The sequence below is a fragment of the Spongiivirga citrea genome (genome assembly GCF_010671565.1).
Lineage (GTDB): Bacteria > Bacteroidota > Bacteroidia > Flavobacteriales > Flavobacteriaceae > Spongiivirga > Spongiivirga citrea.
Window position 1 is genome coordinate 1 of sequence record NZ_JAABOQ010000010.1, and the last position, 53,820, is coordinate 53,820.

Genomic DNA, 53,820 nt, shown 5'->3' on the forward strand with positions numbered 1-53,820 from the left:
CAATCATTGATGATAGTTTGGTAGAAGCTACCGAGAGCTTCTTCGCTAACTTAAGCAGTTTGAGTAATGGTCTTGTAACCATTAGTGATGCTCAGGGCGAGGGTACGATTAATGATAATGATGCAGCAAGTATTGCGATTAATGATATAACCGTAAGTGAAGCTGCAGGAACAGCAACTTTTACGGTGACCTTAACGGGTAATGTGCAAGGCGGTTTTCAAGTGAATTATGCTACAGCTAATGATTCAGCAATTGAACCAAATGATTACACTGATTCAACTGGAACGTTGACATTTGCCGGGGTAGATACAGAGACTCAAACCTTTACCGTTCCAATTATCGATGATACCAATGTTGAAAGTAGTGAGGATTACTTTGTAAACCTAAGTGGTATTACAAATACCTTAGTTACTATTGCCGATAATCAAGGGATAGGTACCATTACTGATAATGATAGTGCGAGTATCTCTATTGATGATGTAACAGTTTCTGAAAGTGCAGGTACCGCAACTTTTACAGTAACACTAACAGGTAACGTACAAGGCGGCTTTACTATCGATTATTCCACAGCAGATAATAGCGCTGTTGCTCCAGCAGATTATACAAGTACAACAGGTAGCTTAACGTTTACAGGTACTAATAATGAAACACAAACAATCACTGTACCTATTATAGATGATTTAGTAGTAGGATCAACCATTGATTATTTCGTGAACCTGAGTAATATCAGTAATACACTAGTAACCGTTGCTGACAATCAAGGTTTGGGCACAATCACTGATGATGATAATGCAAGTGTATCGATTAACGATGTAACAGTCAATGAAGGTGCTGGAACACTAACTTTTACAGTTACCTTAGATAATGCAGTACAAGGTGGTTTTGATATTGACTACGCTACTGCACAAAATACTGCCTTGGCTGGTGCAGATTATACAACAAGTAGTGGAACCTTAACTTTTGTAGGAACTGCGAGTGAGACACAAACCTTTACTGTTCCAATTACAGATGATAGTTTAGTAGAATCTAGTGAGAGTTTCTTTGCCGACTTAAGCAATCTGACTAATCCATTGGTTACGATAGCCGATGCACAGGGTATAGGAACAATTACGGATAATGATGCTGCTAGCATAGCGATTAATGATGTAACGGTAAGTGAGGCTGCGGGCACTGCGACCTTTACGGTGACTTTGACTGGAGATGTACAAGGTGGCTTCCAGGTAAATTATGCAACAGCTGATAATACAGCTACTGCTCCTAGTGATTATACTAATACTGGAGGTACCTTAACCTTTGCTGGAACTGATACGGAGACACAAACTTTCACTGTACCGATTATTGATGATGCATTGGTCGGTCCAGCAGAAGATTTCTTCGTCAATTTAAGTGGTATTACGAATACGTTAGTAACTATATCAGATGGTCAAGGTGTTGGTACTATTACTGATAATGATAGTGCGAGTATATCGATTGATGATGTAACAGTATCCGAGAGTGCAGGTACAGCAACTTTTACGGTAAGCTTGACTGGTGGTGTTGATGGTAGTTTTACTATCGATTATTCCACAGCAGATAATAGCGCTGTTGCTCCAGCAGATTATACAAGTACAACAGGTAGCTTAACGTTTACAGGTACTAATAATGAAACACAGACGATCACTGTACCTATTATAGATGATTTAGTAGTAGGACCTACCATTGATTATTTCGTGAACCTGAGTAATATCAGTAATACGCTAGTAACCGTTGCTGACAATCAAGGTTTGGGCACAATCACTGATGATGATAATGCAAGTGTATCGATTAACGATGTAACAGTCAATGAAGGTGCTGGAACACTAACTTTTACAGTTACCTTAGATAATGCAGTACAAGGTGGTTTTGATATTGACTACGCTACTGCACAAAACACGGCCTTGGCTGGTGCAGATTATACAACAAGTAGTGGAACTTTAACTTTTGTAGGAACTGCGAATGAGACACAAACCTTTACTGTTCCAATTACAGATGATAGTTTAGTAGAATCTAGTGAGAGTTTCTTTGCTGACTTAAGCAATCTGACTAATCCATTGGTTACGATAGCCGATGCACAGGGTATAGGAACAATTACTGATAATGATGCTGCTAGTATAGCGATTAATGATGTAACGGTAAGTGAGGCGGCTGGAACAGCAACCTTTACGGTGACTTTGACTGGAGATGTACAAGGTGGCTTCCAGGTAAATTATGCAACAGCTGATAATACAGCTACTGCTCCTAGTGATTATACTAATACTGGAGGTACCTTAACCTTTGCTGGAACTGATACGGAGACACAAACTTTCACTGTACCGATTATCGATGATTCATTAGTTGAACCTTCCGAGCTATTCTTGGCAGGAATCAGCGGTATAACGAATGCGTTGGTAACTATCTCAGATAATCAGGGAGAGGCGACCATAACTGACAACGATGCGGCTTCAATAGCGATCAATTCTATTACAGTAAATGAAGCTGTAGGAAACGCGGTACTTTCAGTTACTTTAACGGGAGATGTACAAGGTAGTTTTACAGTACAATATGATACTGCAAATAACACTGCAATTGCTCCAGGAGATTATACCGCAACAACAGCAGGTACGATAACATTTACAGGAAATGATACGGAAGTTCAAACGATAAGCATTCCAATAAGTGATGATGTATTAGTTGAAAGTTCAGAAGATTTCACGGTGACACTATCCAATATTAGTAATGTGCTAGTATCTAACGGAACTCCAATAGGAACTGTAACAATAACGGATAATGACAACGCGACCATTGCTATTAACGATGTAACGGTTGACGAGTCAGCTGGTACCGCAACCTTCGATGTTACACTTACGGGTGATGTACAAGGTGGCTTTACGGTAAATTATATAACTGCTGCAAATACAGCAATAGAAAACACGGACTATGATGCGGCTTCAGGTACCCTGACATTTGCTGGTACGAATAACGAAGTACAGAGTATTACGGTAACGATTAACGAAGATGCCTTAGTTGAGTCTACAGAAGATTACTTTGTAAATCTAAATACCATTAGTGTTGCTGCAGTTACTGCAACTGATAATCAAGGATTAGGTCAGATAACCGACAATGATTCAGCGAGTATAGCGATTGATGATGTAACGGTAAGTGAGGCTGCGGGCACAGCTACCTTTACGGTAACTTTAACTGGTGATGTACAAGGTGGCTTCCAGGTAAATTACGATACGGCGAGCGGTAGTGCAATTCAAAATACCGATTTCACTCAATCTAACGGGACCTTAACTTTTATTGGAACTGATACGGAGACACAGACTTTTACAGTAGCTATTGCAGATGACAATCTGGTTGAGCCAACCGAAAATTATGTGGTTAATCTTAGTGGTATAACAAATACACTAGTTACTATTTCTGATGCACAGGGTGAAGGCACTATCACTGATAATGATGCAGCAAGTATTGCGATAGATGATGTTACTGTAAACGAAAGCGCTGGTACCGCAACCTTAACTGTAACCTTAACAGGGAATACTCAAAGTGGTTTTACGGTAGATTATGCATCGACAGACAACACAGCAATTGCGCCCGGTGATTATACTACTAGTACTGGCACCTTAACATTTTCGGGAAATACTGGTGAACAGCAAACATTAGTTGTACCAATAGTAAACGATGTTTTGGTAGAACCAACTGAAAGTTTATTTGTAGATCTTTCAGGATTGAATACAACCTTGGTTACGATATCTGATGCTCAAGGAGAGATTTCCATTAACGATAATGATTCCGCAACAATTGCAATAAACGATGTAACTGTTGATGAGTCCGCTGGTACAGCAACCTTTGATATTACTCTAACCGGAGATGTACAGGGAGGCTTTACAGTAGATTATACAACTGCTGCAAACACGGCGATAGAAAACACGGATTACAATGCTGCATCTGGCACCCTAACATTTACAGGTACAAATAATGAAGTGCAAAGTATTACGGTTGCCATCAATGAAGATGCGTTAGTTGAACCTACTGAAGATTATTTCGTAAATCTAAATACCATCAGTGTTGCCGCAGTAACGGCTTCTGATAATCAAGGATTAGGTCAGATAACCGATAACGATGCGGCGAGCATAGCGATTAATGATGTTACAGTTAGCGAGGCAGATGGTACAGCAACCTTCACTGTAACCTTAACAGGTGATGTGCAAGGTGGGTTTAGTGTAGACTATGCTACTTCAGGTGTATCTGCTATTCAAAATACAGATTATACTGGAGCAACAGGAACGCTTAATTTTGTAGGAACCGACGCCGAAACACAAACATTTACTGTCGCCATTAATGACGATACTTTGGTAGAATCTACGGAAACTTATCTGGCAACATTAAGTGGACTTTCAACAACCTTAGTAACTATTTCTGATTCGCAGGGTACTGGTACAATAACTGATAATGATGCAGCCAGCATAGCAATTAACGATGTAACTGTTAACGAAAATAATGGAACTGCTACGGTAACGGTAACTCTTGCCGGAGATGTACAAGGTGGCTTTACTATTGATTATGATACTGCATCGGGAACTGCAATTCAAGGAACTGATTTTACAACATCCTCGGGTACACTTACTTTTACGGGGAACGATACCGAAACACAGACAATTACGATTCCTATTACAAACGATACACTCACCGAGGGTGATGAAAATTTTGTAGTGGATCTATCTGCCATCAGTAATACTTTAGTTACGATAGCTGATAATCAATCAACAGTAACAATTACTGATGATGATGTTGCGAGTATTAGCATTAACGATGTTAACGTTAGTGAAGGTGCTGGTACAGCGACCTTTACAGTTACCTTAACCGGGGATGTTCAAAGTGCATTCAGTGTTAACTATGCGACATCTGATAATACTGCAGTATCACCAAGTGACTTTCCTGCTTCGAGCGGTGTCTTAAACTTCACGGGCACCACCGGTGAAACACAAACATTTACTGTATCAATTGTTGATGACATACTGGTAGAAAGTAGTGAGAACTTTAGTGTGTTATTGAGCGGTATTAGCAATTCGCTAGTAACAATTGCTGACGATACTGGAGTTGGAACTATTAGCGATAATGATTCAGCTAACGTGGTAATCGACGATGTTACCGTTAACGAAGCGGCAGGCACAGCAACCTTTACGGTTACCTTAAGTGCTGCTGTTGCAGGTGGATTTACTATTGACTACATATCAACAGCGACTACCGCTATTGAAGGTACAGATTATACAGGTGTAAGTGGCACACTTAATTTTGCTGGTACTGCAGGTGAAACACAAACCGTAGTAGTATCTATTGCAGACGATAGCTTGGTTGAACCTAATGAAGGCTATACTATCGATTTAAGTAATATTAGTACCGTTCTTGTATCAATAGATGATTCACAAGGAGTTGGAACGATCACTGATAATGACGCCGCCAGTATTGTCATAAATGATATGTCTGTAGCTGAGAATGCTGGAAATGCAGTATTCACAGTTACTCTAACTGGCGATGTACAAGGCGGGTTTAGCGTTAATTACGGAACGGCAGGAAGTACGGCAATTCAGAATACAGACTTCACAGATACTGCAGGAACTCTAAACTTTGTTGGTACAACAGGAGAAACGCAGACGATAACAATTCCAATAATTGATGATACTTTATTAGAACCAACTGAAAACTACTTTATTAATTTAGGTGCCATTTCTAATACGCTGGTAACCATTAATGATCCTCAGGGAGAAGGCACAATAACCGATAATGATGCAGCAAGTATTGCGATAGATGATGTGACAGTAAATGAATCTGCAGGAACTGCCACTTTTACTGTTACCTTAACTGGTGATGTTCAAAGTGGTTTTACAGTCGATTATGCTACTGCTAGTAATACAGCTATACAAGGAACTGACTTTACCGCTGCGACCGGCACTCTGAGCTTTACAGGAACTAATAATGAAACACAAACATTTATAGTACCTATTACCAATGACAATCTGTTAGAAGCTACAGAAACCTATTTTGCAGATCTTTCAAATATTAGCAACACTAATATCACCATTACGACGGCTCAAGGTATTGGTACTATTACCGATGATGATTCAGCAAGTATTGCAATTGATGATGTGTCTGTTAATGAAGCTGCAGGCACTGCTACATTTACAGTAACCTTAACCGGAGATGTACAAGGATCGTTTGATGTTGATTTTGCTACGACGGATAATACGGCTACTGCTGCTGCGGATTATACTGCAAATACCGGAACCATTACTTTTACTGGAAATGATGCTGAAACGCAAACTATTACGGTTACAATAATAGATGATGCTGTAGCAGAATTAGCCGAAACGTATTTTGTTAATTTAAGTGGTATTACAAATCCACTAGTTACAGTTGCAGATGCTCAAGGTCTTGGTACAATAACTGATAACGACACTTCAGGAATTGCAATTGATGATGTAACTATTGATGAAAGTGGTGGTAATGCTATTTTTACGGTAACACTAACAGGAGCTATTGCTGGTGGATTTAGTGTTGATTTTAATACTTCCGGAAGTTCGGCATCGCAAGGAGTTGATTATACCGGAGTAAGCGGCACTTTGAATTTTGTTGGAACAGATGCAGAAACTCAGCAAATTATAGTTCCGATAACTGAAGATACTCTTGATGAAATAGATGAAATATTTAATGTTGATTTAAGTAATGTAAGTACGGCCTTAGTAACTATAAATGATGGACAAGGAGTTGGTACAATAACAGATAATGATACCTCAAGTATCAATATTGTAGATGTTATTGAAAATGAAAATAATGGTACGGTTACATTCACGGTTACACTTACTGGTGATGTGCAGGGAGGCTTTGATGTCAACTATGCAACTACCGATGGTACAGCCTTAAATCCTGCTGATTATGCGAATACTTCCGGAACATTATCTTTTGCAGGTACTAATGGCGAAACACAAAGCTTTACCGTCGCAATTGTAGATGATACACTTCTAGAGGCAGATGAAACCTTTACTATAGACCTTAGTGGTGTTACAAATGCTTTAGTAACTGTTACTAATAGTCAGGCAACAGCAACCATTACCGATAACGATGCAGCCTCACTTTCTATTGATGATATTACGGTTAATGAAGCAGCTGGTACTGCAACTTTTACAGTAACCTTAACTGGTGATGTTCAGGGCGGATTTGATATTAATTATGCAACTGCTGACAATACGGCCTTAGCAGGATCGGATTATACAGCTAATTCCGGCACACTAACCTTTGCAGGTACAAATAATGAAACGCAGCAAGTAATAGTAAATATTACCGATGATACATTGCTAGAAACAACTGAAGGCTATTTTGTAAATCTTTCGGGAATTACCAATGCGCTAGTAAACGTAACCAAACCCCAAGGTATCGGTACAATAACTGATAATGATACAGCGACGCTTACAATCGATGATGTTACAGTTAATGAAAATGCAGGTACCGCTGTATTTACAATAACACTTACTGGGGCAGTGCAGGATGCTTTTGTCGTTAGTTATACCACTGCTAATAATACAGCTATTGAGCCTGGTGATTATACGACTGTTACTGGTAATTTAAATTTTGCTGGAACTAACGGGGAAACAAAAACAGTAATTGTTCCTATTATAGATGACGTTCTCGTTGAATTGGATGAGACTTATTTTGTCAATATTACCGGGGCTACAAATCCGCTTGTAGTTGTTGGAGATTCACAGGGTCTGGGAACCATTACCGATAATGATGCTGCTTCTCTGGCAATTGATGATGTGACCGTTAATGAAACTGCGGGAACCGCAGTGTTTACTGTAACACTTAGCGGAGATGTACAAAGTGCGTTTAGTATTAATTATGTTTCGTCAGGTGTTACCGCTATTGAAAATACCGATTATACAGGTGTAACTGGTACCTTAAATTTTGCTGGAACCGATGGGGAAAACCAAACAATCACAGTAGCAATTACAGATGATTTATTAGTTGAAGCAAATGAAACTTATAATATAGACCTTTCGGGTATAACAAATACGCTTGTTAGTGTTACCAAAGCGCAAGGTGTCGGTACTATTACCGATAATGATGCTGCGAGTGTTGCCATCGATGATATATCTGTTAACGAAAATGCAGGCACCGCCACCTTTACTGTTACACTTACAGGGGCTGTTCAGGGCGGATTCGATATAGACTTTACTACCGCAGATGATACTGCAGTAGCTGGTTCAGATTATGCTGCAAACGCAGGGACTTTGACCTTTGTCGGAACTAATACAGAAACACAAACAATAACAGTTAATATTACAGATGATAGCCTACTCGAGCCTACCGAGACTTATTTTGTAAATCTATCAAACATCACTAACAATCTGGTAACCTTAAGCGATTCTCAGGGATTAGGTAGTATTACGAATGATGATGCTGCGACCATAGCAATTAACGATGTTACGGTTAACGAAGCAGCCGGTACTGCCGACTTTACGGTTACACTAACTGGAGATGTACAAGGAAGCTTCACACTGGATTTCCTTACATCGCAGAACACTGCTATCGAAAATACAGATTATACAATAGGAAGTGGTACATTAACATTTGCGGGTACTGACACTGAAACACAAACAATTTCCATTTCAATCACTGATGATTTACTACTGGAAAATACAGAGACGTTTAATGTTGGACTAAGTAACCTAAGCAATGCTCTAGTAACCTTTAGCGATTCTCAGGGTGAAGGTACTATTACTGATAATGATGCGGCAAGTATTGCAATTGATGATGTTTCAGTAAATGAAGCTGCGGGTACTGCTACTTTTACCGTCACTTTAACAGGAGCGGTTCAAGGTGGATTTACGGCGAATTATGCTACCGCTGATAATACAGCTATAGCGGGAGCCGACTATACCAGCACCACAGGAACTCTTACTTTTGCTGGTACGGATGCGGAAACGCAAACGATTACCATAGCGATAGCAGATGATAATTTGGTAGAGCCTTCTGAAGACTACTTTGTGAATATTACTTCGGTAAGTAATGCCCTTGTCACTGTTGCTGATAATCAGGGATTAGGTACAATAACCGATAATGATGCTGCATCTGTAGCGATTGATGATATAACTGTTGCGGAGGATGCCGGTACCGCCACTTTTACTGTCACTTTAACTGGTGATGTTCAGGGCGGATTTGATATTAATTATGCTACTGCAGATGATAGCGCGCTTGCAGGGTCAGATTATACTACAACATCGGGCATATTGAATTTTGCTGGTACAAACGGAGAAACGCAAACCATTACCGTATCAATTACCGATGACGTTTTATTAGAAGCCGCTGAAACTTATTTCGTTAATCTTTCAGGAATTACAAATACGCTGGTTACTGTTTCAGATTCTCAGGGCTTGGGTACGATTACCGATAATGATGCTGCAAGTCTTGCAATAGATGATGTGATAGTAAATGAAAATGCAGGTACTGCAACCTTTACAGTAACGTTAACAGGGGATGTACAGAATAGCTTTACAGTTAATTATACTACTGCTTCAGGAACTGCAATACAGGATACCGATTATACAGGCACTGCGGGAACATTAAATTTCACGGGTACAACCGGAGAAACGCAAACCATCACTATTTCTATTGCTGATGATACTTTGGTGGAATTAGCTGAAAATTATTTTGTGGACTTAAGTGGTGTTAGTAATGCACTTGTCACATTAGCTGATGCTAGAGGAGAAGGTACCATTACTGATAACGATGCGGCAAGTATTAGCATTAATGATGTTTCAGTAAACGAAGCTGCTGGTACAGCTACCTTTAATGTTACACTAACAGGGGATGTTCAAGGTGCTTTCACGGTGAATTATCAAACAGCTGATAATACTGCATTGGTAGGTGCTGATTATTCAAATTCGACAGGCACGCTTAATTTCACAGGAAACAATGGTGAGATACGAACGGTTACTGTTGTTATCTCTGATGATAGTTTGGTTGAACCAACAGAAGATTATTTTGTCAATTTAACTGCTGTTAGCAATGTATTAGTAACGATAGCAGATAATCAAGGATTAGGTACGATCACAGACAATGATAATGCAACAGTTTCTATTGATGATGTTACGGTTTCAGAAGGTGCTGGTACAGCTACTTTTACGGTCACTTTAACTGGTGACGTACAAGGAGGCTTTGATATTGATTATGCTTCTGCGGATGATACTGCACTTGCAGGATCGGATTATACAGCTGTAACCAATACCTTAACGTTTGTTGGAACAAATAACGAAACGCAAACTATTATAGTTCCAATTACTGAGGATGCACTTCTAGAGGATCTTGAAACCTATTTTATTAACTTAAGTGGTATTACAAATACATTGGTTACTGTTGTCGATGCCCAAGGACTTGGAAGTATTACGAATAACGACGCAGCATCCTTGGCGATTAATGATATCACGGTAGATGAATCAATAGGCAATGCTACCTTAACGGTTACATTAACTGGCGATGTTCAAGGAAGTTTTTCAGTAGATTATGCTACTGCTTCGAACAATGCGATTCAGGATGTAGACTATACAGGAACTTCGGGTACATTGACCTTTGTTGGTACTGATACAGAGACACAAACGATTATCGTTCCAATTACTGACGACAGTTTATTAGAAAGTACAGAGTCATTCTTTGTTAACCTTAGCTCATTAACCAATCCTTTAGTAACCTTGGCAGATGCACAGGGAGAAGTAACTATTACCGATAATGATCTTTCTGGAATAAGCATCGATGATATTGCCGTTGCCGAAGATGCCGGAACAGCTACGTTTACAGTTACGTTAACTGGAGCGGTTCAGGGAGGCTTTACCGTAGATTGGGCAACTTCCGATGATTCTGCTATTGCTCCTGGAGATTATGTAGCCGATAATAATACCTTAACTTTTGTTGGGACAGATGGAGAAACCCAAACGATTACGATTACGATAAACGAAGATACTTTCGTTGAATTTAGTGAAGATTATTTCGTTAATCTCTCAAATATTAGCAATGCCTTAGTAAATATTACAACTCCACAAGGAGTTGGTACAATTACTGATAATGACTCTGCTAATATTGTCATTAACGATGTTACAGTTGATGAAGATGCGGGTAATGCTGTATTTACCGTAACACTTTCTGGCAGCGATGTTCCTGGCGGATTTAATGTTCAGTTTGATACTGCAGACGGAACCGCCGTGGCACCTGGAGATTATACTGCTTCAGTTGCTGGAGTAATATCATTTGTGGGTACAGATGGCGAGACACAACCTATTACCATTCCGATACAGGATGATAATTTAGTAGAAAGTTTAGAAGATTATACAGTTAACCTGTCTAACTTAAGTACCGTATTGGTTACCATTAATGACGGAACTGGTCTTGGACAAATTAATGATAATGACAACGCTAGTATCGCAATAAATGATGTAACTGTAAATGAAGCTGCTGGAACTGCCCAATATGAAGTATTACTTACTGGTGCTGTACAAGGCGGATTCACTGTAGACTATGCAACTAGTGATAACACGGCAAACGATCCGGCAGATTACACTGCTCAAACAGGCACATTAACATTTGCAGGTACAAACTTTGAAATTCAAACTATCACAGTACCAATTATTGATGATAACGTTCGCGAGGCGACGGAGAGTTTCTTTACCAACCTAAGTTCGATTAGTAATGGTTTAGTGACCATTAGCGATGCACAGGGAATCACCAGAATAACTGACAATGATGCAGCGAATATCGACATCAATAGTGTAGTAGTTGATGAAAGTGCTGGAGTAGCCACTTTTACAGTAACATTAACAGGAAATGTACAAGGCGGATTCACCGTAAACTATGCAACTACAAACGACACAGCAGTTCAGCCAGATGATTATACGATATCTTCAGGAACACTTACGTTTGTTGGTACAGATACAGAGCAACAAACGTTTACAGTACCAATTATTGATGATGCGGTTTTAGAAAGTTCTGAGGATTTCTTTGCTAATTTATCAGGAATAAGCAATAACCTAGTAGATGTTACTACACCGCAAGGTATAGCTACTATTACCGATAATGATGCAGCTAGCATTAGTATCAATGATGTTTCTGTTGCAGAAGATGCGGGTACAGCGACCTTCATAGTAACGCTAAATGGGGCCGTGCAAGGCGGCACAGATGTTGATTTTGCGGCAGCAGATGTTTCTGCAATAAGTCCAGGTGATTATTCCGTGACGGCTGGAACGGTTTCATTTGTCGGAACTAATGGCGAAACACAAACAATTACAGTTACTATTAACGATGATACTTTAGTAGAACCTACAGAAACGTACAATATTGACCTTAGTAATATTTCGAATGGACTAGTAACTTTTACTGATAATCAAGGTCTCGGAACTATTACGGATAACGATACAGCAAGCGTTGCTATCAATGATATTACTGTTAATGAAGCTGCTGGCACTGCAACCTTGACAGCTACATTAACTGGTGATGTTCAGGGTGGATTTGATATAAATTATCAAACAACAAATAATACTGCAGTTCAACCTGGAGATTATACATCGACCACAGGGACGCTAACATTTACAGGTACAACAGGCGAAGCTTTAACTATTAATATTCCAATAATTGATGATAGTGTATTAGAGCCTTCAGAAAATTTATTTGTTGACCTTAGTGGTATTACTAATACGTTGGTGACAGTAATTGATGCACAAGGAGAAATTACAATTACTGATAATGATGCTGCAAGCATAGCGATTAATTCGATAACTGTAGATGAAGCAATAGGCAATGCCATACTTAATGTTACATTAACTGGAGACGTTCAGGGAAGTTTTACTGTAGAATATGACACTACGGATAATACTGCTGTAGCTCCAGGTGATTATAATGCAGTTACCAGTGGGGTAGTGACCTTCACTGGAAATGATGCTGAGGTACAAACCATTAGTATTCCAATTGCAGACGATTTATTGTTAGAAAGTACAGAAGATTTTGCAGTAACCTTATCAAACTTAAGTAACGTTTTAGTAGGTAATCCGACACCAACCGGAACTATTACAATTACTGATAACGATAGTGCTGAAGTCAACATTAATGATGTTACCGTAAATGAAGCTGCTGGTACTGCAACCTTTGATGTTACGTTAACGGGAGCTGTTCAAGGAGGTTTTGATATTGATTTTGCAGGAGCTAATGGTACTGCTACCGATCCAGATGATTTTACTTTGACAAATGGTACCTTATCATTTGCAGGAACAGATGGTGAGATACAGCAAATTACTGTTACTATTGTGGACGATAGTTTATTAGAAGCTAGTGAAGATTATACCATCACATTAAGTAATATTACTAACACCTTAGTTGTTATCAATACTGCAATTGGTACAGGAACAATTACAGATAATGATGTAGCAAGCATTGCAATTGATGATGTCACTGTAAATGAAGCTGCAGGAACCGCAACTCTTAATGTGACCTTAACAGGTGATGTTCAAGGAGGTTTTGCAGTGAACTATGCTACTGCTGATAACACAGCAGCGCAACCAGGCGATTATACATCGAGTTCTGGAATATTAAACTTTGTTGGAACTGACGCAGAAGTACAACCATTTACGATTCCTATTATTGATGATAATCTCTTAGAAACGGTTGAGGATTTTGTGGCTAATCTAAGCGGAATTACCAATACTTTGGTTACGATATCTGATGCTACGGGTACGGTAACAATAACTGATAATGATGCAGCATCCTTGGCTATTAATGATGTCTCAGTCGCTGAAGATGCGGGCATAGCAACCTTTACCGTTACCTTAACTGGAAATGTTCAGGGAGCGTTTACGGTAGATTATCAAACTGCACAGAATACAGCTATTGAAAATTCTGATTACACAGCAACTACAGGAACACTTAACTTTACTGGTGCTGATGCCGAAACAAGAACTTTCGTCGTTCCTATTCTTGAAGATACTCTGGTAGAACCAACTGAAGACTATTTTGCAAATCTGATTTCAGTGAGTAATGCCTTAATAACCTTCAGCGATTCGCAAGGTCTAGGTTCAATAACTGATAATGACAATGCAGATGTTAATATAGATAGTGTTACCGTTGATGAAGATGCCGGTACGGCAACATTTACAGTAACGCTTACTGGTGATGTTCAAGGTGGCTTTGATATTGACTTTGCAACAGCTGATGGTACTGCAGTGCAGCCCGGTGATTATACAACAACAAATGGTACGTTGACCTTTGTAGGAAATGATGGCGAGACACAGACAATCACGGTTCCAATTATCGATGATTTATTGGTAGAACCTAATGAAGATTATACAGTAACGATAAGTAATATTAGCAATACCCTAGTTACAATTGGTACTAATGTTGGCACGGGTACTATTACAGATCAGGATAACGCATCCGTTGTGATCGATGATGTAATTGTAGCAGAAAATGCAGGTACAGCTACATTTACAGTTACCTTGACAGGAGCAGTTCAAGGCGGATTTACTCTAGATTATTTAACGGCAGAAGATACCGCGATTCAAAACACAGATTATGATGCGGCTGCGGGTACACTAACGTTTGCAGGTACTGACGGAGAAACACAAACAATAACTGTAAACATTACTGATGATACCTTGTTGGAGCCAGATGAAACTTATTTTGTTGATTTAGCCTCTATATCGAATCCGTTGGTAATGGTTCTTGATGCACAAGGTTTAGGAACAATTACCAATGATGATGTGGCGAGCATTGCTATAAATGATCAAGTTGTTAATGAAGATGCGGGAACTGCAACCTTTACAGTTACATTAACTGGTGATGTTCAAAACGGCTTCAGTATCGATTATACTTCCGCAGATAATACCGCTAACCAAGGTGCGGATTATGATGCGGTATCGGGTACGCTTACGTTTACTGGAACAACAGGAGAAACAATGAACATCACTGTAAATATTACAGATGATACCTTGTTGGAACCAACAGAGGATTACTTCGTAAACCTTATTAATATTTCAAATACCAATGTTACCGTAACAGATGGGCAAGGTCTGGGAACAATCAATGATAACGACGCTGCCGTGCTAGATATAGCAGGTCCGGTTACAGTGAATGAAGCTGCAGGAACAGCTACGTTTATAGTAACGCTAACTGGCGATGTTCAAGGTAGTTTTGATGTTGACTATGCAACCGCTGATGGTACCGCCTTGGCAGGATCAGATTATACCGCAGTGGCGGCTAGCTTAACCTTTGCCGGGACTGATGGAGAACAACAGCTTATTACAGTAAACATAACTGACGATGCGTTCGTAGAACCTACTGAAGATTATACGGTAACCATAAGCAATGTGTCAAACACGTTAATAGGCTTGGGTACAACTATAGCAACAGGAAATATTGCTGATAACGATACTGCAGATCTTAGTATTGACGATGTGTCAGTTGACGAAGCTGCAGGTACTGCAACCTTTACTGTGACATTAACAGGTGGCGTACAGGATCCGTTTAGTATTGATTATGCAACAAGTAATGGTACCGCCGTTGAGCCATCAGATTATGCAGCAAATACAGGAACACTAAACTTCACGGGTACCGATGGAGAAACTCAGACTATAACAATCAATATTATTGACGATGCGATTCTTGAAACTACTGAAGATTACTTCGTAACACTATCAGGGATTTCTACCCCATTGGTAAACGTTGCTGGTGCTTCTGGTCTTGGTGAGATCACTAATAACGATGCTTCAAGCCTGGCTATTAATGATGTAACAGTTGCAGAGGATGCGGGTGTAGCTATATTTGAAGTAACCCTCACAGGTGGAGTACAAGGTAGCTTTACAGTAGATTACGCAACTAGTGGAGGTACAGCCGTTCAGGATACAGATTATACAGGAACTACAGGTACGCTCACATTTGTTGGAACCGATGCAGAAGTGCAAACCATAACTGTTCCTATTATTGATGATAATGTATTGGAGCCACTTGAAAACTATGTGGTCAATTTAGTGTCGGTAAGCAATACTGATATCACCTTTAGCGACGCACAGGGAGATGGAGGTATTACAGATAATGATGTTGCTAGTATCGATATTACGAATATAACAGTAAACGAGGCTGATGGAAATGCCGTTTTCGATGTAGTGTTAACGGGGAATGTCCAAGACGGATTTACAGTTGATTTCACAACAGTAGGAAATACAGCAACCTTGGGAACTGATTTCACCGCATCGGCTGGAACGTTGACCTTTGTTGGAAATGACGCTGAGGTACTTCAAATAACAGTACCGATTATTGATGATCTAATTGTAGAGCCAACGGAAGACTATAATGTCAATCTATCCAATATTAGTAATACGGCAGTAACAATTACCAATGCTTCTGCAACCGGTGAAATACTTGATAATGACAATGCTTCGATTGCAATTAATGATATTACGGTAAACGAAGCTGATGGTACCGCAATACTTGTAATAACATTAACAGGAGGAGTGCAAGGCGGACTATCTGTAGATTTTGACTCAGCAGATAATAGCGCAGTATCACCTGATGATTTCACGGCCGTTTCCGGAACTGCTAACTTCGTTGGAACGGATGGCGAAACGCAGAATGTTACCATTACTATAGTGGATGATATAGATCCTGAAAATGCGGAGTCCTTGTTTGTTAATCTAAGTAATCTAAGTACACCACTAGTTACCATTGATGATGCTTCGGGTGAGGTGACAATAATAGATACCGATATTGCCGTAAATCCTGATATAGAAAGTACTAATGAGGACACTGCTGTTGATATTGCTGTCTTGGCAAACGATTTATTCGCTAGTAATGATACTGTAGTAGTTACATCAACGACAACTCCAGCTAATGGTACGGTAGTTATTAATGGGGATGGTACAATAACATATACACCTGCCGGAGATTATACGGGTATAGATACATTTGATTATACCGTAACCGTGACACATCCTGATAGCAGTACTTCGACAGGAACAGCAACGGTAACGGTTAATGTGTTGACGCAACCAGATGTAGTGCCAGACACTATTGTGGTGGCAGAAGATGATACTGTTACATTCAATCCATTGGATAATGATCTTTATTCTGGTAGCACGGCTGTTATAACATCAGTCGGCGTAAATATTACTCCAGCTAATGGCACAGTAGTTCTAAATGGAGATGGTACGGTAACGTACACTCCAGACCCAGATTATTTTGGTACAGATACTTACAGTTACACGGTGACTGTGACAAATCCGGATGGCAGTACTACTACAGAAACGACCACAGTTTCGGTTATCATAAATCAAGTAAATGATGCAATAGATGATAGTATTACAACAGCAGAGGATACTCCAATAAACTTTGATGCATTTGTTAATGACACTTTTGATCCGACCACGACTATTGATAATATAGTAATAACAGGTCCGACTAACGGAACCGTAGTAGTCGAAGGTGATGGTACATTCACATACACGCCAGCTCCGGATTATAACGGTCCTGATGCCTTTATTTATGAAGTGACGGCGACCAATTCAAACGGATTTACATTTACGGAATCAGCAACTGTGAATGTTAACATAACTCCGGTGGCTGATGCATTTGACGATCTGGTAATTACTGATGAAGATGTTGCTGTCAATTTTGATCCATTGGCAAATGATACCTTCGAGCCAACGACCAATGTGTCTGTTACCAGCGTTACCCAGCCTTTAAATGGCGTGGTTACCATTGAACCAGATGGCACGCTAACATACACGCCAACACCAGATTTTGATGGTACGGAGACGTTTGAATACACAGTTACAGTTACAAATGGTGATGGTAGTACATCAACTGAAACCGCAACGGTAACAGTTACTGTAAATCCTGTTCAGGATGCGTTTGATGATAACAGAACAATAGATGAGGATAGCGGTACATTGACTATTGATGTACTTACAAATGACACCTATGATCCAAGTTCTAGGATTTTTGTAACATCGACTACAACACCAGCAAATGGTACGGTAACGATTAATCCTGACAATACGGTAGATTATACACCAAATCCTGACTTTAATGGTTTTGATCAGTTTGACTATGAAGTAACTTTAAGTATAGATGGTACCGCCTTTACTACTGAAACTGCTACGGTATTTATTACCGTAAACCCAGTTCAGGATTCCTTTGATGATACGGCGACTACAGATGAAGATACACCAGTTACAATTGACGTATTGGCTAATGACACTTATGATTCGGCAACTAACCTTGCTGTAACGTCTACTACAAGTCCTGCAAATGGTACAGTAACTATTAATGCTGATAATACGGTTACTTACACGCCAAATTCAGACTTCAATGGTACTGATTCGTTTGACTATGTAGTAACGGTAACCAATGCCGACGGAAGTACAACTACAGAAACAGCTACTGTCACGATAACTGTGAATCCTATTGCAGATACCGTTGATGATACAGCAACAACAGATGAAGATATTCCCGTGACTATTGATGTATTAGCAAATGATACCTTCGGTTCTGGAACAAATCTTGCAGTAACATCAACTACAACACCGGCAAATGGTACGATTACAATAAATGCTGATAATACAGTAACCTATACTCCTGATGCCGACTTTAACGGAACTGATACTTTTGATTATGAAGTTACAGTAACCAATGCAGATGGAAGTACAACTACTGAAACTGCAACAGTAACGGTTACTGTGAATCCTATAGCCGATGCTATTGATGATGCTGCAACTACACTAGAGGATACAGCAGTAACTGTTGATGTACTGACTAATGATACCTTTACAAGTACAAACATAGCTGTTACATCAACAACAACGCCTGCAAATGGTACAGTAACGATTAATGGAGATAACACGGTAACGTATACGCCAAATGCAGACTTTAATGGTACAGATACGTTCGATTATACGGTAACTGTTACAAATGGAGATGGCAGTACTTCAACAGAAACGGCTACTGTAACGGTTGATGTTACTCCTGTTGACGATGCTATTGACGATACTGCGACTACTGATGAAGATACTCCAGTGACGATCGATGTGTTAGCCAACGATACGTTCACAAACACTAATATTTCGATTTCAATTGATACGGATCCTGCCAATGGTACTGTTGTTGTAAATGCTGATAATACAATTACATATACTCCAGGGCCTGATTTTAGCGGAACAGATACATTTGTTTACGAGGTAACGGTAACGAATGCTGATGGTACCCAAACTACCGAAACGGCGGTGGTGACGATTACGGTAAATCCAATACCAGATGCAATTGATGATACAGCATCTACTGATGAAGATACTACAGCAACGATCGATGTGTTGGCAAACGATACATTTATCAATACAAATATTGCCGTAACTAGTGTAACATCACCTACCTATGGTGTAGTAACAATAAATGCGGATAACACTATCAACTATGTGCCAGAAGCTGATTTTGTAGGTACAGATACATTTGATTACGAAGTAACAATAACCTTTGCTGATGGTAGTACTGAAACTGATACAGCTACCGTAACAATAACTGTCAATCCAATAGCAGATGTAGAAGATGATGCGGATACAACAGAATTCGAAACACCAATAACAGTTGATGTATTAGCAAACGATACATTCGAAGGGACAAGTATTGCTGTCACTGCGGTATCAACTCCTGCAAATGGTACAGTAGTTATAAATGCAGACAATACGGTTACCTATACACCAAATACCAATTTCTTTGGTACAGATACGTTTACATATACCGTTACGGTAACACATTCTGATGGTACAACAAATACAGAAACAGCTACTGTAACAATTACTGTTAACGAACAGCTAATCGATGCAATTGATGATACTAATGCCGTGTTAGCAGATGGTCCTAATGGTCAAATAGCGATTCTTAATGTATTAGATAACGATATATTAGGTACTGGTGCTCCTACAACGGCGGAGGTAACAATCACCGTGATAACTCCAGATCCGGATGGTGTGTTAACACTCAATCCTGACGGAACGGTCGATGTTGCTCCAGGCACGCCAACGGGAATATATACCATAGAATATCAAATTTGTGAGATTATTAATCCGACTAATTGTGATACAGCTATTATAATTATTGCCGTAGATGGTGATAATGATGGTGATGGTATTTATGACTCGATCGATCTTGATGATGACAACGACGGTATTCCAGATCTTGTTGAAGAAGGTGGTACTCCGGGTCGCGACACCGATGGTGACGGTATTCCAGATATTTATGACCTAGATTCTGACGGCGATGGTGTATCTGATTTACATGAAGCTGGTCATGATGGAGTAGATGCTGATAATGATGGTACAGTAGATGGGCCATATGGAACTAACGGTCTGGCCGATTCTGTTGAAACAAGCCCGGATAGCGATAGCACTAATTATAATACACAAGATACTGATGGTGATGGTGAATTCGATTTCCAAGATGTAGATGACGATGGTGATGACGTATGGACGATATTTGAAGGTGCTGATCCTGATGGTGACGGAAACCCAAATACTGGAGATACACAAGATACTGATGGTGACGGCGTACCGGATTACCTAGACAATGACGATGACGGAGATAACATTGCTACGATCGACGAGAATCCAGATCCGAACGGAGACGGTGAACCACTTGATGCATTCGATGCGGACGGTGATGGTATTCCGGATTATTTAGAGCCAAATAATGCAGATTTAGAAGAAGAAGTTGAGGTATATAATGTAATTACACCAAATGGTGATGGCGACCACGATCGATTAATCATCCGTAATCTGGAGAATTATCCGAACAATACACTTACCATCTTTAACCGTTGGGGTGTTGAAGTCTTTAAATCACAAGGGTATGGTCAGGACGGACGATTCTTTAGAGGCGTATCTGAAGGTCGTGTTACGGTACAACAGCAAAAAGAGTTACCTGTAGGTACATATTATTATATATTAACCTACGTTAAGGATTCAGGCGAAGAAGTGAGGAAAGCGGGATATATTTATATTCAGCGATAAAACAAAATGTCAGTTCGAGTGATTTTTCTGAGGTACGGAAGAAAAATAGTATCGAGAACCTTGAAAAAGATGTATTAATATCAATTATGGAATTAATTCAATAAAAAATAAGAAAACTAAAACTCCTCCCCTTAATAAGGGGAGGAGGCTCAATCGCTTGAAGGACGATTGAGACGGTGGGATTAAAAGCCCAAACTAAATTGAAAAACAAAAATGTCCCCTCGAGCGCAGTCGAGAGGTTATATGAAACAGAATAGAATAACATACAAAACAGGCTTTCTAACAGCACTTACACTGTTAATGGTATTAGTGGGCATAAATACTGCAAACGCGCAGCAGGATGCCCAATACACCCAGTATATGTTTAATACCATTAGTATTAATCCGGCATATGCCGGTAGTCGCAGTGTAACTAGTGTGGTCGGCTTACATCGCTCACAATGGGTCGGATTAGAAGGAGCTCCCACAACACAAACCATCGCAATTCATTCTCCGGTGGGATTACGTGAAAAAGTTGGTGTCGGACTTTCAGTTGTAAATGATGAAATAGGACCTACTCAGGAAACTTATTTCGATGCAACCTTTAGCTATACCTTAAATGTTAGTGAGCGAGCAAAGCTATCATTTGGATTAAAAGCGGGAGGGCATTTGCTTGATGTACGTTTTTCAGAATTAAATCAATACACTAATACTGATGTCTTGCTGCAGCAGGATATTGACAACAAATTTTCACCCAATATCGGTGCGGGTGTCTATTACCATAACGGACTAACATACATCGGGTTTTCTGCTCCTAATTTATTAGAGACTGAGCATTTTGATGAAACTAATAGTTCAAATACGGGAGCGAGCTTTCTAGCCCGTGAGCGAATTAATTATTATCTCATGGCGGGTCATATTTTTAGACTATCTGACCAATGGAAATTTAAACCAGCAGTATTAGGTAAGTACGTAAACGGAGCACCATTACAAGCAGATCTTTCTGCTAGCTTTTTATACAATGATAAAATAAGTTTTGGCGCTGCATATCGATGGAGTGCTGCTGTGAGTGCTACTGTCGGCTTCCAATTCTCTGATGCTCTAATGATCGGTTTTGCTTATGATCGTGAATCAACCCCACTTGGTGATGCTTTATTTAATGCAGGTACCTTCGAGGTCTTCTTACGCTTTGAATTGGCTAGGGGGTATGATAAGCTGATCTCACCTCGATTCTTCTAGATTACTAAAGGATAAAAAACACCAAAAAGTGCTGTTATCCGAAAATTCATTACCGGATATGGTTATATTTAGTGTTGATATAACAAGTTGTGTTTAATATTAGGAAATGAAATGTAAAAATTGTGGAAATTCTTTTGACGGAAAGTTTTGCAATCTATGTGGACAACACATCAGAGTTGAAAAATTAACTTTGCCCAACTTTCTTGAAGAAATTTCGGATAGTGTTTTTCAAGTTAATCGAGGTCTTTTTTATACTATTAAAAGCTTAGCCATAAGACCTGGACACGCAATTCGAGAATTTTTAAATGGACAACGTAAATATTATTTCAAACCAATTGCTTTTATATTAGTATTGTCCACTTTCTACTTTTTAATTACTAAAATACTAGGAGCAACTACACTTTTAGAAAATGCTATCTCAGGATTTCGACGAGGTGCAGAAGATAAATCTGACTTTTTACATAACGCTGTAATTTTAGAATTCTCAACCGAATGGTTTATTAATAACTTTGCGTATTCTAACCTCCTTCTTATACCAGCTTTATCAATCGCATCATACATGGCTTTTTATGGAAGAAAAAACAACTTTCTCGAACACATTGTAATCAATTCTTATATAGGAGGACAACAAACTATTTTTTATTCATTATTTGCAATTTTTGATTTTGTAACCAAGCAAAATGATTTAGGAGTGACTTTAGCTTTCATTATATCTATTGTCTACAGATTTTGGGCTTTTATCCAGTTTTATCAAACAAAAAATAAGATTTATACATCATTCCGACTAATGTTAACCTACATTCTATTTTACTTCATAATTATGATTTTTCTAGGAGTAATAGTTTTTACAGCAATAATTTTAAAAGAATACTAAACACAACAATGGCTATAATTCGTTGCGGTTGAATTCCTAATCGGAAATCAAGGCTTAGTAGCTATCTTTCGGCTAAGGCGGAAAGAATCCCACTGATTTTTCCGCCATAGTCGAGACCGTTGTGGTGAATTAAAGAAAACAACCAATTTAAATTATCCGAGGAGATTACTATGAATTTTACAAGACATTGTGCTTTATGTGAAAATGAAATTATGAGTCTTGAAAATGGAGTGACATGCAAGTTGACCAATGAAAAACCGAATTTTAAAGAAACTTGTCCAGATATATTATTTGAAAATAAATTTAAGAAAAAGCGGGACGATGTTATCGTTGAACTGGAAAAAGTAAGTAGAGATAAAAACAAGGCCTATCTCTATTTAATTATTTCCGGCATTTTTGGAATCTTATTTATCATAGGGAATAAGCTTTATGGAACTTTTATATATGGAGAAACTTCTACTTACTATTGGAAACGTCGGATCGAATCAATTGGGATTGGAATTACAATATTAATAGGCGCATACTACAAATTCAATAGATTTAGAAACAAGCTGAAAACTATTGAAATGAAAAAAAGTAGAATTGACAAAGTATTAAAGAAGTATGGAGTTAAATAGAAATAAAGTAATAAAATAACAATTAAAGTTTAGGGTAATAGGAATTACACTACAAAATCGAGACTAATACATCAAAACGCCTTGTAGAAATCATTGCGGAAGAGTTGGTTAACGGGAAGAGGAATTCCCACAAATCAAAATTCGTTTCGCGAAAAAGAATGTAAATTTCAGTTACTACTATCGTTATACAAACCTATTAGCAACGATCTTATAAATGGCAAGTTCATTTTTATATATCGAGAATTATAGATATGTTTGTAATATGAACTTGAAAATAGCTACAGAGATCGGAAAATGTCTATCTAACCAAACTAGAGTTCAAATAATAGGGTGGTTAAAAGAACCAAAAAAAAATTTCCCGCCACACGAAACATTAAAGCATTTTAACGACGGAGTCTGCGTAACCTACATTCAGGAAAAATCAGGATTATCACAATCCACCATTTCAACCTATTTAACGAATATGGAAAAATGCGGCTTGTTAATATCCACAAGACACGGGAAATGGTCTTATCTTAAAAGAAACGAGGATTTAATTAAGCAATACACCCAATTTCTTCTTGAAACAAATTATTAAAATTAGAAAACAAAAAATTATGAAAATACTAGTAATAGGTGGAGCAGGAACTATAGGCAAAAAAATAGTTGAGCATTTTTCAAAAGAACATCAAGTACTTGTAGCTGGTCGATCTTCAAAAGACTACCCAATTGATATTGCAGATTCTAGATCCATAAAAAACCTATTCAAAAAAATTAAAAAATCAGGTAAAATAGATGCTGTAATATGCGCCGCAGGTGAAGCTAAATGGGCAAGAATGAAAGATATGTCCGAAACCGATTTTCATATTGGTTTACGAAGTAAATTAATGGGGCAAGTTAATGTTGTACGACATGCACATAAATGTTTAAAACGTAAAGGCTCTATTACTTTAACAACAGGAATACTTGCAGATGATCCTGTTTACACAACCACAAGTGCCGCAATGGTGAATGGAGGTGTACACAGTTTTGTACAAGCAGCTGCATTAGAAATGAGAAAGAAAATTAGAGTAAACGTGGTATCGTCTGGTGTGGTGATGGATGCTTATGATAAATATGAAAGTTATTTTCCTGGTCATCCTCCAATACCTATGGATAAAATGTTGATGGGATACATACGAAGTGTTAGTGGAAGGGTAAATGGAGAAATTATAAGAATATACTCATAGCAACCAATTAGCTGACAAATGAATAAAACAAACATGGAAAATGTATTGGTTATTGGTGGCGGATTAATGGGAGCCTCAGCTGCATGGAAACTGGCAGAACGAGGTGCAAAAGTAACGCTAATTGAACAACAAGAGCCTAACTATTCTAAAGGATCAAGTTATGGTTCTGCACGTATCACGAGAAGCTTAGGTGCTAAAAAAGACGTATTCTCTTATGTGCACAATCAAACCATAAAAGAAGTTTCTAATTTGATAGATTTTTTAAATGCTGAAGAAAAGACACAAGTACATACTATGGGAGATGTGTATACCACATCGCCAGTCACCTATCTTCATCCTAAAGAAGATTACCTTAAGGTAAATAAATACAGATTTAAGAAACAAAAAAACGATTACAGCCGAGCTTCTCAAAACTCCTCGTTTAGAAAATTCGGAATGACCATTCCTAAAAATACCTTTTTAGTAAGAGAAAAAAGGGAATACTCCGGCAGTTTAAATCCAACGGTTTTAATAGACAAACTAAGACAAGGTGTCACAAAAAAAGGCGGTGTTATCAAATACCAGCATCAAGTAGTCGGACTAAAAAAAAATGACGATGTTTTTGAGGTCGATATTTTAAACTTAAAGACTAAAAATAATCAGAAACTAAAAATTAGTAAAGTAGTAGTTGCAGCTGGAGCATATACTACTGAAATACTAAAAGATTTTGCGCCTTACCTCAATAGAATTTTAACCCCTAAAAAAATTGCCTTATCCTTTTTAAGGATTAAAGATGAATGCTACCAAGAATTAAATGAAGCAAGTAAACAAGCATTACAAAATGGGTTTCCTTTCTTCTCTCAAATAGGGAAAGAATACTTTGCTATAATTTCAGAATCTAAAAATGGTGCTTCTCCAATAATTAAAGCAGGTGGTCATCAAAAACGAAGAAACATTCATGATCTAGATAAAATTTGGGAGGAAGCGCCTACTAAGCAAGAAAAAAAATGGATTAAAAAGCAGTTTAAAAACCATTTAAAAATGCTAGAAATTCACCTATCTAATAAAGATATAGAGGAGGTTGAAAGCTATAATTGCGTGTATTCTGAAACTAGAACACAAATACCAATTGTAACCCCTATTTTTAATAAATATAGATCACTTGATCGCGAAATTGTTATCATTGGCGGTATGTCTGGTATAGGTGCTAAAGGGTGTTTAAGTTATGGATTGTTAGCTACAGATTTATTGTTAGGAAAAGATGAAAAACCTACTAATATGTATCGTAAAATGACAAGAACATTCAGCAATCCATCAGTGAGTTTATACGCCAAAAGAAAAAAATCGGGAAGGTTATTTTAAACTTTTCTTATTGAATTGCTGAAATTTTGATAGATGTAGAAATCATGAAATAAAACTTCCAAAATCGCTTTACTCAACTTAAAAAATGATGAAACACTTATTACTTTCAGTAGCCATTCTACTTTTATGTTTTTCATGTGACTCAGAAAAAATAGAAGCTGATACAATATTCGTAAATGGTGTTATTTGGACAGCAAACCCCAATATGAAAGAGGTGGAAGCTATGGCTGTCAAATCGGATACGATAATAGCTGTTGGAAGTACTATCGATTTACAAAAATATATAGGGAAATCTACTCACATCGTAGATCTTCAAAACAAATTTGTTACTCCGGGATTTATAGATGCTCATGTTCATTTATTAATGGGTGGAAATAGCTTGTTAAGTGTTCAGCTAAGAGATGCTAAAACCAAGGAGGAATTTGCCAAAAGGATCAAAGATTTTGCAAGCGGTATTAAGCCTAATCAATGGATTGTTGAAGGGAATTGGGACCATACACTTTGGGGAGGTGAACTTCCTACTAAAGAATGGATAGATGTATTCACTCAACAAAATCCAGTAGCCGTCTATAGAATGGATGGTCATATGATCTTAGCAAATTCAGCTGCACTAAAAATAGCTGGTATTGACAGAAATACTCCAGATGTCGAAAATGGAGAAATCGTTAAAAACTCAAATGGTGAACCAACTGGTATTTTGAAAAGCAAGGCTATGTACTTGGTTCTCAATAAAATTCCTGCTTTGTCTGATTCTCAAAAGGAAAAGGCTATTAAAGTCGCTCAGGAATATCTACATGCTCAAGGAGTTACTAGCATTCAAGATGTTGATAGCTTGGGTGGTTTTGAGGTTTTAAAAAAAATGCATTCCAACAATGAGCTTAAAATTCGAGTGTATTCTGCCGATCCATTACATAGTTGGAAATCACTTTCCAAAAAGGAAAAAGTAAATAATAAATGGCTTAAGAATGGATTGCTTAAAGGATTTGTAGATGGTTCACTAGGATCGCATTCTGCTGCTTTTTTAGAGCCGTATTCAGATAAACCAACAGATAGTGGAATTTTAACCGCCAACATTGACAGTCTTCAAACTTGGATTGAGAAGGCAGATACCAATAATCTACATGTTACAGTACATGCAATAGGAGACAAAGCGAATCACACTCTTTTGAATACCTATGAAGCAGTAGAACAAACAAATGGTAGTAAAGACCGTAGGTTTAGAATTGAGCATGCGCAGCACTTAAATAGCGATGATATTAGCCGCTTTTCAGAATTAAATATAATTGCCAGCATGCAGCCTTACCATGCCATCGATGATGGCAGATGGGCCGAAGAGCTTATAGGCCCCGAGCGAATAAAAACTACTTACGCTTTTAATTCTTTATTAGATGCCGGCACAACTTTAGTATTTGGTAGTGATTGGCCCGTGGCTCCTGCTTCTCCAATACTTGGGATTCATGCAGCGATAACTCGACAAACATTAGATAATAAGAATCCAGAAGGTTGGGTTCCCGAACAAAAGATAAATGCCGAGCAAGCTTTGTTGGCATATACCAAAAATGCGGCATACAGCGCTTTTAATGAAACCATTAAAGGCACATTAGAGGTGGGGAAATTGGCAGATTTTGTGGTGCTTAGTAATGACATAAGGAGTATTGATCCTATTAACATTAGAAATGTACAAGTACTTTACACTTATATCGGTGGTAAGAAGGTGTATGAAAAAAAATAAGAAATCTTGGCTAAGATTTTTTTAATACAACGGTATTCAAGTTTTTACAGAAGGAATTCGAAAAGCCAAAACGTTACTAAGCTGTAATAGTTTCAGGTTCTAGGCTTCGTTTTTAATTACTAATAAGTAATAAAAAGCTGTTTTACTTCTATTTAGCCATAAAGCGTATCTTTATTTGTGATTTTTAAAGTTGACAACTAACTTTAAACTACCTAACTAAAACGAGTCTTGTTAATGAGAAGATATATTCTGCAAAGCGTACTACTCATTTTTGGTTGTATACTACTTCAAGCTCAAGACAATACAGCTACATCAGGATTTCGAGCGTATTACCCTATTCATCAAAAACCGAGTATTGGTTATTTGTCATCAATGAATAATTTTGAAACCATATTGTTTGATGCAAAACCAGTAGTGTATTACAGTTTTGCTAACAACATAGGTAAAAGACTTCAGGACAGTACATATACCAATGCACATGCGCTATATACTGTTTTCGAGCCTCAAATACGTATGTATAATGAAGAGTCGTTACCTGTAAAAACACCATCCTATAGGGTTGCGCTGGGCTATCAATTTCTCAAAAAAACAACAGATACTAATTTTTATGCACTATCCTTTGAAACAGGGCACTTTTCAAACGGACAGTCCGGCTGTACCTTTGCAAATGGTTTAACTGATGAAACGGATGCTTGCATTGCGGCTCATGCATTAATTACTGATGACTCCGACCTTTCGTCTTTATTAAATAGAGAGAATGGTAATTTCTCTACAAATTGGACAAAGCTCACACTCAACTATCGATTCAATGTATTTCGCGATAACAATAAACCTAGGGTAGCGCATTCGCTTTTTGCTGGCTGGGAATACTACCATAATAATTTACTCTGGTTTTTTGATATTGGCGGATTTTCTGATTTTGATCTATCCGTTTTTGGGCGTAGTCGATTGCGTTTGGGCTATGAGTTTATACATACTTTTAGCGGTAGTGTTCGCTATTCTGCAGAGTTTAATATGGAGTACATAACAAACCCACATCCGTTTGTAGATCCGGTTAGAGCCGAGCTAAGAGGAATTTTTTATCCAGGAAATTTAGATTTTGGTGTCTATATTAATTTCGTGACGGGGCATGATAATTATAATTATCGACTTGTTGATTCCGGCACTCAAGCTGGAATAGGAATAATTTGGGATTGGTTTCCACCTTTAGATAGACCGGGTCTAAGATGATTTTTTAAAAGGGAATAATCTCCATATAGAAATGAGAAGAGCTAAAAATCTAATAAAATTAAAAGTAGTTTTCGCACTGTTAGCACTTGCTATAATAGTTTCCTCATGTGCTGATGATAATGGTAATGAAATCGAGGTAGAAGCATTAACAACCTATGAACTTAGTGTTGTCGATTATTTTAAGGACGTAGCTCTGGGTTTTGAGTTTGGTAACGCTAGTGAAATTACCAGAAAATGGACCGGCGATATGAATGTATTTGTAAAAGGAGCACAAGATGCCAATCTTTTAGCCGAACTAGAACGGATTAAAAATGAACTCAATCAGTTGGCGACTGATAATTTCGAAATGAATATTGTTGACAGTGAGGCGGGGGCAAATTATATTATATTTTTTGGCAATTCAGCCGACTACGTAAATCTGTATCCATTGCAGTCCAATCTGGTTGATAGTAATTGGGGATTGTTTAGTATTTTCTGGAATGGAAACCAGCAGTTAAATGGCGGTCATATGTATATCGATATCGAACGCGCTAACGAACAAGAACAAAAACATCTGTTGCGAGAAGAGTTGACGCAGTCTTTGGGACTCGCAAAAGATTCTCCAGAATACGATGATAGTATTTTTCAACAAGAGTGGACACGCACTAACGAATACGCACAAATCGATAGAGATATCATAAAGCTATTGTACCATCCAGAAGTAAGTACAGGTTTAAACGCTATCCAGGTTGATTCCGTTTTAAAAAGCATTCTTTCTAAAAACTAAAATTGTCGAATTTCTCTCTTCGATAAGAGAATTTTCTAGAATATGAGAACTGGCTCCCTTCCCTCGAGGGAAGGGTTGGGGATGGGTGTACATCTATGAATTAAACCTCAGTAGTAGTAGTATGATTTAGTTTTAGGCGAACACCCCTCTATCCCGATAGTTATTTGGACCTCAAAGATGGACTCTCATCAAGTCCTCGCATTTTCTTGAAAATCTCTCATCAAGGAGAGGTGGCTTTATCGACGAAAGAAGATAAAGATGGAGGGGTTAAAAAGCCTTTAATAACTTCTAAGTCTCTAAATCACTCAATCTCAAAATAATTGTAATTTGGCATGACAATTGTCCTTAAAAGGTATGAATTACTAGCAACGCCCTAACAATGAGATTATTTAGTATCTGGTTTATATGTACTTTTAGTATAAGCACAGTAAGCTTTGCCCAAAGTGGGAATATTAATGCTGCCAATAAAAAATATGATCGCTTTGCCTATGCAAATGCCATCAAGATCTACGAGAAGTTATTAGATAAAGGATATCAAACTCCAGACCTATATCAAAAATTAGCAAGCTCTTATTATTTCACCAATAATATGGATGCTTCGGTACGCTGGTATGATTCTATTGCCAAACAGGAAGAGACAATGCAGGCAGATGACTATTTTAGATATAGTCAAGCGTTACGTTCTAAAGAGCGTTATCAAGAAGCGGACTCAGCATTGGTTACTTATTATGCCAAAAAGGGGGATGATTATCGCGTGCAATTACTTCAACGCAATAGCAACTATCTTGCTAAAATTAAAGAACAGTCTGGGCGGTATACCATTCAATCGTTAGATTTTAATTCGGGAAATTCTGATTTTGCCCCTAGTTTTTACAAAGACCGATTGGTATTTGCTAGCGCCCGTGATTCTGGTGTTTTTACACGTATTGTTGATAAGCGAACCAATAAACCTTTTTTAGAGTTGTATGAAGTAAAACTTACTAAAAGCGGCAAACATAGCCGACTAAAAAAGCTAAAGGGAATCAATAGTCGTTTTCACGAGTCCTCTTCAGTTTTTAATAAGAAAGGAAATCGAATCTGGTTTACGCGAAACAACTTTTACGAAGGGGAGTACAAACGCGATAAAAAAGGAATAAATCGACTGAAAATTTTTACTGCAGTTGATAGTGAATTTGGTTGGGAACAGGTAAGCGAAATACAATACAATAGCAATCAATATTCGGTTGCGCATCCTGCTTTTAGTCCTGATGGTAAGACGATGTTTTTTGTGTCAGATAGACCGGGTGGTCACGGGAAGTCCGATTTATGGATGGCAAAAAAAGGTCGAAGTGGATTATTTGGAAAGCCAATTAATTTAGGAAAAGACATTAATACCTCTGGACGTGAAACCTTCCCATTTGTTAGTGATAATGGAGACTTATTTTTCGCTTCAGATGGGCATGCAGGCCTCGGCGGACTCGATGTGTTTGTCGCTCCTTATGAAAATGAAACATATAGTGCTGTGTACAATGTGGGTGAGCCAGTAAATAGTGTAAACGATGACTTTTCGTTTATTATTAATGATGAGACCAATATTGGTTATGTAGCCTCCAACAGAGAAGGAGGTAAGGGCGATGACGATATTTACCGTGTGAATCGATTAAAACCCTTAGTAAAAACCTGTACACAACAACTTATCGCAACTGTGCAAGATAGTAATGGAAAAACTGGCTTGAACAATGTGCAAGTTGAGGTCTTGAATGAGAAAGGAGAATCAATAGGTACATTTAATACGGATGCAAACGGAAGTTGGAAGTACAGTAGAAATTGTAAAGAAAATACATTAGTGCGCTTTACCAAAGAAGGATATCAGCTATCGGAGCGCTACATTCCCATTAATACATTAGGTAGCGATGAGGTTTTTGTACAGCAATTAGAGCCAGTACAGCAGCTGGTAGATGTCGGTCAGGATCTAGGTAAGCTTATTAAGCTAAATCCTATTTATTTCGATAATAATAAATCGAATGTTAGAAAAGATGCAGCCTTTGAGCTAGTTAAAATTGCAGAGGCTTTACTAGCGTATCCTGATTTGCAGGTTGAAGTAGGTGCTCATACCGATAGTAGAGGTAAGGATAAATATAATTTAAAACTATCTCAAAAAAGAGCAGAATCTATTGTAAAATTTCTAGTTAAAAATGGCGTTGAAAAAAGCAGACTTACTGCAAAAGGCTATGGCGAGACGAAACCAATCAACGAATGCGTAAATGATGTACCTTGTTCTGAGGCTAAGATCGCATTAAACCGTCGATCGGAATTTATTATTGTTGGGAGGAAGTAATTTAGTTAGGTCTTTAAATTAAGTCGTAATCTTTCTCCACTAATCCGTAATTCTCAGTGTAGCTCTGTGAAATAATCCTGCCTAAAAGAAGTCGCAATTGTATTCACAAAAACCTCAAAAAGTAAGCGACTACAAATCGAAATACTAGCTCTAATTCAAGCAGCTCAAAATCCTGTTGATAACCATAGTGATTTTGGTTTATATCTTGTTGATAACATGTAAAGTAACGTTTAAAAGTGTGTTTTCTTCGCTTAACCCCACCTCCATGTGAATAAGATTGTTAAAAACAATCAAACACCCTGCCTTAATCAGCTTAGCTGTCACAGTACTTTTATTCATACTATTTGCCCCCTAATTAAACAGGTTGTTGACAGCTGTAGAATATGAGTTTTAAATTTCGGGTATTAACGCTACTACTCTTCTTATCAGTAAGTTTTGTTGCTTCACAAAACAAAGCTATTGATAGAGGAAATGCTAGCTTTGATAAGCAAGCCTACGCAAATGCGATTACCTATTATGAGGCTGCGATAAAACAAGGGGCAAAATCAGCAGAAGTCTACCGGAAATTAGCCGATTCTTATTACAATTTGTCCAATTTGCCCAAAGCAAGTGAAAATTACAAACTCTTATTCGAAACCCAAAAGCCGACCGATACCGAAGTATATTTTAGATATGCTCAATCTTTAAAGGCGGTTGAAAATTACAAAGAATCTGATCGTATCATGAACGAGTTCATGTTCAAGAAACAAGAGGACACTCGTGGTAAGCGCTTTTCAACATCTAGAAATTATCTAGATTCCATCAAAACGAATATGATGTTGTATGATATTAAAAACAGTCGTTACAACTCGAGGGCATCTGACTTTGCGCCCACACTTTTAGACGGAGAATTAGTTTTTTCATCTTCTCGTGATTCAGGCACCTATAGTCGTTTTCGTGCAAAATGGAATAACGAGGCATTTTTAGATATATATAAAACAGTCAATAACAAAGATACTTTATCAAAAAAATCTGTTCCATTCGATAAAAGGATGAATACAAAATTTCATGAGTCCACTTCTGTATTTACAAAGGATGGAAATACGATGTATTTTACCCGAAATGACTTTAGTGGGGGTAGAAGAGGTCAAGATAGAACCAGAACAACGCGCTTAAAAATTTATCGCTCCCAAAAAACAGGAAAGGGATGGAGCAAGCCTAAAGAACTTCCTTTTAATGACAGGGACTATTCGGTAGCACATCCAGCCTTAAACGCAGATGAAACCAAATTATACTTTGCTTCTGATATGCCTGGTACACTCGGTGCATCGGATATTTGGATGGTAGATATTAATGGTGATGGAAGCTTTGGCGAACCAGTGAACCTTGGTCCTTCAATTAATACCGAATCAAAAGAGACTTTTCCATATATCAGTTCAGAAAATAACTTATACTTCGCTTCAGACGGTCATGTTGGCCTTGGTGGATTGGATATTTTCGTGTCGAAAGTATTGGAGGATAATAACTTTGGCGAGGTTATTAATGTCGGTAAACCAATAAACGGACCGACCGATGATTTTACATTTGTAATTGATGAAGAAAGTAGAATTGGATATTTTGCATCAAACAGGAAAGGTGGTGTTGGTAGTGATGATATTTATCTGTTCAAACTTCGTCCTAAGACAATTGAAGAGTTAGAGCAGTTGGTTATGGGGTTGGTAACTGATGCTGATACAAATGAGAAGATTGTAGGAGCCAAGGTTACCATTTTAGACCAAGACCTTCAGGTTAAAAAGGATACATTAACTGATGATTTAGGTATTTTCGAATTAAAACTATCTCAAAAGGATTTAAAAGATGGGTCGGTAGAAAGTACCATCCGGGCAGAATCTGAAGGGTATGTGCCAAACGAAGAAACTTTTTTGAGGACTCGTGAGATCGATACTTTTTTCATCAATATTCAACTGAGAAAAGTTGGCGTGCCAGGGGACCCTGAAGATCCTAATAACAAAAACGTAACTATAAATGTTGGTGCTGATGGGAATCCTGTAGTTGCTACAAATCCAGATACTACTCCCAATAATCCTCCTTCAACCCAACCAACAACGCCAGTTGTGACTACGGAGCCAAGTATTGGCGAAGATCTAGCAAAAGTACTACAGTTAAAGCCGATATATTTCAATTTTGACAAATCTAATATCCGCTATGATGCGAAGCTTGAGCTGGATAAGATTGTGGAGGTAATGAAACAGTATCCTCAGGTAATTATCGATGTACGTTCACATACTGACAGCCGAGGTAGAGACATTTATAATATGGCACTATCAAATAGAAGAGCCAATGCCACTGTGGCCTATTTAACTAAAAAAGGAATTAGCCCAGAAAGAATTACAGGAAAAGGTTATGGAGAATCTACCTTAGTAACCAACTGTCCTAACGGAGTGCGTTGTACTGCACACCAACATCAGTTAAATAGAAGGTCTGAGTTTATTGTAGTACGAAACACCTCAGGTAGTGCCATTGTAAAATCGAGTACGGTAATCGACCCTGATCGTTTACGATCTACTAAACCTGCGGCTTTATCTGGCACGTTTGTTAACTATGATTTTTCTTCAGAAAATAAAAAAGTGGTTTATACTGTGCAAGTAAGTGCACTGCGCAGTAGTGCACAATCACGAAAATATAATCGACTTACAGACCTGTTTAACCATCAGTATGACGATGGATTTAATAGGTATTTTTCCGGCATTTTTGCAACTCCTACTGAAGCTAGAAACCATATGAAGCGCCTTCGAACCAGAGGTTTTGATGGCGCTTTCGTGGTGGGTCTACAAGGTGAAATCAGGTTTTAATCAATTTGTTTAACGATTATTTAATTTTATTAAACATTTAGGAAACTTTTTTGTTTCTATTTCCAAAGCAAATCTTATTTTTGATGGCAATGGAAGAAAAAGTGATTCTCGTTAATGAAAAAGACGAGCAAATAGGGTTGATGCCTAAAATGGAAGCCCACGAAAAGGCTTTACTACATAGGGCGTTTTCTGTTTTTATATTGAACAACAAAGGAGAATTGATGTTGCAGCAACGCGCTTTACACAAATATCATTCTCCTGGTTTATGGACCAATACTTGTTGCTCTCATCAAAGAGATGGCGAACAAAATATTGAAGCTGGAAAACGTCGTTTGCAAGAAGAAATGGGATTTGTGACTGAACTAGAGGAAACAATTTCATTTATTTACAAAGCCCCTTTTGATAATGGTTTAACCGAGCATGAATTAGATCATATTATGGTCGGTTATTATGAAGATGAGCCTATTATAAACCAAGAAGAAGTTGCAGCATGGAAATGGATGTCTCTTGATGCGGTACAGGATGATATCAGTAATAATCCATACAAGTATACCGCGTGGTTTAAGATTATATTTGAACGTTTTTATCCCCACATACAAGCATATCAAAAATGAAGGTAAAGGTTAGCAGAAGGGCTCATTTTAACGCGGCACATCGTTTGTATAATAAAGCATGGAGCGATGAAAAGAATCAGGAGATATTTGATAAATGCAACAATCCTAATTATCATGGTCATAATTACGAACTTATAGCCAGCGTAACCGGACCTATTGATCCGGAAACGGGATATGTAATTGATGTGAAAATCTTGAAAGATCTTATTAAAGAAGAAGTTGAAAACGCATTCGATCATAAGAACTTGAACTTGGATGTTCCTGAATTTAAGCACTTGAATCCTACAGCAGAGAATATTTGTGTGGTTATATGGAACAAGCTAAGAAAACGCTTACCAGATCATTTAGCGCTGGAAATCGAACTGTATGAAACTCCGCGAAATTTTGTGAGCTATAACGGTAATTAATATGGCATTAAACATTGGTGACCTTGTTCCCCATTTTACTTCAATAAATCAAGATGGCGATACTTTTGATAGTAAGGACTATATAGGAAAACAATTATTGGTTATTTATTTCTATCCAAAGGATAATACACCTGGTTGTACTAAAGAAGCCTGCGAGTTTAGAGATCAGTATGAAGATTTTCAACATTATGGCGCCCAGGTGATAGGAGTTAGTGGTGATAGCCAATCATCACATCAAAGGTTTGCTAAGCGATATAAATTGCCTTTTACACTTCTAGCAGACACCAATAAAAAATTAAGAAGACTATTTGGAGTGGAATCTAATTTATTGGGCTTGCTTCCTGGAAGGGAAACTTTCGTGATTGATACCTCAGGAAAATTGGTCATGCGGTTTAATAGTATGAACGCAAAGAACCATATGAGTAAGGCTTTGAAAAAAGTTAAAGAAATAGCTAAAACTGTATAACTCAAATACCGTGATCGGTATTTTTTCGTTATCTTAACATCGATAAAATTTTACAACAATGGCAAGTATTCGCGATCTAAAAAAAGATATAAACTACGTATTAGGAGACATTATTGAAGCAGTATATGAATGGGAACTTGAGAACCCAGAATCTGATACCAAAAAAAGCAATGCGATCATTGATGAGGCGATTGCTACTTTTGATGATTTAATAGCAAAAGTAAGTGACCGAAAAGTAGAGAACAGATCTTCTTATTTAAAGTCTATTAATACAGAATTAGAATCTAAAGGAAACGCTTTGATCGAAAAAGTGAATAAGCTTTAATGCCTATTCGCTTTTCGTTTTTTCAATATTCTTTTTGAGTAACTTCCCGTATTTGGACACTTGAACTTCTTTTGTAAGTGATTTGTAAATAGTATCCAAATAGGTCACATTGGCGTCGTAGATATCGGTAATGGCGATATAAGGAGCCAATTCGTTATCCTTGTTATTCATGGCAAAATTTACGGCATAGCGATACTTGCTTTTAATATTTTGAAGAGCAGCTTTATTAACAGAATCAATCTTCGATACATTGCTATCGGTTTCCGCTTGCAATCCTTCTCGTATTAAACTAAATTCTTTGGCGTTAAAACGAGTCATCATTTCTTTGTAAATCTCATATTTATCATGAGCCTCCGATCCGCTAACAGTATGTTTGGTGTCGAATCCGTTTAATTGCGTATTAATATTAATTTCACCTGGCTGCGCAAAGAATGCGATACGATCATTAATATCATTTCCATCTTTTTTGTCTAAATACAAATACAGCATTTCCGGACTTTCTAAATGCGTGCTGAATGAAAAATTTGGGTCACCTTTAATAGCAACACTATCGATAACTTGTAAACTAGTATCTTGAATTCGCTGTAAATACAGCACTCCTTTTTTAAGGTTTTTTACAGTACCACTTACCGTAAGGTTGTCTTCTTTCTTAGTACAAGAAGCAACAAGAATTAGCGTGAAAATAATAACGACATTCCTCTTGAACATAAATCAAATTTTAGTGGCACAAATATGCAATTTAATTTGTGAAAATGGTAGCGTAATTACACTTTGGATGCGGTTTCCATAAGAAAAGTACATAACAGCGCACCATAGGTTCCTACAACATAACCAAATACGGCCAACAATACACCTACTGATGCTAACGACGGATGGAATATTGAAGCTACTACAGGTGCAGAGGCCGCTCCACCTACATTGGCTTGACTACCAACGGCTAAAAAGAAATAAGGCGCTTTGATAAGTTTAGCAACAAGGATTAAAAGCGCGACATGGAAACTCATCCAAACAAGACCGATAAGTAACAAACCAGGATTTTCAAAGATCTTACTTAGATCCATTTTCATACCAATAGTGGCAACCAATATGTAAATGAATATAGAACCTATTTTGCTAGCTCCCGCACCCTCATAGTTTTTAGCTTTTGTAAATGAAAGTGTGATGCCGATTATCGTTACAATAGTGACCATCCAGAAAAATTGGCTGCCAAATGATGATAGGGCACTAGACTCATCGGCAACAGCATCGAAGGTTGCTATAAGCCAGTCAGAAATTCCGGTAGCACCCCAATGAGCTAGACCGACTGCTGCAAAAGCCATACCCAGCATGATCATAAGATCGGTTAGCGAGGGGTTACGAGTGACTTTGGCTGTAAAACTGGACACTTTTTCTTTTAATTCTTCAATTGCAGAAGTATCTGCTTTTAACCAGGCATCAATGCTTTTTGATTTTCCTATACCAATTAATAGTACTGCTGTCCATAAATTACCGACTACAATGTCGACCAAGACCATGCCTCCGTACTTATCCGGATTGTATTCAAATATTTCCAACATTGCGGCTTGGTTTGCACCACCGCCAATCCAACTTCCTGCTAGGGTTGACAAACCTCTCCAAACAGCATCAGGGCCAACACCGCCCACAGTTTCTGGTGAAAAATAGGAGATAATTAGTATCGCCAGGGGTCCACCAATGATGATCCCGACTGTACCCGTAAAAAACATGATTAAGGCTTTACCACCCAAATTGCTAATGGCCTTTAAGTCGATACTCAATGTCATTAGGACAAGCGCCGCCGGTAGTAAGTAGCGACTCGCCATAAAGTAAAGTTTAGAATGATCGTCTGAAACCAAGTTAAACGAACTATAAAGCGAAGGAATCAAATAGCACATTAATAAGGCTGGAACGTATTTATAAAAGTGTTTCCAAAAGCCTTTTTTTATTGATTCTGTATAGAAAACGAAACCCAATGCAAGCATCAACAGTCCGAAAACGATGGTGTCATTGGTTATTAACGGGAGTTGTTCTTCATTCATAATTTGCAAGATATGAAAATGAATAACTTATATAGTTTGTCGAATTAAATATTCAACCAATAGGTAACCTTTAAATTTATGGAACGGGTTTTAGGAGCGATTGTCTCCGTGAAATAGTTGTCATTATACACTAAGAAGAGATCAGAAAGTGGAGCGAAACGCCATTGTAATCTTGAGTTAACACTAAAATTATCACGCTGATTACTGTATTGTATAAAGGTCGCCCAGAAAATTGATTTGTTAAATGTAACATCAATTCTTGGTCCCACCAACCAAATATCGGCCGAAGGAAATGGATCGGGTAATGAGATTTTATCATAGTTTACCTGCATAGAAGCGGTAAAATACGGCTGCAGTCGCAGATTGGCTCGTCCTTCAAATGAAAATCTGTTGCCATTAAAAAACTCGCCATAAGACGGATTGACACTATAAGAGAATTTTTTGCGTTGATCTGATCTATAGTTGGCGCTAATTTGATGATATATATATCCTCGGTCAATTGGTAATTCAAGTCCATCACTTCCTGTAGGATCAAAACCGTCAAACAAAAAGGTGTATCGTCTACTTAGGGTAACATTAAACTCTTCTTGTGTGGTAAGTTGCCCTTCATATCGCGCAAAAATGGCATAATCTGAGTTTTTAAAATTTAATTCTGGGCGAAAGAAAAAGGTAGGGGTAACACTAATCGTATGCCTATTAAATTTACTGTCAGAAGGCCAGAAATTGCGTTCTACTCTATTAAATGTTCTAAAAATATCAGTGCGTCGAACAAACCCTAGGTCTGACTTGAAATTTTCACCAATATAGCGCGCAGCTGCCCGAAATAACCAGTTCCTGGAGTTGTAAGTTGTGGCTGCTCCCCATGAGTAGTCACGACTATCAATATTAGGTGTGAATGATTTATGTACATAATACTTTCCAATCCACGTATTGTCTGCAGAAGCTAGGTTGTAGTCAATGCCTACGACTCTGTTAAAGCTATTATTATCAAGATCATCATCATTATCATCATTGAAATCGTAATCTTTAGCAGCCTGTCTGTTAATAAAAAAAGCACTAATGTTCGATCTGCTAAAGACCTTGTGCTGCACCACCGCAACGGCATTGTTGTTTGAAGCAATTTCATTGGCCAGATCTTCTTCAGTTTGAATATTGATTAATCCTACTCTTAGATTATTATTCAATTTTCCACTTAGCCGAGCACCTGCAATAATGGGATTTTCAATCGTATTTCCATCAATGTCTTCAGCAATACCAATTCGTCTAGAAAAGAATGGATTTGCGTCGCGGTCATCTCCAAAAGTGGCAAATAAATCACTGTTTTCTATAAAGAATTGTCTACGCTCTGGTAGGCCAATTTCAAAACGTGTTAAGTTGGTAACTTGTTGATCGACCTCTACCTGTGAAAAATCTGGATTAAATGTTAAATCTAAATTGAGCCCCGTACCAATCGTTAATCGGGCATCACCGCCAAATTTGAAATCACTAAAGCTCGAATTTTCTTCAAAATCTTTACTGGCAATTCCGTTGACATATGGAATAAGAGCAATTGGCGTTTTCGATTTACGCAGTGGTTTTTCAAAAACCATATCACCCATGTAGGCGAGGTTAAAAATAAATTGGTTTTGAGGAATTTGCATCCAAGTATTACGTTCATTTCCCTGCGTATCAAATTGGTAACAGTTGAATCGCCATTTGGTGGTTCCATCCTTATATTTAAATGAGAAAAGCGGTATTTCCCATTCCGATATATAATACCCATCATAAATTTTGGTTTCGCCTTTCCATTTGGTATCCCATGAGGTTGTGAATCCACTAAGGTCCGTGCCACCACCTGAAACCAATGCCTCACGCCGCACTCCTAATGGGTTGGTTCCGAATAAAAAGGCATTGATGCCATCATTAAAAGTGTCGAACATTAAGGTGACGTTGTCACTACCACCGGCTCTAAAATCCCGTCTTAATGAAGGTACCACATAGTCTTTACCAAGAGCCTGTACTTTAATGGCTACATAAAGAAAGCGATCACTGTATAAAAATCGAATTTCGGTTTGGTGTTTTGCTTGAACAGTATCGGTGGGAAAATATTGCCAAAAATCTTTAGCGATTCCCGCTTGCTCCCAAATAGGTTCGTCTAGTGAACCGTCAAGGGTAATCTTGTCTTCAGTATACTTAACAATAAACTGTTTGTTAGAAACAGTTTGGGCGGTAACTATTTTTGACAAAGACAATACCGCTAGAACAATAAAAAATTGGCGCATGCAAATGGTTAGTTAGCCTAGCAAAAGTATGTTTTTAAACGTTAAGAAAATCCTAAGAATTTAAGGGGTTTTATCCTCTTTTTTCTTTGGATCTCGTTTTGCTTGTTTTAGGTGTTGCATAAGCATCCATTCGATTTGGCCGTTGGTGGAACGAAACTCGTCTGCAGCCCATTTTTCGATGGCTTTAAACATGTCTTCGTTAAGGCGCAATGCGAATGCTTTCTTTTTAGGCATGACTATTTTTTAATGAATTCAACCAAAGTGTTGACTAATTTTTGAGATAACGGGAAGTCTGGTGAAAAATAGGATTGCTGATTTTTGGCAGGATCTTCAATTGTTTTTAATACATGGTTCATTTTAGAGATTATAACCAACTCGGAGTCCGGATTTGATTCATGTAACAACTCAGCATCCTTTACCCGAACTTGAAGATCAAGATCCCCATTAATAAGTAAAATAGGAATTGTCATTGATTTGATCATTACCATTGGATTGTATCTGTTATAGTCTTTCAGGAAAGCTTGATTTTGGGGAGCGAAGATATTCGCAAGCATTTGGTTAACAGATAGTATGGTGTCTGTCTTTTTCAATTCAGAAAAATGTTGGGTGGCAACTTTAGCCAATTCTTCACTTTGATTTCCTACTTGTCTAACAATAGCATCTTCAATAGTTTCACTGGGGCCTGCTAAAGAAATAAATTTGTCAATATGATCATTCATTGCAAGCATACTAACTAAGGATCCTTGGCTATGGCCAACTAGAATAATTTTATTAAATCGTTTGTCATCTTTAAAATGATTAATAACAACACGAACATCGGACGCTAACTCGTTAAACTTTATCCCATTCTTTAGCATTATAGGAATGTTTTTCGGGTTAGAAGTGCGTTTGTCGTATCGATAAAAAGCAATTCCTTTGTTTACCAAACTATCTGACAGTTGCTTGATGTAATTTGCGTTAATACTCATACCTGTTTGATTTCCATTTCGGTCGATATTTCCAGACCCATGAACAAATATGACAAGTATTTGTTTATTGGTTTCTTCTAGGTAGCTTAGAGTTCCAGGAAGCTCAATTTCGTTGTTTTTTAAAAGAATATCTTCTTCTTTTATTGATTGAGCGTTAGTTATTGCTGAAAGTACAAGACTGACTATTATAATGGTAATTCGTGCTATCATGATGTTGTTTTTTTGAAATAGTAATTGATAGTTCGTTGTGCTTCATCTGCTAATTGCGTACCAATCAATAACTTTTTTCCGTTTTTGTATTTAAGTTGAATGCCCTTTTTACCTGCAATATTTAGTGCTTTTCCGCTATTTGAGAATGACATTCGATATCCCCAACCACTATATTCTGATAGTGGGTTGTAGGTTCTTATTTCGCAAACCTCAAGCTCGTTCCATTGAATAAGCTTCATTTTAAAATGAAAAGGGAACATTCGATAGTGTACTCCCTTTTCATCAATTCTGGTACTTAGTTTGGTGCGATAAATTAGTAATAATGGAATTGCAGACACAATCAAAATACTATTGACGATGTATTTTTCCGTAGTCGAAATAGTTTCATCCGTATAGTTTATTGCATAAAAAGCATAAATCATTATGGCTAATGAACCTAGCACGAGCAAATGAAAGAACCATTGCTTAAAATGTTGAGATTCTGTGAATATTCGCATTAGTTTGCTAATAAAATTTACTTAAGTTAATGTACCTGTATTTAGCACCGGCGTAGCGTCCTTATCAGAGCATAGAATGACCATTAGATTGCTTACCATTGTTGCTTTGCGCTCTTCATCTAGCTCGACTATTTCTTTTTTGCTTAATTCATCTAGTGCCATTTCGACCATACTAACTGCACCTTCGACAATTTTGTGCCTTGCAGCAATTATTGCTGTGGCTTGTTGCCTTTTTAACATGGCATTCGCAATTTCTTGAGCATACGCCAAGTAACCAATTCGACTTTCTAATACTTCAATACCGGCTATAGATAATCGTTCTTCTAATTCTTTCTCTAGTGCCTCACTAACCTCATTTACACTTGAGCGTAAGGTAATATCTTCATCAAGGCCTTCATCAGCGAAATTGTCATAAGGATACATACTGGCTAGTTTTCTTACAGCAGCATCTGTTTGCACTCGTACAAAATTCTCGTAATTATCTACTTCAAAAGCAGCTTTATAAGTATCCAAAACGCGCCACACTAAAATGGTACTTATCATTACCGGATTTCCTAGTTTGTCATTCACCTTTAAACGCTCACTATCAAAGTTGCTAGCGCGTAACGATATTTTCTTTTTAGTGTAAAAGGGATTTACCCAAAAAAGCCCGTTTTTCTTTACAGTGCCTTTGTATTTACCAAATAGTAAAAGCACTTTGGAAGTGTTCGGGTTTACAAGGACGAATCCAGGTAATAAAAACAAAACAGGGATAAACAGTAATGCATATTCGGGATTACCAGTGCTAGACAAAGCATAAATGATAAACCCGACCGCAGTAAGGAATAACAGCAACATGATGTAGCCGTTCATCGGGACTATAGTTTTTTCGTTAGACATATGTGTTTAGTTTAAATTGATATTAAATTGATATCATAAAGATATATAAAATTTTATGATATTTCCAAATTTATTGGTGTTTTGCTAACTGTAGGATGTTTATTTTTGCTAAAAATTATTCATTGTGAAGAAGTATTCTTATCTGTTTGTGATTTTAGTTTTTTTTAGTTTTTACGGACTTCAGGCCAATGAAGTGGTTTGGGGCAAAACTGGTCACCGCACTACAGGCCATATTGCTCAGAAACATTTAAGTAGAAAGGCAAAAAAGGAGATAAAAAAACTGCTAGGTGGTCAAAACCTTGCGACTGCATCGACCTATGCTGATGAGATAAAATCGGATGAAGTATACAGAAAATATAGTGCTTGGCACTATGTTAATTTTAGTTTTGGAACCAAATATGGTGACGAACCTTTAAATCCTGGAGGGGACATTATATCAGGTATTAATACCTGTAAAGAGGTACTTCAAAATCCGAATAGTACTAGGGCGGACAAAGTGTTTTATTTAAAACTGTTAATCCATTTTATTGGCGATCTGCATCAGCCATTGCACTGTGGTAAAGCTAGTGATAAAGGCGGAAATGACTTTCAAGTTCGTTGGTTTGATCAAGGTACGAATCTTCATAAAGTATGGGATTCTAAAATGATTGATAGCTATGGTATGAGTTATACTGAATTGGCAGAAAGCATTGATGTTGTTTCTAAAAAGAGGCGTCAACAATGGCAAGAAGGCAGCATTTTAGATTGGGCTTATGAATCCCAGGCTTTGGCGGATAAGGTTTACAAATCGGCAAAATCAGGAGAAAAATTGAAATACAGTTATTCTTATGAAAATCTAGATACGGTAAAACAACAACTACTAAAAGGGGGCATTCGATTAGCTGGAGTGCTTAATGAAATATTTCGCTAGATCTAGGCCGGAGCATTGTTAGCCTGCTTAAATACTTTAGGTGTTATTTGATAATGTTTTTTAAACACTTTCGTCAAATGACTTTCATCTGTAAATCCGAGTTCATAGGCTATTTCAGCGATGGTTTGGTCTGTATTTCGAAGACGATATTGTACTAGAAGCATTTTGTAATTTTCGATATACCGTCTAATACTATCTCCTGTTTCTCGTTTAAATAAGGCATTAATACTATTTGGTGACATCCCAAAATTGCTAGCAATATCTGACGTATTCATTAAGTCATGCTCGTAGACGTTAGTCCTTATATAGCCAAGTACCTCTTCAATTCTCGATCTTTTTTTGGCGTATTTCGGATTACTCTTTTTGTAATTGCGTTCAATGTTTCGAGCTATAATGCTTAAAATGGTGCTGACAGTATTAGAAATTATATGTTTAGAATAAGGTTCGTCATTAACATATTCATTTACAACCAGACCATGAATTTGCCATAATAGCTCTCGGTCCGTTTCATTATTTATAATATCCCCAGGCATTAAATTAGGATTATGAAGTATGTGTTCAATACGCCTTAGCCATTGAGACCGCTCAGGAAGCTGTTTGTTATGTGTGAAAAGTGTTTCAGTAAACTTGAAATATGTGAACTTAGTTCGTTCTTCTATCTCGAAATGGTGTACATCTTCGGGAGCTATCAAAAAAATGTCTTTTCCCTTGTATTTAAATCTGATATCATTAATTGTGTGATATCCCGATCCTTCATCTATGAAAATAATTTCAAAAAAATTATGATTATGAGGCTCCATTTGCCAAACATCAAATTGATATTGGTGTAATACAAAACTTTCATATAAGTTAATTCTATTCACGCGTTTAGTTGGTTGATTTTCAAATGATAGCGAAATAAATTAACGAAAACCTTTTCGTAACTATTTGATATTCAAAAGGTACAACTTTTTTGTAAAAATTTACAAGCCTTTTACTATGCACGCATAGTAACTTTGTGTTATTAATCAAAACCACAATTTAATGAATGCTATTAAAGTAAATATGTATACTGTAACCCGAGTACTAACGGGGGTATACTTGGTGTTTCATTCCTTTTTGAGCACGATTGATTTCAATGGTTTTTTGAATAAAGTTGATTTGTATTTTGAAAAAGCTCAAGTGTTCAATTTTCAAATACTTTATTATACTGCGCCCTTAGTACCTTTTGAAGAATTTATCATTGGTATTTTATTGGCTTTAGGTTTGTATACTAAAGTGGTTTTGAAAGTAGGTTTTGTGTTGTTTGCTTATTTCTCATTGTTTTTACTAGATGTTGGGGTATACAGCAGCGCGGTTTGTCACATAGGAATGACTTTCGCTATGGCGGCGCTATTCTATTTCAAACAATACAACATAAAATCAATGGATTATGAAATTAGTTCACACTCGTTGCTTTAATTTTTGGCACGAGCTTTGATATATAAGTTATGTAGCTGCTTACATAGAAGCGAGGCTGGTTACCAAGTGGAGTAACAGCTACATTTTTTGGTTGGTTAGTGGAAAAGCATCCGTTTTAGCGGGTGCTTTTTTTTGTTTGTCCAATCTTAGATTAATTGTCTAAATGTCAAATTTATTCGCGATCCGATTTGTTTCGACGTTTTTGGTATTTGATGATGCCAATGATGTTGCGTTTCCCCTTTCATGAGTAATAAACTACCATGATTAAGTAGTAGTTTATGTTTTTGAGTTTTATCTTTTTTGTGTCGAAGATTAAAGTAACGTTCCTCACCAAAACTAAGTGATGCTATTACAGGGTTTTCTCCAAGTTCTTTTTCATCATCAGCATGCCACCCATTACTGTCTTTTCCATCTCGATACAAATTCAACAGTACCGTGTTGAATGATTCATAACTAGCTTCCTCAACCTTAACTTTTATATCATTTAATAAAGCTGAAAACAATTGCGGATGCATGGTAATATTAGAATAGGAGTAGGGTTTATTTTCACTTCCATATAAGGCGGTAAGCCTTGGTTGTTTATATACTTTACCGAACACTTTAATATCATCTTCCTGCCAAGGAGTTTCCTTAAAAAGTTGCTTGAAAATTATATCGGCCTCTTGCCTATTAAAAAAACGGGGATAGTACAAGACCTCCCCATCATTTATCGTTAATTGTATCGGCTCATTAAATAAGCTCATTACTTGTTTTCTGCAATCCAATTATTAATTCGTTCTTCGAGTATAGATAGGGGTACACAACCAACCTGAAGTACTTGATTATGAAATTGTCTAATATCAAAGTCATCGCCCAGTTCATTTTCTGCCTTAGTGCGTAATTCTCGGATCTTTAACTGGCCAATTTTATAAGATAATGCCTGGCCGGGATTGGCCATGTAGCGCTCAATTTCTGAGGTAATGCTAGCCTCGCTTTCAGCCTCATTATCTAATGAATATTGAATGGCCTTTTCACGAGACCATCCCTTGCTGTGCAACCCTGTGTCAACTACCAATCTAATAGCCCGATGCATTTCGGCACTAAGCATTCCAAAATATTGATACGGATCAGTCAATAATCCAAGTTCTTTTCCTAATGACTCGGAATATAGGGCCCAACCTTCACCATAGGCACCGTACCATAATGTTTTTCTAAAACTGGGCAAGCTGGTGTCTTCTTGTTGTAACGAGATTTGGTAATGATGCCCTGGTATTGCTTCATGTAGAAAAAGGGATTCGTCGGAGAACATATTGTATTTTGCTACATCTGGTATTGGAGTATAAAAAATTCCTGGCCGACTTCCGTCCAGCGATCCAGGATTGTATTCGGCACTAGCGGATGCTTCTCTAAATGCTTCGGTTCTTCTAACTTCAAAAGCTGTTTTCGGTTTCACATCAAATAACTTTACAATTTGCGGCTTCATTCGTTCATGCATGTCATTAAAACTGGCAATTATCTCTGAAGGATCTTTAAAGGGCATAAGTTCAGGTTTGGTTCTAACATGATCAAAAAATGCTTTTAAATCGCCCGTAAAACCAACTTCTTCTTTAATTTTTGACATTTCACCACGTATACGAGCCACTTCACTTAATCCAAGCTGATGAATTTCATCCGCAGTCATGTCAGTTGTGGTATACAATTTTATTTGATGTTGATAAAAAGTATCGCCATTAGGTACAGCATCAATACCGCTGCTTTCTCTTCCTGCATCCAAATAAGTACTAGCCATAAATTCTTTTAGAACAGCATATGAAGGCTTAATCTTTTCTTCAACCATGGTTTCAAATTCCTTTTTAAGTCGGTTTTTGTCTTCATCAGAAAAGTTATTGGGAAACTGCTTTATCGGACTCATGAAAAGATTACTGTCAAGATCAGCATCACTTACACTTGCTAATTGAGGAATCACCTTTTTAGTGAGAGATTTAGGCAATACATGGTTATTAGCAATACCTGCTTCCATTTTTTCCTTGGTTGACGCGAGCCATTCCGTGTAATCTTCCAATCTACTTAACCAATTCTCATAATCTTTTACTGTTTTAAATGGTTGTGCTCCGGCACCACTTGCCAACTGCCCCATCATTAAATTCATCGACCACATTTGGTCAATTGGCGTGTAGTTTTCAAAGGCTAGCCCTTCTAAATTAATGGTAATATCCCAATGGAGTATTGCTTTGGTAAGTTGTTCACTATCGCTTAGCGCTTGTGTGCTGTCGTAATGCGATAATTTTTCACGATAGGTAGTGTAATAAGTTCGCACTTTTTGTTCGTGCGCTTTGGAGAGCGAGTTAGGTAAGGTGTCGTTATAGCGATTATCACCTGCAAAAGTGGCGTTAAGCGGATTAAGTTTTAGCCCATCTTGATAATAGGCTTCAAAAACATCGGAAATAGGAGGTAAGTTTTCATTGTCAGGATCGTCTTCACAATTGAACACTAATGCTATTATGAACATGTAAAAGAAAACTTTTAAGGTTGATTTCATAATATGTAATTATTTTTTTAAAATTAAATCAAAAAATTTACTATTCAGCGATATCCTATAGAGATAAAAGCAATGAGAAGATAGTGAATTATCTTGCCCTTTCAGCTTACTTTCCTTTTTGTTGATCTGGTTGTAATATGTCTTTTACTTTAAAAACCAATTTTGTTTAAGGTTTCTGTTATTTCAAACTATTAGTGTTGAGTACGTAGTATGTTTATTATTGCTGCGCACACAGCTCAAAAAAGTGAAGCCTATATAAAAAAAGGCAAAAAAAAAGTTCAACAAAACACTGTATTTGAAGGGTTTAACATTTTTTTATTACTTTTATAACTCTAACGAAGAGTAGTACCTCCGCTACAAACTAACTAAAACCAAAATCGTCACTTTTTAGGGATGATATATCTGGATTCAAAAAATCGACTGTTGAAAGTGTTTTGTTTCGACAAGGCTCTTTATGTAAAAAAACGAATTTTAATTAACCAAAAACCAGTGTGAAAGAATCTTTACTTGTATTAATCTTCTAAAAAATTACCCAATAAATAAATCCCCACTGGCAGTTTAGCTAGCCTGAACAGCTGTATTATAATTTTTCAGATTGCTACTTGTTCATTGTTTTTAGCACTATACTATTAACTGATCAAATATTAGTATGAAGCTCCTTACGCCCAACAAAGTCGGGGAGAAACTTGCAGTTTCTTCTTATGGAAATTATCATTTCTCCAAACGTATCATTTTCTTTTTGTTTATTTTTTTGACATTCTTACAAACTAATATAATTAGTGCACAGGATGCTGATGGTGATGGGATTACCGATGTCGCGGATTTAGATGATGATAATGACGGTATTCCTGACGATCTAGAATATCTAGGTTTTAGCATTACAGATCCATCTGGAGGTATATGCGATATTCCTTCATTCGATTTTAGTGCGAATCCTGTTCAGACGGGCCCTGATAATACGGTAGGTACCACGTATCGATATGCAAATTCTACTCCAGGGATTGATGCCGTTATTACAATACTAGAAATTAATAATGCATCTATTTTAACAATAGATAACCAAAATACAGGCCTAGCAAGTGCATTTAATCCCGAAATTATATTTACTTCAAGCGGAACGCCAAATATTGTTTTTCGGATGGATTTTTTCGACACTGGAACTAATAATCCAGTGGTTGGACTCACTAGTTTTGGCGGCTCAGCATATGATATTGACGGGACTAATCAAAAAGAATCTCAGGTATACTATGGTCTGGGTGCTTATGTGTTAGAAAGTAATACAGCCTTATCCGCAACTGCAGTTTCAGATGGAACATACGGTAACGGAATCGATTTTACAGCTGGTAGTGTTCAAGGCCCTAGTGTTGATACCAATCCTGTTATCCGAGCTTTTTTTCACTATCAGGGAATTTCTTCTTTTATCTTTAGACTACAATATAAACGAGGGAATCGCTCTGGAAATACCAGAAGACAGTTTTCCCTTAACATCGATGAATGTACCGCAACGGAATATGCAGATCCTGATTTTGTAATCTTAGATGGTGTAGATTTTGATAATGATGGGATCCCGAACCATTTAGATATTGACGCTGACAATGATGGATTACCTGATGTTTATGAAGCCGGAAATGCGGCACTTGATACCAATAATGATGGTGTCCTCGATAATAATGATACAGGTGGAAATGTTGGCTCAAATGGCTTGGCAGCTTCGGTAGAAACCAATGATACCGCGACAGCTACAATAAGTTATATAATTCCAAATACCGATGGAGATTTAATTACTCAAGGTAGGACCCTTCCTGATTATAAAGATTTAGATGCTGATAACGATGGAATAACGGATGCGGAAGAAGCCTGGAGTGATAATGCTACAATAGGCGATGTTGGTAATGATGGAACAATTGATGGAAATGGAGTAGATGATAATATCATTAATGATTCCAACTCAAACGGATGGGATGATGATGCACAAGCCGCCTATACTGCTAATCCTGCTAGTTCGGACTATGATACGTTTCCAAATCATTTAGATCTTGATAGTGACGGTGATGGGCTTCCTGATACTTTTGAAGGGAACTTTCAGGTATTAGATGGTGATAACGACGGAGTTGTCGGTACAGGAACTCCCAGTGATATTGATAATGATGGATTGGCAGATACAAATGATCCGGATTTTACAGGAAATGTAATTGGTGGATTTGGATTTAATCAGGATCGCGATGGTGATGGTGTAAATAACTATTTAGATATCGATATTGATAATGATGGTATCATAGATAATATAGAAGGGCTACCAACAACCTCATATGTACCACCGTCTAATACCGATGCTGATGGCGATGGACTAGATGATGCCTATGACGTTGATCAGGGAGGAGTCGCTCATGGCTATGCAAACACAGATGGTGGTTCAGCACCAGATTATGCAGACACTAATTCCGATGGACAAGATGGAGGTTTAGATCCAAGTGATCTTGCTGAAAACTTTTTTGGGGTGTCGGGGGCATTAGATCCAGCAGAAGTAGATGTTGATGACGATGGGGTTTTAGATGCAGCAGCCTTTGCCGATGCTGATGGAGATGGACTTGCGGATATTTTTGATTTAAGTGCAGGTACGGGAGCGATTGCCAATGTTACCAATGGAGGGCAAACGCCAACAAGCCAGCCTAACGATCAATTAGCTGGCACTCCAGAACGTGACTGGCGTGAAGAATTAGCTCCAGATAATGACAACGATGGTATTCCTGATAGTGTTGACGTAGATGATGATAATGATGGTATTTTAGATACAGATGAAGCTTCGGGTGATACTGATGGTGATGGAATTCTTGATGTGTTTGATTTAGACTCTGACAACGATGGGATTCCCGATTATACAGAGGCAGGGGGTACAAATGATCCCGATGGGAATGGTCAGCCTGGTAGTGGTGTTCTAGGAGACACAGGTGAGATTATCCAAACGGGGCCAAATGCAGGACTTCCCTCAGTAGGAGGTATTCCATTAACGCCTATAGACTCAGATGGAGATGGTCAGAATGATAATGTTGATTTAGATAGTGATAACGATGGTATTCCAGATGTAATCGAAGCAGGAGGTACCGATGAAAATAACGATGGTCAGTTCGGACCAGGTACAGCCAATGATTCCGATTCTGATGGATTGATCGATTCAATTGACCCTTACGATGATAGAGAAGGTGTTACAGACGACCCGTTAAATCCCGGAAATGCATTGCCAATTCCTAATTCGGATGGAAATGGGCCGGTAGATTATCTGGATCTGGATAGTGATAACGATGGTATTCCCGATGTCACTGAAGCCGGAGGATCAGATTCTGATGGGGATGGGATAATAGGTACTGGTGCAATTACAGATACTGATGGTGATGGTTGGAGCAATATTACAGATAATGATGACGGTGGCACTGCTTTACCTGCGGGAGATGCTGATGGAGATGGTAAGCTTAATTTCCAGGATGTAGACAGTGATAATGATGGTATTTATGATACAACTGAAGCTGGAGGCACGCCAGATGCAAATGGTATTATTGCCGGATTTACTGATGGAGATGGAGATGGTTTAGATGATAGTGTGACGGGCTCACCGTTACCATATCCAGATACCGATGGTGATGGTTTTAACGATGCACTCGATTTAGATAGCGACAATGATGGGGTTTACGATGTGATAGAGAGTGGGCAAGGAGATATAGATGCTGATCAGGATGGTCGAGCCGATGGCGCAGATAATGGAAATGGAGCTGTAACAGGTGCCGCCTACGGAACACCTGTAGATACTATTAACACTGCTGGAGATAATTTACCAGATTATTTAGATTTGGATAGTGATGATGATGGAATTCCTGATAATATAGAAGCACAGACAACAGCAGGCTATACACCTCCTTCAGGAACTGATACTGATAACAATGGAGTTGATGATATTTATGATAGCAATGGAAACCCGGTTACACCAACTAATACTGACGCTGCTTTAGCCACCAGCGATGCCATACCCGATTACTTAGATACAGATAGTGATGGAGATGGCTCATTAGATATTGCTGAAGCGCCGGGGCCTTTTGCTGAAACATATGCTGATCCTAACGGCACTCTAGACGATCCAAATACCTTACCTGATACTGATGGAGATAATGGAACTACCGGTGATGTTGATTTTCGTGATGACATCAATGATTCCTTAGATAACGATCAAGACGGGATTCCGGATAGTACTGATGTTGATGATGATAATGATGGAATTTTGGATACCGTTGAAGGTAGTGTAGACAGTGATTTAGACGGGATAGCAGATCAGTTTGATCTTGATTCAGACAATGACGGAATTCCTGACAATGTTGAAGCACAAACAACTGCTGGTTGGCAAGCCCCTTCTACAACAGTGTTTACATCTGGGCCCTTTATAGGATTACCGGATAATTATACCTCAGGTGTAACACCTGAAAATACTGATGGTACCGATGTTCCTGATTATCTCGATGATGACTCTGATAACGATGGTTTAAATGATATAGTAGAAGCCGACGTAGATCTTTTAGGTGTAGATGCGAATAATAATGGTCTTGATGATATTGCAGATAGTCCTTCCAATACGTCGATGATGCCCTATAACCTTCCTCAAGGAGGAATTACCGATCCAAATAATGATTACCCTAATATTAATGGTTCTGGCGATGTTGATTATAGAGAAATACTTGACAGCGATGGTGATGGTGTAGCAGATGTGAATGATTTAGATGATGACAATGATGGTATTCCTGATACTGCAGAAAGTGGTAGTATAGACCCTAATGCCGATGATGATAGTGATGGTGTTCCCAACTTTCGCGATCCGGATTTTCCTGGATTTACGGATTCGAATGGTGATGGTGTGAATGACAATTTTGATTTCGATGGTGATGGTGTCCCAAATCACCTTGATGTTGATAGTGATAATGATGGTATTCCTGATATTACTGAAGCAGGCGGTACTGATACAGATGGTGATGGTCGTGTAGATTATCCAACTCCTGGAGATCCTACTAGTATGGTTGATGCAGATAATGATGGTT

Annotated in this window: 29 protein-coding genes; 19 read left to right on the forward strand and 10 right to left on the reverse strand. The window is 37.8% G+C overall.

Annotation, left to right across the window (positions count from 1 at the left end; translation table 11 throughout):
- Positions 1-59: 59 nt before the first annotated feature.
- The 16 genes from GWK10_RS17960 (at position 60) to GWK10_RS18035 (ending at position 37,026) form a co-directional block, all read left to right on the forward strand.
- Positions 60-21,080, forward strand: coding sequence for a Calx-beta domain-containing protein (locus GWK10_RS17960; protein ID WP_204263174.1), 21,021 nt, complete (start codon positions 60-62; stop codon positions 21,078-21,080).
- A gap of 243 nt (positions 21,081-21,323) precedes the next feature.
- Positions 21,324-22,298: a PorP/SprF family type IX secretion system membrane protein gene (locus GWK10_RS17965; RefSeq protein ID WP_164033794.1), complete on the forward strand. Its 975-nt coding sequence runs from the start codon at positions 21,324-21,326 to the stop codon at positions 22,296-22,298.
- A gap of 106 nt (positions 22,299-22,404) precedes the next feature.
- Positions 22,405-23,172, forward strand: coding sequence for a DUF3667 domain-containing protein (locus GWK10_RS17970; protein WP_164033795.1), 768 nt, complete (start codon positions 22,405-22,407; stop codon positions 23,170-23,172).
- 212 nt (positions 23,173-23,384) lie between these two features.
- Entirely contained in the window at positions 23,385-23,789 is a 405-nt protein-coding gene (locus tag GWK10_RS17975; protein WP_164033796.1) for a hypothetical protein, read from the forward strand.
- A gap of 214 nt (positions 23,790-24,003) precedes the next feature.
- Entirely contained in the window at positions 24,004-24,366 is a 363-nt protein-coding gene (locus GWK10_RS17980; protein ID WP_394351682.1) for an ArsR/SmtB family transcription factor, read from the forward strand.
- A 19-nt stretch (positions 24,367-24,385) separates the two neighbouring features.
- Entirely contained in the window at positions 24,386-24,997 is a 612-nt protein-coding gene (locus tag GWK10_RS17985) for a short chain dehydrogenase (RefSeq protein ID WP_164033797.1), read from the forward strand.
- A gap of 18 nt (positions 24,998-25,015) precedes the next feature.
- The gene (locus GWK10_RS17990; protein ID WP_164033798.1) at positions 25,016-26,338 is read left to right on the forward strand and encodes an NAD(P)/FAD-dependent oxidoreductase; all 1,323 of its coding nucleotides are present in this window, start codon (positions 25,016-25,018) and stop codon (positions 26,336-26,338) included.
- 88 nt (positions 26,339-26,426) lie between these two features.
- A complete protein-coding gene (locus tag GWK10_RS17995; RefSeq protein ID WP_164033799.1) occupies positions 26,427-28,070 on the forward strand; it encodes an amidohydrolase in 1,644 nt (547 codons plus the stop codon).
- 234 nt (positions 28,071-28,304) lie between these two features.
- Positions 28,305-29,300 (forward strand): hypothetical protein, encoded by a 996-nt coding sequence (locus GWK10_RS18000; protein WP_164033800.1) that lies wholly within the window; start codon positions 28,305-28,307, stop codon positions 29,298-29,300.
- 31 nt (positions 29,301-29,331) lie between these two features.
- On the forward strand, positions 29,332-30,066 hold the full coding sequence (locus tag GWK10_RS18005; protein ID WP_164033801.1) for a DUF2927 domain-containing protein: 735 nt from the start codon (positions 29,332-29,334) through the stop codon (positions 30,064-30,066).
- Between the two features lie 379 nt (positions 30,067-30,445).
- Positions 30,446-32,383: an OmpA family protein gene (locus GWK10_RS18010; RefSeq protein WP_164033802.1), complete on the forward strand. Its 1,938-nt coding sequence runs from the start codon at positions 30,446-30,448 to the stop codon at positions 32,381-32,383.
- A 383-nt stretch (positions 32,384-32,766) separates the two neighbouring features.
- Positions 32,767-35,214, forward strand: coding sequence for an OmpA family protein (locus GWK10_RS18015; protein WP_164033803.1), 2,448 nt, complete (start codon positions 32,767-32,769; stop codon positions 35,212-35,214).
- Positions 35,215-35,303: 89 nt separating this feature from the next.
- Positions 35,304-35,828, forward strand: coding sequence for an isopentenyl-diphosphate Delta-isomerase (idi, locus tag GWK10_RS18020; RefSeq protein ID WP_164033820.1), 525 nt, complete (start codon positions 35,304-35,306; stop codon positions 35,826-35,828).
- On the forward strand, positions 35,825-36,235 hold the full coding sequence (locus tag GWK10_RS18025; RefSeq protein ID WP_164033804.1) for a 6-pyruvoyl trahydropterin synthase family protein: 411 nt from the start codon (positions 35,825-35,827) through the stop codon (positions 36,233-36,235). Before idi ends, GWK10_RS18025 begins: the two co-directional genes overlap by 4 nt.
- 1 nt (position 36,236) lies before the next feature.
- Complete coding sequence (locus GWK10_RS18030; RefSeq protein ID WP_164033805.1) at positions 36,237-36,701, forward strand: peroxiredoxin; 465 nt, start codon at positions 36,237-36,239, stop codon at positions 36,699-36,701.
- Positions 36,702-36,759: 58 nt separating this feature from the next.
- On the forward strand, positions 36,760-37,026 hold the full coding sequence (locus GWK10_RS18035) for a hypothetical protein (RefSeq protein ID WP_164033806.1): 267 nt from the start codon (positions 36,760-36,762) through the stop codon (positions 37,024-37,026).
- A 3-nt stretch (positions 37,027-37,029) separates the two neighbouring features.
- Here GWK10_RS18035 and GWK10_RS18040 read toward each other — a convergent pair whose 3' ends face one another.
- From GWK10_RS18040 to GWK10_RS18070, 7 genes are read right to left on the reverse strand one after another with little or no spacing between them, the layout of a single operon-like run.
- On the reverse strand, positions 37,030-37,734 hold the full coding sequence (locus GWK10_RS18040) for a DUF4369 domain-containing protein (RefSeq protein ID WP_164033807.1): 705 nt from the start codon (positions 37,732-37,734) through the stop codon (positions 37,030-37,032).
- A gap of 56 nt (positions 37,735-37,790) precedes the next feature.
- Positions 37,791-39,062: a DUF819 family protein gene (locus GWK10_RS18045; protein ID WP_164033808.1), complete on the reverse strand. Its 1,272-nt coding sequence runs from the start codon at positions 39,060-39,062 to the stop codon at positions 37,791-37,793.
- Between the two features lie 44 nt (positions 39,063-39,106).
- The gene (locus GWK10_RS18050) at positions 39,107-41,323 is read right to left on the reverse strand and encodes a DUF5916 domain-containing protein (RefSeq protein WP_164033809.1); all 2,217 of its coding nucleotides are present in this window, start codon (positions 41,321-41,323) and stop codon (positions 39,107-39,109) included.
- Positions 41,324-41,383: 60 nt separating this feature from the next.
- On the reverse strand, positions 41,384-41,557 hold the full coding sequence (locus tag GWK10_RS18055) for an Arc family DNA binding domain-containing protein (protein ID WP_164033810.1): 174 nt from the start codon (positions 41,555-41,557) through the stop codon (positions 41,384-41,386).
- A gap of 2 nt (positions 41,558-41,559) precedes the next feature.
- Positions 41,560-42,501 (reverse strand): alpha/beta hydrolase family protein, encoded by a 942-nt coding sequence (locus GWK10_RS18060; RefSeq protein WP_164033811.1) that lies wholly within the window; start codon positions 42,499-42,501, stop codon positions 41,560-41,562.
- Entirely contained in the window at positions 42,498-42,998 is a 501-nt protein-coding gene (locus GWK10_RS18530) for a hypothetical protein (RefSeq protein ID WP_164033812.1), read from the reverse strand. Before GWK10_RS18530 ends, GWK10_RS18060 begins: the two co-directional genes overlap by 4 nt.
- A gap of 21 nt (positions 42,999-43,019) precedes the next feature.
- Positions 43,020-43,877: an SPFH domain-containing protein gene (locus GWK10_RS18070; RefSeq protein WP_164033813.1), complete on the reverse strand. Its 858-nt coding sequence runs from the start codon at positions 43,875-43,877 to the stop codon at positions 43,020-43,022.
- A 124-nt stretch (positions 43,878-44,001) separates the two neighbouring features.
- Between GWK10_RS18070 and GWK10_RS18075 the strand changes: the two genes are divergently transcribed.
- Positions 44,002-44,787, forward strand: coding sequence for a S1/P1 nuclease (locus tag GWK10_RS18075; RefSeq protein WP_164033814.1), 786 nt, complete (start codon positions 44,002-44,004; stop codon positions 44,785-44,787).
- A 2-nt stretch (positions 44,788-44,789) separates the two neighbouring features.
- Here GWK10_RS18075 and GWK10_RS18680 read toward each other — a convergent pair whose 3' ends face one another.
- On the reverse strand, positions 44,790-45,650 hold the full coding sequence (locus GWK10_RS18680; protein WP_164033815.1) for a helix-turn-helix domain-containing protein: 861 nt from the start codon (positions 45,648-45,650) through the stop codon (positions 44,790-44,792).
- 160 nt (positions 45,651-45,810) lie between these two features.
- Between GWK10_RS18680 and GWK10_RS18085 the strand changes: the two genes are divergently transcribed.
- On the forward strand, positions 45,811-46,227 hold the full coding sequence (locus GWK10_RS18085; RefSeq protein WP_164033816.1) for a hypothetical protein: 417 nt from the start codon (positions 45,811-45,813) through the stop codon (positions 46,225-46,227).
- Positions 46,228-46,373: 146 nt separating this feature from the next.
- Here GWK10_RS18085 and GWK10_RS18090 read toward each other — a convergent pair whose 3' ends face one another.
- Positions 46,374-46,970, reverse strand: coding sequence for an alpha-ketoglutarate-dependent dioxygenase AlkB family protein (locus GWK10_RS18090; RefSeq protein WP_164033817.1), 597 nt, complete (start codon positions 46,968-46,970; stop codon positions 46,374-46,376).
- On the reverse strand, positions 46,970-48,715 hold the full coding sequence (locus GWK10_RS18095; protein ID WP_239540796.1) for a DUF885 domain-containing protein: 1,746 nt from the start codon (positions 48,713-48,715) through the stop codon (positions 46,970-46,972). Before GWK10_RS18095 ends, GWK10_RS18090 begins: the two co-directional genes overlap by 1 nt.
- 679 nt (positions 48,716-49,394) lie before the next feature.
- Here GWK10_RS18095 and GWK10_RS18100 point away from each other — a divergent pair.
- Positions 49,395-53,820: beta strand repeat-containing protein (locus GWK10_RS18100; protein WP_204263175.1), on the forward strand; the 4,426-nt coding region annotated here is incomplete at its 3' end.

What these genes read in the sequence shown, in the direction of transcription:
- GWK10_RS17965 (WP_164033794.1), top strand. Translation starts at nt 21,324, where the DNA reads ATGAAACAGAATAGAATAACATACAAAACAGGCTTTCTAACAGCACTT.
- GWK10_RS17970 (WP_164033795.1), top strand. Translation starts at nt 22,405, where the DNA reads ATGAAATGTAAAAATTGTGGAAATTCTTTTGACGGAAAGTTTTGCAAT.
- GWK10_RS17975 (WP_164033796.1), top strand. Translation starts at nt 23,385, where the DNA reads ATGAGTCTTGAAAATGGAGTGACATGCAAGTTGACCAATGAAAAACCG.
- GWK10_RS17980 (WP_394351682.1), top strand. Translation starts at nt 24,004, where the DNA reads ATGGCAAGTTCATTTTTATATATCGAGAATTATAGATATGTTTGTAAT.
- GWK10_RS17985 (WP_164033797.1), top strand. Translation starts at nt 24,386, where the DNA reads ATGAAAATACTAGTAATAGGTGGAGCAGGAACTATAGGCAAAAAAATA.
- GWK10_RS17990 (WP_164033798.1), top strand. Translation starts at nt 25,016, where the DNA reads ATGAATAAAACAAACATGGAAAATGTATTGGTTATTGGTGGCGGATTA.
- GWK10_RS17995 (WP_164033799.1), top strand. Translation starts at nt 26,427, where the DNA reads ATGAAACACTTATTACTTTCAGTAGCCATTCTACTTTTATGTTTTTCA.
- GWK10_RS18000 (WP_164033800.1), top strand. Translation starts at nt 28,305, where the DNA reads ATGAGAAGATATATTCTGCAAAGCGTACTACTCATTTTTGGTTGTATA.
- GWK10_RS18005 (WP_164033801.1), top strand. Translation starts at nt 29,332, where the DNA reads ATGAGAAGAGCTAAAAATCTAATAAAATTAAAAGTAGTTTTCGCACTG.
- GWK10_RS18010 (WP_164033802.1), top strand. Translation starts at nt 30,446, where the DNA reads ATGAGATTATTTAGTATCTGGTTTATATGTACTTTTAGTATAAGCACA.
- GWK10_RS18015 (WP_164033803.1), top strand. Translation starts at nt 32,767, where the DNA reads ATGAGTTTTAAATTTCGGGTATTAACGCTACTACTCTTCTTATCAGTA.
- idi (WP_164033820.1), top strand. Translation starts at nt 35,304, where the DNA reads ATGGAAGAAAAAGTGATTCTCGTTAATGAAAAAGACGAGCAAATAGGG.
- GWK10_RS18025 (WP_164033804.1), top strand. Translation starts at nt 35,825, where the DNA reads ATGAAGGTAAAGGTTAGCAGAAGGGCTCATTTTAACGCGGCACATCGT.
- GWK10_RS18030 (WP_164033805.1), top strand. Translation starts at nt 36,237, where the DNA reads ATGGCATTAAACATTGGTGACCTTGTTCCCCATTTTACTTCAATAAAT.
- GWK10_RS18035 (WP_164033806.1), top strand. Translation starts at nt 36,760, where the DNA reads ATGGCAAGTATTCGCGATCTAAAAAAAGATATAAACTACGTATTAGGA.
- GWK10_RS18040 (WP_164033807.1), bottom strand. Translation starts at nt 37,734, where the DNA reads ATGTTCAAGAGGAATGTCGTTATTATTTTCACGCTAATTCTTGTTGCT.
- GWK10_RS18045 (WP_164033808.1), bottom strand. Translation starts at nt 39,062, where the DNA reads ATGAATGAAGAACAACTCCCGTTAATAACCAATGACACCATCGTTTTC.
- GWK10_RS18050 (WP_164033809.1), bottom strand. Translation starts at nt 41,323, where the DNA reads ATGCGCCAATTTTTTATTGTTCTAGCGGTATTGTCTTTGTCAAAAATA.
- GWK10_RS18055 (WP_164033810.1), bottom strand. Translation starts at nt 41,557, where the DNA reads ATGCCTAAAAAGAAAGCATTCGCATTGCGCCTTAACGAAGACATGTTT.
- GWK10_RS18060 (WP_164033811.1), bottom strand. Translation starts at nt 42,501, where the DNA reads ATGATAGCACGAATTACCATTATAATAGTCAGTCTTGTACTTTCAGCA.
- GWK10_RS18530 (WP_164033812.1), bottom strand. Translation starts at nt 42,998, where the DNA reads ATGCGAATATTCACAGAATCTCAACATTTTAAGCAATGGTTCTTTCAT.
- GWK10_RS18070 (WP_164033813.1), bottom strand. Translation starts at nt 43,877, where the DNA reads ATGTCTAACGAAAAAACTATAGTCCCGATGAACGGCTACATCATGTTG.
- GWK10_RS18085 (WP_164033816.1), top strand. Translation starts at nt 45,811, where the DNA reads ATGAATGCTATTAAAGTAAATATGTATACTGTAACCCGAGTACTAACG.
- GWK10_RS18090 (WP_164033817.1), bottom strand. Translation starts at nt 46,970, where the DNA reads ATGAGCTTATTTAATGAGCCGATACAATTAACGATAAATGATGGGGAG.
- GWK10_RS18095 (WP_239540796.1), bottom strand. Translation starts at nt 48,715, where the DNA reads ATGTTCATAATAGCATTAGTGTTCAATTGTGAAGACGATCCTGACAAT.